Source organism: Megasphaera cerevisiae DSM 20462 (genome assembly GCF_001045675.1).
In the GTDB taxonomy this organism is placed as follows: Bacteria; Bacillota; Negativicutes; order Veillonellales; family Megasphaeraceae; genus Megasphaera; species Megasphaera cerevisiae.
In genome coordinates, this window is sequence record NZ_LEKT01000001.1 from 57,672 (window position 1) to 115,342 (window position 57,671).

51 protein-coding genes and 1 riboswitch (2 of these 52 cut by a window edge) are annotated in these 57,671 nt (G+C 43.3%); of the genes, 48 read left to right on the forward strand and 3 right to left on the reverse strand.

Translation table 11 applies throughout. The features are described from left to right. From AB840_RS00235 to AB840_RS00310, 16 genes are all read left to right on the forward strand, one after another. Window positions 1-546: the end of a cobyrinate a,c-diamide synthase gene (locus tag AB840_RS00235; RefSeq protein ID WP_072061700.1), read on the forward strand. Its footprint begins 858 nt before the window's first position; 546 of the gene's 1,404 nt are visible here — the last part of the coding sequence; the start codon falls outside the window, past its left edge; the stop codon is at window positions 544-546. Beyond that, window positions 546-1,175, forward strand: a complete 630-nt coding sequence (locus AB840_RS00240) for a precorrin-8X methylmutase (protein ID WP_048512811.1) — start codon at window positions 546-548, stop codon at window positions 1,173-1,175. The genes AB840_RS00235 and AB840_RS00240 overlap by 1 nt, the downstream gene beginning before the upstream one ends. A gap of 114 nt (window positions 1,176-1,289) precedes the next feature. Next, window positions 1,290-1,745 carry a MarR family winged helix-turn-helix transcriptional regulator gene (locus tag AB840_RS00245; RefSeq protein WP_048512812.1) on the forward strand — a complete coding sequence of 152 codons (456 nt, stop codon included), beginning with the start codon at window positions 1,290-1,292 and terminating at the stop codon, window positions 1,743-1,745. Window positions 1,746-1,747: 2 nt separating this feature from the next. Further along, window positions 1,748-2,833 (forward strand): efflux RND transporter periplasmic adaptor subunit, encoded by a 1,086-nt coding sequence (locus AB840_RS00250; RefSeq protein ID WP_048512813.1) that lies wholly within the window; start codon window positions 1,748-1,750, stop codon window positions 2,831-2,833. After that, entirely contained in the window at window positions 2,830-5,865 is a 3,036-nt protein-coding gene (locus AB840_RS00255) for an efflux RND transporter permease subunit (protein ID WP_048512814.1), read from the forward strand. The genes AB840_RS00250 and AB840_RS00255 overlap by 4 nt, the downstream gene beginning before the upstream one ends. A gap of 145 nt (window positions 5,866-6,010) precedes the next feature. Then, complete coding sequence (gene mreB / locus AB840_RS00260; protein ID WP_048512898.1) at window positions 6,011-7,051, forward strand: rod shape-determining protein; 1,041 nt, start codon at window positions 6,011-6,013, stop codon at window positions 7,049-7,051. 2 nt (window positions 7,052-7,053) lie between these two features. Continuing rightward, a complete protein-coding gene (gene mreC, locus AB840_RS00265; protein WP_048512815.1) occupies window positions 7,054-7,974 on the forward strand; it encodes a rod shape-determining protein MreC in 921 nt (306 codons plus the stop codon). Continuing rightward, window positions 7,971-8,480 (forward strand): rod shape-determining protein MreD, encoded by a 510-nt coding sequence (gene mreD / locus AB840_RS00270; protein WP_048512816.1) that lies wholly within the window; start codon window positions 7,971-7,973, stop codon window positions 8,478-8,480. Before mreC ends, mreD begins: the two co-directional genes overlap by 4 nt. 19 nt (window positions 8,481-8,499) lie before the next feature. Next, window positions 8,500-10,362, forward strand: a complete 1,863-nt coding sequence (gene mrdA, locus AB840_RS00275; RefSeq protein WP_048512817.1) for a penicillin-binding protein 2 — start codon at window positions 8,500-8,502, stop codon at window positions 10,360-10,362. A 26-nt stretch (window positions 10,363-10,388) separates the two neighbouring features. Beyond that, complete coding sequence (locus AB840_RS00280) at window positions 10,389-11,369, forward strand: AAA family ATPase (protein WP_048512818.1); 981 nt, start codon at window positions 10,389-10,391, stop codon at window positions 11,367-11,369. A gap of 9 nt (window positions 11,370-11,378) precedes the next feature. After that, window positions 11,379-12,479 carry a rod shape-determining protein RodA gene (gene rodA, locus AB840_RS00285; RefSeq protein WP_048512819.1) on the forward strand — a complete coding sequence of 367 codons (1,101 nt, stop codon included), beginning with the start codon at window positions 11,379-11,381 and terminating at the stop codon, window positions 12,477-12,479. An 18-nt stretch (window positions 12,480-12,497) separates the two neighbouring features. After that, window positions 12,498-14,387, forward strand: a complete 1,890-nt coding sequence (locus tag AB840_RS00290) for a TIGR03960 family B12-binding radical SAM protein (RefSeq protein ID WP_048512820.1) — start codon at window positions 12,498-12,500, stop codon at window positions 14,385-14,387. Continuing rightward, entirely contained in the window at window positions 14,362-15,069 is a 708-nt protein-coding gene (locus AB840_RS00295; RefSeq protein WP_048512821.1) for a TIGR03936 family radical SAM-associated protein, read from the forward strand. Before AB840_RS00290 ends, AB840_RS00295 begins: the two co-directional genes overlap by 26 nt. A 22-nt stretch (window positions 15,070-15,091) precedes the next feature. Beyond that, entirely contained in the window at window positions 15,092-15,946 is an 855-nt protein-coding gene (locus tag AB840_RS00300) for a pirin family protein (RefSeq protein ID WP_048512822.1), read from the forward strand. A gap of 228 nt (window positions 15,947-16,174) precedes the next feature. Continuing rightward, complete coding sequence (locus AB840_RS00305; protein WP_048512823.1) at window positions 16,175-17,614, forward strand: Rne/Rng family ribonuclease; 1,440 nt, start codon at window positions 16,175-16,177, stop codon at window positions 17,612-17,614. A 14-nt stretch (window positions 17,615-17,628) separates the two neighbouring features. Then, the gene (locus AB840_RS00310) at window positions 17,629-18,903 is read left to right on the forward strand and encodes a lipase family protein (RefSeq protein WP_048512824.1); all 1,275 of its coding nucleotides are present in this window, start codon (window positions 17,629-17,631) and stop codon (window positions 18,901-18,903) included. A 57-nt stretch (window positions 18,904-18,960) separates the two neighbouring features. On the opposite strand, the gene AB840_RS00315 is transcribed toward AB840_RS00310, so the two are convergent. Then, entirely contained in the window at window positions 18,961-19,674 is a 714-nt protein-coding gene (locus AB840_RS00315; RefSeq protein WP_048512825.1) for an SIMPL domain-containing protein, read from the reverse strand. A gap of 291 nt (window positions 19,675-19,965) precedes the next feature. Then, window positions 19,966-20,066, forward strand: a riboswitch (TPP riboswitch). A gap of 65 nt (window positions 20,067-20,131) precedes the next feature. Between AB840_RS00315 and thiC the strand changes: the two genes are divergently transcribed. After that, the gene (thiC, locus tag AB840_RS00320) at window positions 20,132-21,433 is read left to right on the forward strand and encodes a phosphomethylpyrimidine synthase ThiC (RefSeq protein WP_048512826.1); all 1,302 of its coding nucleotides are present in this window, start codon (window positions 20,132-20,134) and stop codon (window positions 21,431-21,433) included. Between the two features lie 132 nt (window positions 21,434-21,565). On the opposite strand, the gene AB840_RS00325 is transcribed toward thiC, so the two are convergent. After that, a complete protein-coding gene (locus AB840_RS00325; protein WP_048512827.1) occupies window positions 21,566-23,098 on the reverse strand; it encodes a Ppx/GppA phosphatase family protein in 1,533 nt (510 codons plus the stop codon). A 201-nt stretch (window positions 23,099-23,299) separates the two neighbouring features. Between AB840_RS00325 and AB840_RS00330 the strand changes: the two genes are divergently transcribed. From AB840_RS00330 to AB840_RS00400, 14 genes are all read left to right on the forward strand, one after another. Continuing rightward, window positions 23,300-24,844, forward strand: a complete 1,545-nt coding sequence (locus AB840_RS00330; protein WP_048512899.1) for a Ppx/GppA phosphatase family protein — start codon at window positions 23,300-23,302, stop codon at window positions 24,842-24,844. A gap of 3 nt (window positions 24,845-24,847) precedes the next feature. After that, the gene (gene ppk1 / locus AB840_RS00335) at window positions 24,848-26,959 is read left to right on the forward strand and encodes a polyphosphate kinase 1 (RefSeq protein WP_048512828.1); all 2,112 of its coding nucleotides are present in this window, start codon (window positions 24,848-24,850) and stop codon (window positions 26,957-26,959) included. A 368-nt stretch (window positions 26,960-27,327) separates the two neighbouring features. Beyond that, window positions 27,328-28,305: a 3D domain-containing protein gene (locus tag AB840_RS00340; RefSeq protein ID WP_048512829.1), complete on the forward strand. Its 978-nt coding sequence runs from the start codon at window positions 27,328-27,330 to the stop codon at window positions 28,303-28,305. A gap of 214 nt (window positions 28,306-28,519) precedes the next feature. After that, a complete protein-coding gene (gene rpsB / locus AB840_RS00345; protein ID WP_048512830.1) occupies window positions 28,520-29,254 on the forward strand; it encodes a 30S ribosomal protein S2 in 735 nt (244 codons plus the stop codon). 98 nt (window positions 29,255-29,352) lie between these two features. Beyond that, entirely contained in the window at window positions 29,353-30,000 is a 648-nt protein-coding gene (gene tsf / locus AB840_RS00350; RefSeq protein ID WP_048512831.1) for a translation elongation factor Ts, read from the forward strand. A gap of 74 nt (window positions 30,001-30,074) precedes the next feature. After that, window positions 30,075-30,800, forward strand: a complete 726-nt coding sequence (gene pyrH / locus AB840_RS00355) for a UMP kinase (protein ID WP_048512832.1) — start codon at window positions 30,075-30,077, stop codon at window positions 30,798-30,800. Between the two features lie 48 nt (window positions 30,801-30,848). After that, window positions 30,849-31,409 carry a ribosome recycling factor gene (frr, locus tag AB840_RS00360; RefSeq protein ID WP_048512833.1) on the forward strand — a complete coding sequence of 187 codons (561 nt, stop codon included), beginning with the start codon at window positions 30,849-30,851 and terminating at the stop codon, window positions 31,407-31,409. A gap of 241 nt (window positions 31,410-31,650) precedes the next feature. Next, window positions 31,651-32,418 (forward strand): isoprenyl transferase, encoded by a 768-nt coding sequence (locus AB840_RS00370; RefSeq protein ID WP_048512834.1) that lies wholly within the window; start codon window positions 31,651-31,653, stop codon window positions 32,416-32,418. A gap of 14 nt (window positions 32,419-32,432) precedes the next feature. Continuing rightward, window positions 32,433-33,260, forward strand: a complete 828-nt coding sequence (locus AB840_RS00375) for a phosphatidate cytidylyltransferase (RefSeq protein ID WP_048512835.1) — start codon at window positions 32,433-32,435, stop codon at window positions 33,258-33,260. A gap of 21 nt (window positions 33,261-33,281) precedes the next feature. Further along, entirely contained in the window at window positions 33,282-34,427 is a 1,146-nt protein-coding gene (dxr, locus tag AB840_RS00380; RefSeq protein WP_048512836.1) for a 1-deoxy-D-xylulose-5-phosphate reductoisomerase, read from the forward strand. Window positions 34,428-34,441: 14 nt separating this feature from the next. Next, on the forward strand, window positions 34,442-35,464 hold the full coding sequence (gene rseP / locus AB840_RS00385) for an RIP metalloprotease RseP (RefSeq protein WP_048512837.1): 1,023 nt from the start codon (window positions 34,442-34,444) through the stop codon (window positions 35,462-35,464). Window positions 35,465-35,482: 18 nt separating this feature from the next. After that, window positions 35,483-36,550 carry a flavodoxin-dependent (E)-4-hydroxy-3-methylbut-2-enyl-diphosphate synthase gene (gene ispG, locus AB840_RS00390; RefSeq protein WP_048512838.1) on the forward strand — a complete coding sequence of 356 codons (1,068 nt, stop codon included), beginning with the start codon at window positions 35,483-35,485 and terminating at the stop codon, window positions 36,548-36,550. Between the two features lie 4 nt (window positions 36,551-36,554). After that, window positions 36,555-38,288: a proline--tRNA ligase gene (locus AB840_RS00395; protein WP_048512839.1), complete on the forward strand. Its 1,734-nt coding sequence runs from the start codon at window positions 36,555-36,557 to the stop codon at window positions 38,286-38,288. 299 nt (window positions 38,289-38,587) lie between these two features. After that, window positions 38,588-39,838 carry a hypothetical protein gene (locus AB840_RS00400; protein WP_048512840.1) on the forward strand — a complete coding sequence of 417 codons (1,251 nt, stop codon included), beginning with the start codon at window positions 38,588-38,590 and terminating at the stop codon, window positions 39,836-39,838. A gap of 52 nt (window positions 39,839-39,890) precedes the next feature. Here the strand turns inward: AB840_RS00400 and AB840_RS00405 are convergent, their stop codons facing one another. Beyond that, a complete protein-coding gene (locus AB840_RS00405; protein WP_048512841.1) occupies window positions 39,891-40,211 on the reverse strand; it encodes a winged helix-turn-helix transcriptional regulator in 321 nt (106 codons plus the stop codon). 140 nt (window positions 40,212-40,351) lie between these two features. Here AB840_RS00405 and AB840_RS00410 point away from each other — a divergent pair, with 140 nt between their 5' ends. The 17 genes from AB840_RS00410 to AB840_RS00490 all read left to right on the forward strand — a co-directional run. Further along, window positions 40,352-40,981 carry an NAD(P)-dependent oxidoreductase gene (locus AB840_RS00410; protein ID WP_048512842.1) on the forward strand — a complete coding sequence of 210 codons (630 nt, stop codon included), beginning with the start codon at window positions 40,352-40,354 and terminating at the stop codon, window positions 40,979-40,981. A gap of 314 nt (window positions 40,982-41,295) precedes the next feature. Next, window positions 41,296-41,649, forward strand: coding sequence for a hypothetical protein (locus AB840_RS00415; RefSeq protein ID WP_048512843.1), 354 nt, complete (start codon window positions 41,296-41,298; stop codon window positions 41,647-41,649). A 249-nt stretch (window positions 41,650-41,898) separates the two neighbouring features. Further along, on the forward strand, window positions 41,899-42,840 hold the full coding sequence (locus AB840_RS00420; protein ID WP_048512844.1) for a PHP domain-containing protein: 942 nt from the start codon (window positions 41,899-41,901) through the stop codon (window positions 42,838-42,840). A gap of 345 nt (window positions 42,841-43,185) precedes the next feature. After that, the gene (gene mfd, locus AB840_RS00425) at window positions 43,186-46,476 is read left to right on the forward strand and encodes a transcription-repair coupling factor (protein WP_048512845.1); all 3,291 of its coding nucleotides are present in this window, start codon (window positions 43,186-43,188) and stop codon (window positions 46,474-46,476) included. Further along, on the forward strand, window positions 46,469-48,052 hold the full coding sequence (locus AB840_RS00430) for a putative polysaccharide biosynthesis protein (protein ID WP_048512846.1): 1,584 nt from the start codon (window positions 46,469-46,471) through the stop codon (window positions 48,050-48,052). Before mfd ends, AB840_RS00430 begins: the two co-directional genes overlap by 8 nt. Before the next feature lie 46 nt (window positions 48,053-48,098). Continuing rightward, window positions 48,099-49,124, forward strand: a complete 1,026-nt coding sequence (gene mazG / locus AB840_RS00435) for a nucleoside triphosphate pyrophosphohydrolase (RefSeq protein WP_143742706.1) — start codon at window positions 48,099-48,101, stop codon at window positions 49,122-49,124. Between the two features lie 40 nt (window positions 49,125-49,164). After that, window positions 49,165-49,443 (forward strand): HU family DNA-binding protein, encoded by a 279-nt coding sequence (locus tag AB840_RS00440; protein WP_048512847.1) that lies wholly within the window; start codon window positions 49,165-49,167, stop codon window positions 49,441-49,443. Between the two features lie 190 nt (window positions 49,444-49,633). Then, window positions 49,634-50,797, forward strand: coding sequence for an MGDG synthase family glycosyltransferase (locus AB840_RS00445; RefSeq protein ID WP_048512848.1), 1,164 nt, complete (start codon window positions 49,634-49,636; stop codon window positions 50,795-50,797). Between the two features lie 69 nt (window positions 50,798-50,866). Then, window positions 50,867-52,204, forward strand: a complete 1,338-nt coding sequence (locus tag AB840_RS00450; protein ID WP_048512849.1) for a divergent polysaccharide deacetylase family protein — start codon at window positions 50,867-50,869, stop codon at window positions 52,202-52,204. An 8-nt stretch (window positions 52,205-52,212) separates the two neighbouring features. Beyond that, entirely contained in the window at window positions 52,213-52,986 is a 774-nt protein-coding gene (locus AB840_RS00455; protein ID WP_048512850.1) for a sulfite exporter TauE/SafE family protein, read from the forward strand. 10 nt (window positions 52,987-52,996) lie between these two features. Next, a complete protein-coding gene (locus AB840_RS00460; RefSeq protein WP_048512851.1) occupies window positions 52,997-53,749 on the forward strand; it encodes an SDR family NAD(P)-dependent oxidoreductase in 753 nt (250 codons plus the stop codon). Window positions 53,750-53,806: 57 nt separating this feature from the next. Next, window positions 53,807-54,673 carry a hypothetical protein gene (locus AB840_RS00465; protein ID WP_171969715.1) on the forward strand — a complete coding sequence of 289 codons (867 nt, stop codon included), beginning with the start codon at window positions 53,807-53,809 and terminating at the stop codon, window positions 54,671-54,673. Between the two features lie 11 nt (window positions 54,674-54,684). Beyond that, the gene (locus tag AB840_RS00470) at window positions 54,685-55,023 is read left to right on the forward strand and encodes a YkvA family protein (RefSeq protein WP_048512902.1); all 339 of its coding nucleotides are present in this window, start codon (window positions 54,685-54,687) and stop codon (window positions 55,021-55,023) included. Window positions 55,024-55,157: 134 nt separating this feature from the next. Then, window positions 55,158-55,583 (forward strand): acyl-CoA thioesterase, encoded by a 426-nt coding sequence (locus AB840_RS00475; protein WP_048512853.1) that lies wholly within the window; start codon window positions 55,158-55,160, stop codon window positions 55,581-55,583. Window positions 55,584-55,597: 14 nt separating this feature from the next. Then, on the forward strand, window positions 55,598-56,401 hold the full coding sequence (gene murI / locus AB840_RS00480) for a glutamate racemase (RefSeq protein ID WP_048512903.1): 804 nt from the start codon (window positions 55,598-55,600) through the stop codon (window positions 56,399-56,401). Window positions 56,402-56,479: 78 nt separating this feature from the next. After that, window positions 56,480-57,022 (forward strand): hypothetical protein, encoded by a 543-nt coding sequence (locus AB840_RS00485; protein ID WP_048512854.1) that lies wholly within the window; start codon window positions 56,480-56,482, stop codon window positions 57,020-57,022. 13 nt (window positions 57,023-57,035) lie between these two features. Further along, window positions 57,036-57,671, forward strand: partial view of a coenzyme F420-0:L-glutamate ligase gene (locus AB840_RS00490; RefSeq protein ID WP_048512855.1) — the 5' portion only. The gene runs 39 nt beyond the window's last position; the window shows 636 of its 675 coding nt (coding positions 1-636); the start codon lies at window positions 57,036-57,038; its stop codon lies off the right edge, out of view.

The window sequence follows — 57,671 nt, forward strand, 5'->3', positions numbered from 1 at the left end:
ACAGATGCCCGACTCCCACTTTGTGACGGTATATATCTGGGCGGCGGCTATCCCGAATTATATGCTCAGGAGCTGCAGCAGAACACCTCCATGCGGGAGAATATACGGAAGGCCATCCAACAAGGCATGCCTTGTTTAGGAGAATGCGGGGGATTTATGTATTTGCTGGAGCAGTTCCGTCAGGATCAGCAGACGCGCAATTGGGCGGGTGCCATTAAAGGAACTTGCGCTATGACGAGCGGACTTATCCGTTTTGGCTATGTTACGCTGGTTGCCCGGCAGAATACACTTCTCTGCCGGGCTGGTGAAAGCATACGGGCTCATGAATTTCACTATTCTGACAGTACCCATAATGGCAGTGCCTTTACAGCCCACAAGGCGTTGGGGAAACGTTCCTGGCCTTGTATATACGCACAGGGAAATCTGTTGGCCGGATACCCTCATATTCATTTATGGGGCAACCCGAAGTGGGCGTGGAATTTTCTGGAAGCATGCCGTCAGTATAAAACGGGTGTGCGCCAGTGTAAAAGTAGGAGGACACCTTGATGAATATAGAACATGTATTGCCGTCGGACATTGAAAAACGCAGCATGGAAATTATTGAAGAAGAACTGGGCGAAATTGAACTGTCTTCGGAAAAACGCAGTATTATCAAACGAGTGATTCACACAAGCGCCGATTTCGACTATGCCAGGACACTGCGTTTCAGCAGCAGTGCTGTTGAAAGGGCACTGCAGGCATTGCGTCAAGGCTGTACGATCATTACGGACACTAACATGGCTTATACGGGAATCAGCCAAGTTGCCCTGAAAAAACTGAACTGCCAAAAGATGTGTTTTATGGCTGACCCAGATATTGCGGCACAAGCAAAAACTGCTGGAACCACTCGTGCGTCAGCCTGCATGGATAGGGCCTGCAAGGTAAAGGGACCAGTCATTATAGCTGTAGGTAATGCCCCAACGGCCTTGCTGCGTCTCGATGAACTCGTCCGGGCGGAAAAGATACAGCCGGTTTTAGTCATTGGCGTCCCCGTGGGATTTGTCAATGTCGTTCAGGCGAAAGAAGTAATAATAAAAACGGGAGTGCCCTATATTATCGCCGTCGGACGAAAAGGCGGCAGTAATATTGCGGCTGCTATCTGTAATGCTTTACTATATACACTGACGAGAAAATAGCCGGGACTATATCCGGCTATTTTTTTATTGCTATTACCATATCTATTTGATATACTACAAACAAGTAGTTGATAGAATCAACTTGTTTAAGTGAATAATAAGGAGTGAATTTACATGGATTATTCACGAATAGGATTTAACTTTGGTATGCTGAATCGGCGTTCTCAGGCATATATTTCCCATGCCTGTCAGCCGTGGAATATCAGGTATTCAGAATACGTTATTCTGATGGAACTATATATCCGAGACGGCTGCAGTCAGGATGAGCTGGCAAGGGCCATGACGACGGACAAGGGTCTGGTAGCACGCAATATAAAGACCTTGGAAAAAAAAGGCTTGATCCGAAGAGAGCAGGACGAAAAAGATCGGCGGTTTAAATATATTTATTTAACAGACAGCGCGTTCTCTTTGCATGAAGCATTACTGGATGTTTTAAAAAAATGGATTCTCTGCATTACTGAAGGAATGGACCGGATATTGATAGAACAAACCATACAGGGTCTGCAAATTGCTGCTGCTAATGCATCCAAAATAAACATAGAAAATACAAAACCTGACGAGGAGGCATAGTAATGAATAAAAAAAAGTATCTTTACGCAGCCGTGATACTGGCTCTGACTTTCGGTCTTGCCGGCTGTGGACAGCAGCCGCAAAAGAAGGAGGAAGCGCAGCTTGTAAAGACCATTCAGGTGGGCGCTAAGGAAGATAGCACGGAGGGAACCTATTCTGGAACGGTCAAAGGACGTTATGAAAGTAATTTGTCCTTTCAGGCCGGCGGCAGGATACTGTCTCGTAATATCCAACTGGGCAGCGTTGTAAAAGCAGGAGATGTCCTCATGACGGTCGATCCTAAGGACGTGACCCAATCTGTCAATCAGGCGCATGCTGCCGTGAATCAGGCACAGGCGCAGCTATCGCTGGCGGAATCAAATTTGTCTCGTTACCGCAAGTTATTTGATCAGGATGCAGTCAGTGCCGCCGCGATTGATCAATATCAGACGGCATATGATCAGGCCGCAGCCCAGTATAATCAATCTATGGCTGCTCTGCAGGCCCAGCAAAATCAGTTGTCGTATACTCAACTTACTGCCGACGCCGACGGCGTCATTTCTTCTGTAACCGGCGAGGTTGGACAAGTTGTAGCAGCAGGTCAGACAGTATTGACTCTTGTTCATTCCGGAGATTTAGAGGTTCAGATCAACGTGCCGGAAAACAGGGTGCAGGATTTTTCTGTCGGTAAGGCTGTTCGCATTTCTTTTTGGGCACTTCAAAACCAGCAGGTTGACGGTGTTGTTCGAGAAATAGCTCCTATGGCGGATCAGGCTTCGCGCACCTATATCGTGCGTGTAACTATTCCAGATTCTCCGCAGGGAATGCAGCTGGGCATGACTGCCAGTGTGACCAATGAATCAGAAAGTGTTTCAGGACAAGAGTCTTTTGTGCTTCCTTTATCGGCCATATATCAAACAGGAAATACGCCGCAGGTCTGGATCGTCGGTAAGGATCACACACTAAGTTTAAAAAAAGTGTCCGTAGAAGACTTTGGCAATAATCAAGTTAAAGTGACGGGGCTGGCAAAAGGTGACATTGTCGTTACAGCGGGCGTACACATGCTTACAGAAGGGCTGACTGTGCGAACGGAGAGTGATACAGAATGAGAAATTTATCAGAATTGGCCTTGGAAAATAAAGTGCTTGTTTGGTATTTTATAGTAATCATTGCGATTGCCGGCATATTTTCGTATATGAAACTGGGCCGCATGGAGGATCCGTCCTATACGGTGCGTCAAATGATCGTATCTGTATCATGGCCGGGTGCAACGGCACAGCAAATGGAAGAACAGGTTACGGACAAAATTGAAAAGAAGCTGCAGGATACGCCTAATCTGGATTATCTCAAAAGCTATTCCCGTCCGGGAGAATCTGTTATTTATGTTAATTTAAATGATCAGGTTCCGGCTTCGCAAATACGCAGCACCTGGCATGAGGTCCGCAACTTGACAGAGGATATGAAATCAGAGTTGCCGGATGGCGTATACGGCCCGTATTTCAATGATCGTTTTGACGATGTATATGGTTCTGTGTATGCCGTCACTGGAGACGGCTATTCCTATGAGGAACTGCGCATCAAGGCGGAAAAAATCCGACGCATGATGCTGGGAGTCAAGGATGTCAGCAAGGTAGAACTGCTGGGTGAGCAGACGGAAAAGGTGTATATCGAGATAGCTAATGCGAAGCTTGCAGAACTGGGTATTTCTCCCACCGTGATTTCCAATGCCGTCAATAGTCAGAATACGATGACTCCGGCGGGCATGATTGACACCCGGTCAGATAATGTATATCTTCGTATCAGCGGTGTATTTAAAGATATCAATGCAATCCGCAATCTGCCGATCAATGCTAATAGCAGCGTTTTCCGCCTCGGCGATATTGCCAAGGTGGAACGGCGCTACACGGAACCCTCCGATCCGAAAATGTTCTACAACGGCGAGCCTGCCGTAGGTATTGCACTTTCCATGTCGCCAGGCGGCAATATTTTGACACTTGGAGACAATCTTCATCAGCTTTTAGATACTGTCCGGCAGGACCTTCCGGCTGGCATGGAAATCAATCAAGTGTCCGATCAGCCTCAGGTTGTCAAAGATTCTATAGGTGATTTTGTCAATACGCTTCGCGAGGCAATTATTATCGTGCTGATCGTCAGCTTTTTGAGTCTAGGTCTTCGGACCGGGCTGGTCGTAGCATTTTGTATTCCCTTAGTACTGGCCGGTGTTTTTTGTATCATGGAAATTGCCGGTATTGATCTGCATAAGGTATCTTTAGGCGCGCTGATTATCGCCTTGGGGCTTTTAGTTGATGATGCCATTATTGCAGTGGAAATGATGAGTGTTCAACTCGAAAAGGGATTAGACAGAATGAGTGCGGCATGCTATGCGTTTAGAGCAACTGCCAAGCCGATGCTGACAGGCACATTAGTGACTTGTGCCGGCTTTATTCCGGTAGCCTTTGCCTATGGTGATGCACCTGAGTTTTGCAAAGCATTGTTTCCTGTTATTACCGCTTCCCTGGTTATTTCATGGATCGTATCCGTCATGGTGGCGCCATTATTTGGGTACTATCTGATCAAGGTCAAGCCGGAGACAAAGGAAAAAGCGCTGTATCAAAGTCGGTTTTATATTTTATTTCGTAAGGTGCTTACTTGGTTTCTCATGCACCGCAGTATTGTTATTGGTGCTACGATTGCGGTATTTATTGCTTCTATCGGCGCATTAAAACTTATTCCGCAGGAATTTTTCCCGACTTCGCTGCGTCCGGAAATTATTGTTGAAATGACCTTGCCGGAGGGATCTTCTATGCAGGCAACACAGAAACAAGCTGATATTTTTTCTGATTATTTAAAAACGCAAAAAGATAATGTGGCTAGTTATTCGTATTATGTTGGGGAAGGGGCACCGCGATTTGTGCTGACAATAGACCCTGTTTTACCTGCTGACAATTATGCGCAGTTTGTTGTTGTAGCGAAGGATACCAAAACCAGAGAACAATTGTCCCAAAGCATACAGCAGGAGATGCACGATAAACAGCCCGAGGTGCGGTGCAATGTCAAAAATGTTCCCTTAGGACCGCCGTCCGATTACCCGATCATGCTTCGCGTATCCGGCTATGATGCTGATAAAGTGAAATCGTACGCGCAACAGGTGGCAGCCAAAGTACGGGAAGATCCCAACACGCAGGATGTATTTCTGGATTGGGATCAAAAAAATAAAATAATGCATTTGCAGCTTGATCAGGATAAATTACGGGCCTTGGGAGTATCCGGGCAAGATATTGCACAAACGTTATATACAGAACTTTCCGGCGCAACTATTGCCGAATATTATGCAGGTGACAAGACAATCGGCATTCAGCTGCGGCTGCAGGATTCAGACAGAAACAACCTGTCTGCCGTCAAAAATATTCCGATTTATATTGGCAGTGCCGGCTATGTACCGCTGGAGCAGGTGGCTAAAGTTACGTATGGAGCAGAAGACGGACTTATTTGGCGCCGCAATCTGAAACCTACGATTACGGTAGAAGGAAATATCAAATCCGGTACGGCCGATGATGCTACCAAGAAAGCATACGATTCTATTGCGGATATCCGGAACAGTATGCCCTTTGGGTATGAGGTAGAGGCTGGGGGATCTCTGGAGGATAGCAACAAGTCCCTGCAATACCTGCTGGCGCCTGTTCCTGTTATGATACTTATCATTATGACGCTGCTGATGTTCCAGCTTCGCAGCCTGTCCTTAATGCTGTTGACTCTGATTACCGCACCTATGGGTATTATCGGCGTTGCCCTTGGTATGCTCCTATTTGGAAAAGCACTGGGTTTTGTCGCAGATCTCGGTATTTTGGCATTAAGCGGCATGATTATCCGGAATTCGGTCATTCTTATCGATCAGATTCAAAAGCATATGGCGGCAGGAGAAGACCCTTGGCATGCTATCATCGATTCGGCAGTCCTTCGTTTTCGTCCTATTATGCTGACAGCGGCTGCAGCCATTTTAGGAATGATTCCGCTTATGCGCAGTATCTTTTGGGGTCCTATGGCAGTAGCAATTGCCAGTGGTCTCTTTATTGCTACGATTTTGACGCTTCTTGTTCTTCCAACGCTGTATGCAGCTTGGTTTAAGGTCAAAAAGGAATAATTACCCCCATACTTGCAGTGCCGTAATGGCACTGCATTTTTTTTGTTTCAAGCAGGGCAGCATCCCGGTATTTTCTCTTTTTTTCACGGGTAATTTGTGCTAAAATATACAGATGACTATATAAATGCATTGGAAAGGATTTGTTATGGGTTCGATTTTTTCTCCATTAACTAAAAATATAGGAATTGACCTGGGAACGTGTACAACTCAGGTTTACGTTGAAGGACGCGGGATCGTTCTTTCCGAGCCATCTATTATGGCTACAGATCAACGAAATACTAAAATTATTGCCGTCGGCCGGGCTGCGGAAGATATGCTGACAAAATCTCCGGAAACGGTAAATATACATCGTCCGTTGCAAAACGGCGTTATTGCCGATTATGGGGTAACTCGCACTATGTTGGGATATATTCTCAATAAATGTGTACGCAGTGTGCAGCGCCTTCGCATCATGGTTGGCGTACCGGCTGCCGCTTCCAATGTAGAAAAACGAGCTGTTATGGAAGCAGTCTATCAGGCTGGGGCCAAGGAGGCTTTCTTGATCGAAACAGCTGCGGCTGCCGCTATTGGCGCCAATATGCCGGTATATGATCCTGTGGGCAATATGGTTGTGGATATAGGCGGCGGTACGACAAATATTGCCATGCTTTCTTTAGGCGGCATTGTCGTTTCTAAATCGATTCATTTAGGCAGTCTTGAATTCAATGGGGCAATCAAGGATTATCTGCGATATCAATATGCTGCCGTAACCGATGAGGATACCATTGAGGAAATGAAAATCACGAATGGCTCTGCTGTCCTTCCCTTAGAAGACAGGGGATTTTATTTTATGGGCCGCGGTCTGGATGATGGCCTGCAGAAGGAATTGGCGGTCCAATCCAGTGAGCTCTATCATGCGATCGGAAAACCTCTTGTCAAAATTCTGGATTTAGTAAGATCTGTTTTACGGGAAACACCACCGGAACTGGCAGCTGATATTGTGGAGCATGGTATTGTTCTGACTGGCGGCGGGGCCAAACTTAGGGGAATGGATCAGCTATTTGCGCAGGAGCTGGGTGTACCTGTGGTTGTAGCTGCCGAACCAGACCTGGCAGTCGCCCGGGGCGCCGGTATTGCCATTGCTAAAAGAGATTCTTTATCTGCACTGATTCAGGGAGCGCAGCGTATTTATAGGAGGAGATTTTAAAATTGTTTTCGTTCGGTAAAAGAAGCGTTGTTATTGTACTTATATTATTTATCGTCATAGCTGTCGTAGGCTGGGCCTGGCGCCAGCGCGATTCTTTACCATTTGTGACGAAACCGCTGCAGATGATCGCTGCCCCGTTTGAATATGGTGCCAGCCGTATTATGGGATCACTGTCGTCAGGAATCCATATTGTGGATATTAGTTTGAAGAACCGCATTGAATGGGAAGCTCTCGAAAAAGAAAATGCAGAGCTAAAAAAGCGAAGTGTGGATTATGACGAATTAACAGCTGAAAACAGCAGACTACGCGGATTGCTGGATTTTCGCCAAAGTCACCTTCAATATAAACTGCTGCCCGGATCTGTTATTTCACGGGACTACGGCACATGGAGCAATACGTTGATTATCGATGTCGGCAGCAATGAGGGTGTAGCAAAAGATATGCCCGTTATTAATCCTAATGGTGTCGTCGGTTTTATCAGTGATGTCTATCCACATAGTGCCCGCGTTCAGCTTTTAACGGATCCCCGCACAAGTGTCGGTGCTATTGTGCAGCGACCGGAGTCCCGTGTTTCATCCGTTGTCCGCGGCAACGGCAATATCCCGACGGAACCGCAGTTTGTCAATATTGCCAAGGACGCGGATATTCTTGAGGGAGATACGCTTGTTACATCGGGCTTTGGATCTATATACCCTAAAGGGCTTTATATTGGCACCATTATTTCCATTCATCAAAATGACAATGATTTTGTGAAATACGCGGTCATCCGCCCCAGCGTGGATTTCTCCAAAATAGAGGAAGTATTTGTTATATTGAAATCAGCGGATACAGGATCCTATGATAAGCCGGGGGTTGCGCCGAAATTGGTGCCTCAGACAAATCGTGATAAAGTAGAGGGAATCAAAGGAGCAGCAGCATTATGAAGAAATTAAGCTGTTTAATGGCGGCGTTTATTGCGTTTATTTTGCAGAGCGCCGTTTTTCCGTTCATATTCAACGGTATCAGCCAGCCCAATCTTATATTTGTCTTTATTGTTCTTGTAGCGCTTCATCACGGACAGCGTATCGGTATTATCGCTGCCCTTGCGGGAGGCTTTTGTCAAGATGTGCTTATTGGTAATTTTTTTGGCATCCATTTGTTGCCATATCTTTTGATTGCTTTAATATGCAGCTATATTGGCAGAAATATTGATAAAGATCAATGGATTCTGACGCTGCTTATTGTATTGGGTGCTACGGAAAGCTGTCTTATTCTGACTTGTATTGTCCTGCTCATGTCCGGGCAATTCGTCAATATAGCATCGTATTTATTCGAGTTTAGTATACCGATGCTTATCTATCATGGAATTCTGGCGCTTCCTGTCGACCATATTGTATGGAAGCTGCGCCGTGAAGACTCCTATTATGGCTATAGGGAGTATCGTTGGTAGATGAGGAGGATTGGCATATATGCTTGAAGCATTGATGAAAAAAAAGAATCAGGATGGCCGTTTCCGCTATCTCTACTGGATTATTGTCGGAATTTTTGCCGTTTTAATTTGCCGGCTTGTATATTTACAGCTTTTTGCCGGTGAATATTATCATACGCTGGCAGAGGGCAACCGCCTTCGCGCAATTCCTATTGCAGCTATGCGTGGAATTATGTATGACCGTAATGGACAGATACTAGTGGGATCACGTCCCAGCTTTATGGCTACCTATGTGCCAACGAAAAATGGCATGTCGGACAATGAATTAAAAGAATTGGCCGGCCTTCTCAACGTACCTGATGATAAGCTGTACGAAAAAGTGAAAAAGGTCAAAAGCTCGTATGTGCCTACGGTTTTAGCTAATGACTTAACACCGGATATCGTTACAAAAATTGAAGAGCGCCGCAATGAACTTCCCGGAGTATCTATTGATGTGCAGCCTATTCGGTATTATCCGTACAATGAAATGGCGGCACAGGTTTTCGGATATGTCGGCCAAATTGATGAAGAGGATATGAAACGTCTCGAGGGGCAGGAGGGTGTATCTAATATTACACAGATAGGGCGGGCTGGACTGGAGTCCTATTATGATGATTTGCTTCGCGGCAAGGATGGCGGCCGTCAGGTTGAAGTAGATGCCACCGGCAGTCCGGTAAAAGAAATGGAACGAAAAAATCCGATTGCCGGTCATAATATGCATCTGACGATTGATTTGAATTTACAGGAAGCGGCGGAAAAAGCCATGGATGCGCAGGTTGCTAACGGCATTGGCACACAAGGTATTGCTGCCGTGGCAATTGATCCTAATACAGGTGCGGTTTTAGCAATGGCCAGCCGGCCTGCTTTTAATCCAAATTGGTTTACGCGGGGCATTACAGAAAAAGAATGGGCTCAAATCAATAATAATCCAAACCATCCTATGGAAAACCGTGCTATTGCAGGACAATATCCGCCAGGCTCTACTTTTAAACTGATTACAGGTGCTGCGGCGCTGGAATTAAAAAAGGTTACTCCCGATGAAATGATTTTTGACAGTGGGCGGCACTGGCTGGTTGATATGCGTAACGCCGGGGGTGAAGCGTTAGGCTGGATCAACTTTACTGAGGCGCTGGCAAAATCGGATAATGTCTACTTTTATGAAATGGGGCGTCGTGTCGGCATTGATAAGTTGGCTGAGTATGCTCGTATGTTCGGTATGGGAAAAAAGACTGGCATTGCTTTGCGGGGCGAGGCTACAGGACTTGTTGCCAGTGAGGAATACAAGCAGAAAGTCTTTCATCAGGACTGGTATCTGGGTGATACCTTCAATTCAGCCATCGGACAGGGTTTTCAGCTGGTTACGCCGCTGCAGGCAGCCATGATCGTCAGTGAGGTCGCCAACGGCGGCATTCAATACAGGCCGTTTGTGGTGAGCCGCATTGATAATCTGGATGGCACGCCATATAAGATTTTTGCACCAGAGCAGATAGGAACGCTGTCTGTATCCAAATCTACGCTCGACCTTATTCGTGAAGGTATGCGTAACGTTGCTGAAGAATCAGGCACAGCCGGTTCACTTTTTGCCGATTTTCCAATTCAGGTTGCCGGTAAGACCGGTACAGCCGAAAATTTCAGCGGCCGCGATCATGGCTGGTTTGTTTCGTATGCACCGTATGATCATCCACGCATCGTCATTGCCGTGCTTGTTGAACAGGGCGGGTATGGTATCGCATCAGCCGGTCCTATTGTAAAATCTATGCTGGAAGAATTTTTCCATGTAGGCACTTATGCTGATGGCGGCCTTAATGCAAAAAACAAACATAAAAATGATTCTGCACAAGAAACTAAAAAAGAAAAGCAATAGTGTGTTTTCAGGAGGAGGTCATCATCATGTCTACCATTATCGCCGTTGCATCTGGTAAGGGCGGCGTCGGAAAAACTCTTATTACAGCTTCTCTGGCCGTTGCTCTGCAGCGTCGCGGGCATACGGTTCTTGCCGTTGATGCAGATATGGGGCTGCGCAATCTTGATCTAATGTTCGGTATGCAGGATGATGTTCTTTTTGATATCGGAGACGCTGTAAAAGGATCCTGCCGCCCGGAAGAAGCCATTATTTCTATTGTGGAAGGGCTTGATTTTTTAGCTGCCAGTCAAAAGCACACCTGGGAAAAAATAGATGCACCATCGTATCATTATATTTTGGAAACACTTTCCAAAGAATATGATTACACTGTTATTGATTGCCCGCCTGGTCGCGGCAGGGCTTTTAAAGATGCCGCGGTAATTGCGGATCGCACATTTTTTGTCGTGGAGCCTACTTGGTCTTCTATGCGCGACGCAGCCAGAGTCATGCAGTATTTCAATAAGCACAAACGATTTAACTATGATGTCTTATTCAACAATTTTTATGGCCGTGATCCAGGATATGTATCTGTACAAGAAATGCTGCAGCTGCTGAGCCCTGAAACTATTGCCGGAATACTGCCGCATGATCCTGATATTCATGCATTCGCCCAAAAAGGTACTCTGATTCATGCTCCAGCCTCTATTCCTTTTTTTATGGCGATGGAAGAGACTATGGTATATATAGAAACAAAAGAAAGCCCTCATATTGACGGACTTTTGACCTTGCTTCCGGAAAAGGAAACCTCTCTTTTAGGTTATTCTCCTGAACTGCCGCAGAATAATTTTCAATCTGACGGCATCATGAAAGGCCTGGCTGCAGCAGAATTGCAGAAGGCTGCAGCTATCTTGCGCGGTGTCAGTTTTCCAGATAAAGAAGAAACTGGGGAGAAGACACCTATACCGCCTCAGATTTCTTTGCGGCAGCGCCGTCAGCAATCCATGTCTTGGCGTCATTATCGCCGATAGGAGTTATGTATGTTAAAAAGAGAGTGGAAAAATTTAGATAAGTTCATGATCATTGTATGCGTCTTGATCGTGTTTATCAGCTTGTGTATTATTGGCAGCGCTACCCATATTAACAAGGGCGTTATTAATTATGATTTTGTAGCTAAGCAGGGCGTTGCTTTTATAGTTGATTTCATGATTGTTTTGTTCTTCAGCCGTTACGATTATATGAAATTGAAGCGTTTTGCCAAACCTTTATATACTGTAAACCTGCTCATGCTGGCAGCCGTCATGTTTGTCGGTACTTCAGCGTTGGGGGCACAGCGCTGGATTCAGCTGGGCCCAATCACGCTGCAGCCGTCCGAATTTTCTAAATTAATTATGATTGTTTGCCTGGCGGGTATATTATCGGATAAGGTAGGCAAGCTAGATACCATAAAAAGTATTTTGCCCATCGGTTTATTTATCGGGATTCCTTTTTTATTGGTTTTGAAACAGCCTGACTTGGGAACCAGTCTTGTCTTTTTAGCTATCGGACTGGGAATGCTTTTTATTGCGCGCATTAAAGGGACGCTGCTGCGTAATTTCTTTGCTATCGGCGTTATTTTGGCGCCAATAGGCTGGCATTTTCTCAAGGATTATCAAAAGGCCCGCATCAGTGTTTTTTTAAATCCTAATGCAGATCCCTTTGGTGCCGGCTATCATATTATTCAATCTAAAATAGCCATCGGTTCCGGAATGCTTTTTGGGAAAGGGCTTTTTGAAGGAACGCAAAGTCAGCTGAATTTTTTACCGGAAAACCATACAGATTTTATTTTTTCCGTCATTGGCGAGGAACTGGGATTTCTGGGTTGTATATTCCTTTTATTCTTATATTTTATTTTAGTATACCGAGCTTTAATTATAGCCCGCGAATGTAAGGATAATTTCGGGAGGCTTTTAGCGACAGGCATAGTATCTATGTGGTCCTTCCAGATACTAGTCAACGTAGGCATGACCTGCGGAATCATGCCTGTCACAGGTATTCCATTGCCATTTATGAGTTATGGTGTTAGTGCCCTGACAACAAACATGATGGCGCTTGGTATATTACTCAGTATTTATATGCGCCAGCAAACAATGATATTTTAACCTTTAGGAGGATTAGCCGTGTCTCGTACCGTTTCGATAGATCCTATTTTACTCAGTAAGGTCAGTAAGCCTGCCCGCTATGTAGGCGGTGAATGGAACAGCATAGTCAAAAATCATGATGATGTTAAGCTGACTGTTGCATATTGTTTTCCTGATGTGTACGAAGTGGCGATGAGTCATTTGGGGCTGCGTATCCTGTATTCCCTTCTGAATGAGCGTAAGGACATCGCCGCCGAACGTGTGTATGCACCTTGGCCGGATATGGAGGAGATTATGAGAAAAGAAAGCTATCCGCTCTTTTCGTTGGAAACCAAGACCCCGGTCATCCATTTTGATATGGTAGGATTTACATTACAATATGAAATGAGTTTCACCAATATATTAAATATGCTTGATTTATCAGGTATTCCCCTGTTTTCCAAAGACAGAGATGAAGATATGCCGATTATCGCAGCCGGCGGTCCTTGTGCTTATAATGCCGAACCACTGGCTGATTATATTGATATTTTCTTTTTAGGAGAATCGGAGGAGTCGGTATGCCTTTTAGCAGATACAATCATTGCATGGAAGGAGCAGGGAAAGCCCGGCGGGAAAAAACAACTTCTGAAGACGCTGGCAGCACAGCAGGGAAATTATGTTCCCGCCTTTTACCGTGATGAATATGATGAAGATGGCAACTTTAAGTCGCTTATCCCAATAGAGCCCGAGGCAGGAACACATATCCAAAAATGTGTCATAGCAGATGAAGAACATGTTTTTTTTCCTACCAAACCGATCGTTCCCAATATCAATATTATCCATAATCGTGCAGTTTTGGAATTATTTCGTGGCTGCAGCCGCGGCTGTCGTTTTTGTCAGGCCGGAATGCTGTATCGTCCTATTCGTGAAAAAACACCACAGCGCCTGGTTCAATTGGCTGGAGATATTATCAAAAATTCCGGTTATGACGAAATTTCACTTATGAGTCTCAGTTCTGCCGATTATTCCTGTCTGCCAGAACTTGTCGATATGCTTATTGAAAAGTTTAAGGGACAAAAGGTCAGTGTCAGTCTGCCTTCTTTGCGTGTAGATAGCTTTTCTGTCGATGTTGCAAAAAAGGTACAGCAGGTACGTAAAAGCGGCCTTACCTTTGCGCCGGAGGCAGGGACGCAGCGACTGCGTGACGTCATAAACAAGGGCGTAACAGAAGAAAACCTGCTGGCAGCCTGCGAAAATGCTTTCCGCAACGGCTGGACTACTGTGAAATTATATTTTATGATGGGTCTTCCTACAGAAACAGATGCGGATTTGGCAGGTATTGCTGATTTAGCTTATAAGGTATTAAATCTGTATCGGCATATTACAGGTAAAAATAACGGAAAGGTAACTGTTTCTGTATCAAGCTTTGTACCTAAATCCCATACGGCCTTTCAATGGTTTGGACAGCTCCCAATTGAAGAAATTGAACGTAAGCAGATTTATATAAAAAACCTCATCCGAGATAAACATATTTCATATCATTATCATGATGCCAAAACCGGACGGTTAGAAGCAGCATTTGCTCGTGGTGACCGCCGCATGGGGACGGTCTTGTATGAAGCATGGAAGCTAGGCTGTAAATTTGATGGCTGGACCGAAATGTTCCATTATGATATGTGGCTGCAGGCTTTCCGGCAGGCGGGCATAAATCCTGATTATTATGCAGCCCGGCAGAGGGATATAGATGAACCTCTTCCGTGGGATCATCTGACGGATGGTGCCACTAAATCTTTTCTGCAGCGGGAATGGAAAAAAGCGGCGGCAGCAGAACTGACTCATGATTGTCGCCATTTGGAGTGTACTGGCTGCGGCGTATGCCCCAATCTGGGGGTTCATATTATTGATAATAAGGAGGGCCGTGATCATGGAAAGACTGCGTTTAGCTATTAAAAAAGATGGCGCTCTGCAATTTTTATCGCATCTTGATTTTGCCCGGACAGTACGGTATATTATCATTAGGGCAGCACTTCCTGTATGCTATTCTGAAGGATTTAATCCACATATGAAAATTAGTTTTGCCTCTGCGCTGGGAGTAGGAGTTTCTGCCGACATTGAATATATGGATATGGAATTGTCTGAAAAAATTCCGGTACCCAACGTCATTTCTCGGATGAACAGTCAATCTCCTAAAGGGTTTGCCGCACTGGATGGAAAATATGTCGATGACAAGGCACCAAAATTGATGGCTGTTGCAAATTATTCTATTTATGAATTGACCGGTCCTATAAATGGTATAACGACTACATCGCAGCTGGAACAGTCTTTGATTGCATTTAACACTGCGGCAGAGGTGACATACGAAAAAATTTCGATTAAGGATAAACATAAAGTTCGTGTTATTGATATAAAGAAACATGTGATAGAACCAATCACCGGATATATAAAAACGGGAAGGATATTTTTGCATGTTGGTATTTATCAGACGAAGGAGGGGGCAGTCAAGCCATCTCAAATCTGGCAGGTATTAGAAACACAGTTCAAATTGCCGGCTTATACCGATATGATGCTAGCCCGCCGAACCGGAATATACATTCATGAAAACGGGGTAAATCGATCTTTGTTTGAAGTGTAATTAGAAAGGAGCGAACAGTGACATGAAAAATCATACAGAACGTATTGTAGTAGCGAAGGTACAGGGGGCCCCTACTGTTGACGGAGCCGGAGTTCATTTGGTGCGTGTTTTAGACAATCATACCGTTAAAGCATATGATCCCTTTTTAATGCTGGATTCCTTCGACAGTAAAAATCCTGCCGATTATACTGCCGGATTTCCCATGCATCCTCATCGCGGAATAGAAACAATTAGTTATGTATATAAAGGAAAAATGATTCATACAGACAGTTTGAAAAACGAGGATGCTATTGCCGATGGCGAGGTCCAATGGATGACGGCGGGTTCCGGTATTCTTCATGAAGAGCAAATCCCAGCCGCAGAAAAAATGTTAGGCGTGCAGCTGTGGCTTAATCTGCCGGCCAGTGATAAAATGGTGCCGCCTATGTATCATAGCATAAAAAATGCCGATATTCAGGATATTCCTATAGAATGCGGAACGCTTCGCTTGTTGGCTGGATCTTATGAGAATCACCAAGGGTATAAAAGCAGATACTTGCCCTTGGATTACTATGATATCCACATGCGTCCGAATACCTCTTGTACCATTAAAACAGATAGAAATCGATCTGTTATGCTGTTTACACTGATTGGAGATATTATGGTCGGAACTGAACAGATAGCGAAAAAAACAGCTGTAAAGTTGTCCGCCGGTGATTCCGTAACCATCACTAGCAGGGATTGCCCTGCGCAGGTCTTGCTTATGAGTTCTCAGGCCATTGACGAATCTGTAGCATGGGGCGGCCCGATTGTCATGAATACACAGGAAGAACTGCAAAAAGCTTTTGAAGAACTAAGAAACGGTACCTTTTTGAAGGAAAAAATGCTTTATAAATAAGAAACTATAAAATAAACATACGGCTAGACCTGTACATGAACCGCTGGTTTGTAAAGATTCCCGTAATCCCTGGCTATGACCGAGGGATTACGGGAATTTTATTTGATAACGTATTTTTTTCATTTCTGCCGGGACGTTACATTATTCTGCCTGAGTCAGGGTATAGCACGGGTCGGTCTATTATGTTACAATACATAATAGATTGAAAGTGAGAGGTGTGGGTAACAGATGAAAACGATTATAGGAAATATCATCCCCGAGGAAACGCGTATTGCCGTTATAGAAGACGGTCGTCTCCGCGATTTCGCCGTCGAACGAAATGACGAAACACATATTGTTAATCACATCTATAAGGGAGTTATTCAAAATATTCTGCCTGCTTTACAGGCCGCCTTTGTTAATATTGGACGAAAAAAAAATGCTTTTTTATACATGGGTGATATTTTCCCCAGAGCGGCCACCAAAGAGGAAATTCAACAGGCTCATATTTCGGTTGGACAAAGTATTCTGGTTCAAGTCGTAAAGGAAGAACAAAGCACCAAAGGTTCAAAGGTCACCGCTAATGTAAGTTTAGCCGGACGCTACACTGTTCTTATGCCGACAGTCGATTATGTCGGCGTCTCCAAAAAAATTCGCAGTGAAGAAGAACGAAACCGCCTGCGCAGTATTGCCGCATCTGTTAAGCCCGATGGAATGGGGCTTATTATCCGCACCGTTGCCAAGGATATAAATCAAAAAGAACTTATCGCTGATATCCAATATCTTTTAAGAACCTGGGATAGTATTCAGCAGCGGTATAAATTGGCTAAAAAACCTAAACTATTGTATCGTGAGGCTGATTTAGTCATGCGCATGGTACGAGACCATTTTACATCAGAAATTCAAAAAGTTATCGTAGATGATAAGGATGCGTATGACCGTATTTGTCAGGTTTTTACCAACAGCTGCTGGAAAGAGCGTGTTGTTTTTTATGCAGAGGAACAACCAATTTTTGAATATTATCAAATAGAAAACAATTTACATCATCTTATGTCACGTCAGGTATCTCTGCCGTCAGGGGGTAACTTGATTTTTGATCATGCAGAGGCCTTGACTGTCATTGATGTGAACAGCAGTAAATATACAGGAAACAGTACGCTGCAGGACACTATATTTCACGTCAATAAAGAAGCTGCTGTAGAAATAGCCCGACAGCTCCGTCTGCGAGATATCGGCGGAATTATTCTTATTGATTTCATCGATATGGCTCAACCGACAAAGCGGGATGAAATTTTGAAAATTTTGGAAAGGGAGATATCTTCTGACTGTACAAAGACTCGTGTTTTGGGAATGACCGCACTAAATCTGGTAGAAATCACACGTAAAAAGTCTCGCCAGAGCCTCCACCAGGTGCAGTTTAGCCCTTGTGACGTCTGTGGCGGTTCCGGGTATTTGTACTCTCCTGAAACAGTAGCGATTCAAATTATTCGACGCCTCCGGCATATGGTCCGGGCCCGCAACATTAAAGGCGATTTACTTATCAGCGCTCATGCGGACGTTCTGGAAATTTTACAGGAAAAAAAACAACTGGAAGCATTGGAACGTGAATTGGCTCGTACTCTTCATTTTGAAAATACACAGCATCCTAATAGAGAGGTATTTTCAATTTTATCTTATTCGGAGTCGTAGGGCAGGGAGCATATATGAAGTGTATCATAAAAAGGGCAGCGCCATGCTGCCTCGTTTTTTTACTTATTATTGTGGTATCGGCTTTTGCCAGTTCACCGGAGCAAGCATTTCGCCAGAGTGAGAGAGAATATATCTGTTCATGGATATCTTTGGCTTCTTATCCTGATCGGATCGGAACCGTAGCGCAGGATGAATTGCGCCAATATGGGTGGGATATAAAACCCATGACAGAAAAAAATGCTCAGACTGATGCCAAATTCACGCTGGCAGTCAAACAAGATGCTGCAGGAAAAAAGACAACTATCGTTGCCATATCCGGTACTTCTTCCATGCAGGACGTAAAATCTGATTTAAATATGCACGCGATTCCTTTCCATGAGGAAGATCAGGGAAGCCAGGCCGTTCCGTTAGTTCACGCTGGCTTTAATAAATACGCTAATACGGTTTTAAACCATTCTTATGAAAACAAAACGATACAGGAGGCGCTTCAGGCAACAGTATCCCAAAGCAACAGTCTTATTCTGACAGGCCATAGTCTGGGTGGGGCCGTTGCAGTACTGATAGGCGCGCGTTTATTGGATAGCGGGCTTCTTCCCAATCAGCTTCAAGTTCTTACATTCGGCGCACCTGCAGTAGGTAACAGTGCCTTTAATACTGCCTATGAAAAATCTCTGCAGCTGGATCGTATCGTTATTCAGGGCGATCCGGTAAAAAACATATTGCAGGCAGTTTATGGAACTTATGAGCAATTTAATGAAAAAACACAATGGAAGCAGAATAAAAATACACAACGGTTTCATCATGATATGGTTGTTTATGTTGACGCAGCACTGCGGAATTACTACGATAAAAAGAAAGCTTACGAGGCTTTTCTTGGATACAAGGTACCAATGGATATTATTCCTGAACACACGTCAAATCTGTATGTTATGCCAGCAACCTTTGAATTAGATAATGCAATTGCATCAGATAAATTTTATATGATCCAGGCGGCAGACGATTATTTGAGATATCATATAGGCGGCATAATATTCGGCAAGACAGAGACTGTCCTTTTAGACGACGGTATTCGCCGGGCCCGTCAGGCAAATTGCGATTATGTATTACTTCGCCGCTACAAAGGTGAACGCATGCGTGATGCAAACTATGATTTCTGCATTTCCTTAGAGGAAGAAATCTATGATGTACAGGGAAATTTTATAACTTCCAGGCAGTGTATGACTCATACAACGGAAATGACGCCAATCGAGGCAGTTCTTTATGTTACTGCTATGAGCAGCAGAAAATAAGAATAAGGAGAAATGAATCGTTCATTCATTTCTCCTTATTCTTATTTTGAAACCGGCTTACTGCAAATAGAAGGTCATAGAAACTGTTTCGCTTAGCGTATTGGTTCCCGCTTCTATAGGCGTATTGGTATCTGCCTTGGCGGCACGAAGCATTGTCATGCCGCTGTAGGCCCGTTCATATGCCGGAGATGCTCCGGAAACATTGATTTCCTTGACCTTGCCAAGTTGCCCTCCTGCAGCTGCAGCAGCAGTCTCCGCAGTCCGTTTACCGTTGATAATGGCTTCTTTTATCAGATTTTGCTTGATTTGTTCAGAACGTTCGTTTGTAAAGCGAATGCCATTTACTTTATTGGCTCCTACGGTCCCTGCTTTGGAAATAATCTGGGAAATCATATCAAGATCGGTTACTTTAACCTGCAAATTGTTGCTGACAGTATAGGATACAATGTCCCGGCCTTTGGAATCATAGTTAGGGGACATATAAAAGCCGGTTGTTTTTATATTATCCTTGCTGAGTCCCATATTTTGAAGAGAGATCGACAACTGGTTCATCACAAGGTTATTCTGTACACGTGCGGCCTGAGCATCTGATTCTGTACTTTCCATACCAATAGTTACATAGGCGGTATCTGGTGCCACTTCCTGCTGCGCATATCCAGTCACATTGATGACAGACGGTTCTGAGCCTGCGGCCTGAGAGGGGGCCGAAAATAAAGTTGATGATACGAGCAATGCAGCTACAGCGAATGCTTTCATAGATGAATGTTTCATAGTATGACCTCCTTATATGTCATAACATAATATCAATTTAAAGATGTATTTATTATAACATTTGTGATCTTTCGAATCCAGTAAAGAAAAAATATATAAAAAAATGTGATAATTTCTATACAGAAGAAGACATAATAATAAAATAACAACTAATGCAAATCCCTGTTATTTTACGATTTTAACACATGCATATATTACTGTTTTAATGCAATTTAAAGCTATAATAAAAACAAAGTAAGATATATTCCGTATTGCAATCCGGCAATATGTGTACTATAATACAAATCAAGATATATGAGCTAGGGGTGCCGTAAGGCTGAGAAAATTTGTTTGAATTTACCCTTGAACCTGATCCGGATTGTACCGGCGTAGGAAAGCTGAATGGATTTAAAAGCTCACCTACGGGGTGAGCTTTTTTGTCTGTCCGATTTATTTATGTTTAGGAGGATTTGGAATTATGGATTACACAACACAAATGGATGCAGCACGCAAAGGGTTGATTACCCCACAAATGCGTCTTGCTGCAGAAAAAGAAAAAATGCCGGTTGAAGCCTTGCGTCAATCGATTGCAGACGGCAAGGTCGTCATTCCGGCAAACAAAAAGCATAGCAGCCTGTCGCCAGAAGCTGTCGGACTGAATTGCCGTACAAAGATAAATGTAAATCTCGGTGTTTCTCCAGAACACAATAATCATGAAGAAGAATTAATGAAGGTACAAAATGCTATTGACATGAAAGCTGAGGCCATCATGGATTTGAGCAATTTTGGAAAAACGCGTGATTTTCGCCGCAAGCTCGTCGGTATGTCTACTGCTATGATTGGGACAGTTCCCATGTATGATGCAGTCGGTATGTTGGATAAAGATTTAAAGGATATAACAGTAGATGAATTCTTTTCTGTAGTTGAACAGCATGCCGAAGACGGTGTTGATTTTATGACAATTCATGCCGGCATGAATCGGGCAACAGCGGGTCGTATTAAACGAAACCCACGTCTTACCAATATTGTATCCCGCGGCGGCTCACTGCTTTTTGCTTGGATGGAAATGAATGATCAGGAAAATCCTTTTTATGAATACTATGACCGCCTTCTCGATATCTGTGAAACCTATGATGTGACGTTAAGTCTGGGAGATGCCTGCCGTCCCGGCTGTACGCATGACGCTACAGATGCTGCACAAATTGAAGAACTGATCACGCTGGGAGAGTTGACAAAACGTGCTTGGAGTCGGAATGTACAGGTCATGATAGAAGGTCCGGGACATATGGTCCTGACAGAAATTGCTGCCAATATGAAGTTGGAAAAACGCCTGTGCCACAACGCTCCTTTTTATGTGCTCGGGCCTTTGGTTACGGATATTGCTCCAGGGTATGATCACATTACCAGTGCCATCGGCGGTGCTATCGCCGGTTCATGCGGAGCTGATTTCTTATGCTATGTTACACCGGCTGAACATCTTCGACTACCGGATGTCAATGATGTAAAAGAAGGCATTATTGCGGCGCGTATTGCTGCCCATGCAGCAGATCTCGCCAAAGGCATTCCCGGAGCCCAGGATTGGGACGACGCCATGAGCAAAGCCCGTGTAAACGTCGATTTTGATACAATGATTTCATTAGCCATTGATCCTGAAAAAGCACGGAGATATTATGAATCCAGCAAACCGGAATGTGAAGGCACCTGCACTATGTGCGGTAAAATGTGTCCGGCCCGGACAATGAAGAAAATTCTTGCAGGTGAAGACGTATCCATTCGTTAAAGGGCTATACTGTCTGCATTTGACTAATATTGGTCAAATAAAACAAGCACGATTTTTCATCCTTGTCAAGCGAAAAATCGTGCTTTGTTTTTGCTATTTATTATTGATACTTTTGATCAATTACTCTTCCAGCTATTTCCAAACTAAAATAAGCGCGGCTCCAAATTCTTTTTTAAATTGCTTTACAATCTGTTTCATTTCATAGTCCGCTGCATTATAGGTAGCCCCCGGAATAGTTGTAAGGACAAGAACCACGACATTTTCTGCCAGTGTTATATGAATATCTTTTACAATCTGTTCATATGTCAAATCAGATGCTTCTGCCAGTGCGAGCAGGGTAGAAAGCTTGCGAATCATATCCCAATCTCCTGCCGTTGCCATACTGGCATACCGATATGCGCGCAAAGTTTTACGGCTGATACCATGATGAAAACCAGCAATAAAGCCGGCAATCATCTGCTCGCGATGCGTCAATCCATACAACGGGGCATGGCCGATCATAAAAGCCGAATGGCGGGCATGATCATAAAAATTGATAATTTTTCCTACATCATGTAAACGGGCCGCTGTCATGAGAAGCAGACGCTCTCTGCCGCCATAACCATGCAGTACCTTGAGCTGATCAAAAAGCATGCCGGTAATGCGTGTCACCTGATCATAATGCGTACAGTTAATAGTAGTGCCCAATGTACCTATAAAATTATTGATACTAAAATCAAGTATATCATCAAACCGCGGTTTATCCATATGCATATATTTGGCATAGTATTCAAAAAATAAACCTTCCCGAAGACCGCAGCCGCTAACGGTCATAGATAGACTTCCGGAAATATCAAATATTGTTCTGATTACAGCGGCACCGGCGACAATCAAATCTGCCCGCTCACTGGACAAGCCGGCAATTTTTTTTCGATTGGCACTGGTGCGAGTCGTAATTTGTGTATACAATGTGTTAAAACTATGCAACGAAATAATATAGTTATGAATTTTAGAAAACTCATAACTTTCAGCCCGCTGATCCATCTTTGCGAAGTTACGAGCCGTGCCGCCAATACCAACAATAGGAACATCTATTTCTCTGAGCCATTTTATGTCAGAAAGTTTCTTTTTGACATAACGCAGGCAGTCCTGCAGTACAATCGCATCAATATTGCCCTGCATATTAAATTTTTCCGTCAGTGTAACCGCTCCGATTGGGATAGATACAGAATGAACGCTTTCCCCATCGCGGACCAGTGTCAATTCAATACTGGCTCCTCCCAAATCAAAAATCAGACAATCCTTCAAAGCAATCGTATTAATTACCCCCAGGTAACCCAGATATGCTTCCCGTTCACCAGTAATAATCTTCATTGTTATCCCGGTTTCTGCATTGATTCGTTCCAAAAATTCACTTCCGTTAGCAGCATTACGAACCGCAGCCGTAGCAACAGCAACGCAGATGTCTATTTTCATCACTTCCATAATGTGCTTATACACATTGAGACACGTCAGAGCACGATGCATGCCTTCTTCACTTAGTATACCGGTCTGGTTTAAACCCTGTCCCAGGCGAATCGATTCTTTTTCCTGATATTGAAGGGAATACGAGTGGTTATCCGCAATCCGGAGCGCGACAAAACGGATCGAGTTTGAACCCAAGTCGATAATGGCTAAATTTTCCATTGTATACCTCATTTCATTATTTCTTTTTATCGTGTGTGCGTATATATTATACTACATAAAGGCCTTTGCATGTTTTATTTTTTACGCAAAATATACAAAAAAAACGCGGGATATTCTCCTACTTTCATGTATAATAGATATAATAAACGAGAAATTATGACACATTATAGAATATGGTCAGGAAAAGTGGGGATTCGTATCATGGACAGTCAAACAAAACGTCTTTTTGGTATTCTTCATATTGGCACTGTTAATATGACAATGAAAATTATTGCTTATTCATCATTGGAAGATATGGAAATCATTGAAAACGTATCTCACGAAGTAAAGTATGGGGAAGAAGTATTTACAAGGCATCATGTAAGTTATCAATCTTTAAATGAAATTTGCCGTATATTATCTGGATTTCGACAGCTGCTGCGTGATTATGATGTCAGAGATGTGCGGGTTCTTTCAACAACAGCCATTCGGGAAGCCGATAATTTGCTGAATGTAATTGATCAAATTTATATTCGTACGGGATTTCACGTTGAAGTAGTCCATATGGCAAAGGAAATTTACTATAAATTTTTCGGCCTTTATTATCACGTATTGCGGGGCACCTTTAATTTTGCTGATAAAGCGGTCCTGCTGCTGGATATTACCTCCGGCGGCGTCGGCCTTACCTGCTGGAAATCAGATAAGCTGTTGTTTCAGCAAAATGTTCACATCGGCTCCTTGCGTATTTTAGAAAATTTTACGCCCCGGCAGCGCAGCGAGCTTACTTTTCCAACTGCCGTCCGGGAATATATTTACGGTACGCTGTCACCTTTATGGGCCAGTGTACAGGAGCATAATATTAAATATATTGTGTTGTCCGGACGGGCAGCTACTTTAATCGGCAACCTGATGAACAAAAAAAAGGATGCCGGCATATGCCTTATTAAACCAGAAGAATTCCGGCATTTTGTCTATTCTTTTCAAGGAATAACCCCGTTGAAGCTCGTGCAGCGTTTTAATTTGTCCAATAATTTAGCGAATGTCATTATGCCGACAATATTGCTTTATTACGAATTGCTCCGCATTATCGATGTAGATATGATTGTCATGATGAGTACCACCTTTACAGAAGGGTATTCGATGTATTATGTAGCTGAACAAACGCACAATTCTTATTTGGACCATCAACGCGGCCTTTTGCTGGATCTAACACGAAGTATGGCCGGTAAATATTTGTACGATCCGAATCATTCTTCCCGCGTGGAAGAATTCTGCAGTATTTTATTTAATGCTGTATATAAAAAAATCGGTCTGAATTATCAATGCGGTTATTTATTAAAACTGGCATCTATTCTGCATGAAACAGGGAAATTCATCAATATTCGCAAACATAATTTATGCACGTATAATTTGATTACAGAAACGGATTTATTTGGGATAACAGATGAAGAAAAAGAAATATTAGCTAATATTACCTATTATGCTTTTGGAGGGATTTTACAAGAATCTTCTGATAAATATAACCAGCTGACACCGGAACAGAAAGTAATTACAGCAAAACTTATTGCCATTTTTCGGCTTGCCGATTCACTCGACAAAAGCCATTTAGGAAAAATAAGCCGAATTCAAGCCGAATTGACCGATACTATGTTGATCCTTCATTACCGGTCAGAATTAGATATTACCCTTGAACGCTGGACATTTATGAAGACTGCTATCAATTTTGCCGAGGTCTTCGGTATTTCTCCTATGTTGAGGAAGGGATAAGTGATGAGGTTGAATTATACAGATCCTGAAAATTTTTTAAACCGGGAATGCACGTGGATAAAATTTAATGAACGGGTATTGCGGGAAGCTATGGTTCCTTCCAATCCACTGTTAGAGCAATTAAATTTTATAGCCATTGCCGCTTCTAATTTAGATGAATTTTTCATGATTCGCGTTGCCGGTGTCAAGCATTTGATAGAAAGCGGAATAAAACATATTGATATTTCCGGTATGACACCGCAGGAGCAATTTGAAGCCATTCAGGATATGGTTCACAAACAGGTACAGCAGCAATATGCCTATTACAATATTATCCGTAATAAGCTGCGAGAAAACGGTCTGCAATTTATTCACGTCAGCGATTTGAACGAGGAGCAGCATTTATGGCTTGAAAGTTATTTTGAACGGGAAATTTATCCTGTGGTTACTCCTATGGCCGTTGATTCGAGCCATCCTTTTCCTTTTCTTTCCAGCTTAAACTTAAACCTGGCCGTTCTCCTGCGCAAAAAGCAGTGTGACATATCGGTCAAAACTGCGATCCTGCCCGTGCCATCGTCTGTCATCAAACGTATTATAAAAGTTCCTAACACCGGTGTCTCAAATGGAACAGAGAAAAAATTTCTTTTTCTTGAAGATATTCTGGGCGCCTTTGCCGAACAATTCTTTTTAGGCTGTGACATTTTGGAAGTCGTTCCGTTTCGCGTAACCCGCGATGCAGATTTGGACATTGACGATGATGCGGAAGATTTGCTCATTGAAGTAGAAAAATCATTAAAAAAACGCCGCAAGGGAGCGTCTGTTCGTTTGGAACTTGCATATTCTTCCAGCCGTATGCTGAAAGAATTTCTGAGAAGGGAGTTACAGCTTGAAGAAAAAGACATCTATATGATTTCCGGCCCTTTGGACTGCAAAGTATTCTTTTCCTTTGTCGGAACTGATGGATGCGATAGCCTTCGGTATCCACCAGCCGTGCCGCAGCCATCGTATGAATTGGCTGGAATCGATGCTCCAGATTTCTGGTCTGCCATTGCAAAACAGGATATCATGGTTCATCATCCTTATGAAACTTTCACGACAGTGGAAAATTTCATCAAGCTTGCGGCTACGGATCCAAACGTTCTTGCCATCAAACAGACCTTATATCGTGTCAGCAGCCGGTCACCTATTATTGCTGCGCTGGCCGAAGCCGCTGAAAATGGCAAGCAAGTAACTGTTCTGATGGAAGTAAAGGCACGCTTTGATGAAGAAAACAATATATTTATGGCCCGTAAACTGGAGCAAGCTGGATGCCATGTCATTTATGGCATCATGGGTTTGAAAACCCATTCAAAAATTACGCTTGTCGTACGACATGAGGAAAATGGTATCCGTCGTTATGTTCATCTGGCAACAGGTAACTATAATGGAAAAACAGCCCGTATCTACACCGATGTAGGAATATTGACCGCTAGTACTCTTATTGGGGTTGACGCTTCGTCTTTTTTTAATTTATTATCTGGTTATTCTGATCCTCCGCAATGGAACAAGCTGGCCGTTGCCCCCATTAATCTACGCGAATCAATCTATCAGTCAATCGAACAGGAAACATCCCTGGCCCGTCAAGGAAAGAAAGCCGTTATCATTGCCAAAATGAATTCCCTTCTTGATAAAGCGGTCATTACCAAATTATACGCAGCCTCGGCTGCGGGTGTACAAATTAAACTTATTATCCGCGGTATATGCGTACTGCGTCCAGGTCTTCCCGGAATCAGTGAACATATTGAGGTACACAGTATTGTAGGCCGTTTTTTAGAGCACAGCCGTTTATTTTATTTTTATAACGGCGGCAAGGAAGATGTTTTCATTTCATCTGCGGACTGGATGCCCCGTAATCTAAATGAACGGGTAGAATTAATGATCCCCGTTGAGTTTCCACCTCACAAAGAACGTATAAAAAGAATTTTATCATTGTATTTTCATGATAATGTCAAAGCATATTCAATGAATTCTGATGGAACATACCGATATCTGGCCAAGGAACGAAAAAACGAAGAGCCGGTTCATGCGCAACGGCAGCTTCAATACGAAGCAGAAGAAAAAAATGATGAAATAAAACATAAAAACAAGTACTTCTAATATGAAATCCGCTTAAACCGTGTCCTTTGTCAGTAGACAATAAGGGCATGGTTTTTTATTATTTTTATTTTTTGTTCAAAACGTATATGCAAACGTTTACATAAAGTGGGAGGAAAGTTCATATAAATGACTTTTTAATTCTGCTAAATACATTTTCTAAAGAATTTTTTCTTTAATGTGGGAAAATGTGTGGAATAACACCCAAATCGTGATAACCCACCATTTTATCTATTATTTCATACGTTAATATCGGTTTACAAAAAGCTGTGGAATGTTATATTATCAACTTTTTGTTCTAATTGTAAACCAAATAAAATTGACATCAATGTCCTTCTTTGGTAGAATAATGCCAGATTGGGAGGGATTGAATGAACAAACGATATCAAAGACCTGTAACTCGTATGTATGTTACCTTGATCGCATTATTAATCATCGTTTCCTTGACTGGTTTTATCGACAAAGGAAAATTAGTAACCATCCATGCGGACGGAACTGTCAAGACCGTATATACGCATGCAATTAATGAAGAAGCGCTTATGCGCGAAAATAAAATCGTGATCGGCTCTTATGACGAGCTGCAAGTATCAACACCCAAATTAACAGAAGGAAGTCAGGTAACGGTCTGTCGCGCTGTTCCCGTCACGATTGAGTATAAGGGACAGAAGCAGCAGGTGCTGTCTGCAAAAAAAACAGTACAGGATGTAGCTGTACAGTATGGATATGATACGGAAGCTTACCGTCCTTACGGTAAAGCAGACGCTGCAGTTGAAGAAAATATAGTTATTCGTATCGGTGCTCTTTCGAAAAAAACAATTACGGAGGATGAAGTTGTTCCATATGCGGTCGAAAGCATACCTGATGAAAACATAGGACGTGGAGAGGAACAAATTCTACAAGAAGGTAAGGACGGCCGTAAAAAAGTCACCGTTAATATTGTCAGCTTAGACGGACAGGTTATAGGCAGGGAACCTGTTTCCACAACCCTTGTAACCGAAATGCAGCCGCTGATCCGCCATGTCGGCACAAAGGAAACGGTAGAAATAAATACGGGGGCTATTTCCAAATACAAAAAAGTTTTTACAATGGTAGCTACTGCTTATTTACCGACAGATGGAAACGGTGAGGGAATTACGAAGATGGGAACAATTGCCCGCTACGGTGTGGTCGCAGTAGATCCCAATATCATTCCACTGGGGTCGCGTGTCTTTATTCCCGGCTATGGTTTAGCCACTGCGGAAGATACTGGCGGTGACATTCTCGGAAACCGCATTGATCTTTGTATGGAAGATTATAATTCATGTATGCGCTTTGGCCGTCGCACCGTACCCGTTTATGTGTTGGAATAGTTTTTTGATTTTTACAATCGGAATCCTTACAGGGATTCCGATTGTGCTTTAATATTACTCAGCTTTTATAAAATAGCTTGTACAGCCCATGTACTTATGGTATAATATCAGAGGTTCAAAATACACACGCTTGGTGAGTCTGTGGCTGTGCCGATATTATCCGGTGATGGCAGACAATGACCGGGCGGCGGAAAAAACAGGAGGAATCATAATTATGGCAGTAGTATCTATGAAACAATTATTAGAAGCAGGGGTTCATTTTGGTCACCAGACACGTCGCTGGAATCCTAAAATGGCTCGTTTTATCTTTACAGAACGTAACGGTATTTACATTATTGACCTGCAGAAAACTGTAAAGAAGATGGACGAAGCATACAACTTTGTTCGTGATCTGGCACAGGAAGGCGGCCGTGTCTTATTTGTCGGCACAAAAAAACAGGCACAAGAATCCATTAAAACGGAAGCAGAACGATGCAATCAGTTTTTTGTAAATGAACGTTGGCTCGGCGGTATGCTTACTAACTTCCAAACGATCGAAAAACGTGTAAAACGTTTGAAAACCTTGGAAAAACAAGCTGAAGACGGCACGTTTGATGTATTACCGAAAAAAGAAGTTACATTGCTTAAACATGAAATGGAAAAATTGCAGAAGTACCTCGGCGGTATTAAGGATATGAAAAAACTGCCGGATGCTCTCTTTATTATTGATCCTAAAAAAGAAGAAATTGCGGTTGCCGAAGCTCGCAAGCTTCATATTCCTATTATTGCGACGGTAGATACAAATTGTGATCCGGATATTATTGACTATCCAATTCCCGCTAATGATGATGCTATCCGTGCCGTTAAATTGCTGACAGGCAAGGTTGCCGACGCTGTTCTTGAAGGCAATCAGGGTGAACAGCTTGATGCGGCTGAACAGACTGAAGAAGTGGCAGCAGAAGAAAACTAAAAAACCGTTCTTTGAGAACTATATGTCTTATATGTAAAGGTAAGGAGTGAGAATTCCTTACCTTTATTAAACTGTATATTATTTTTAGGAGGAATATTATGGCTATTACAGCAAGCATGGTAAAAGATTTAAGAACAAAAACCGGTGCCGGTATGATGGACTGCAAAAAGGCACTTTCAGCAACCAACGGAGATATGGACAAGGCTATCGACTTTCTTCGCGAAAAAGGTCTGGCAGCCGCTGCTAAAAAGGCTGACCGCATCGCAGCTGAAGGTTTGGTTTATTCTTATATCCATGGCAATGGCCGCATCGGGGTTCTTGTTGAAGTGAATTGTGAAACAGATTTTGTTGCGCAGACAGCCAATTTCAAAGATTTATGTAAGGATATTGCTATGCAGATTGCTGCAGCAAACCCAACATATTTAAAACGAGAAGATGTTCCCCAGGAAGTGCTGGATCATGAAAAAGAAGTTCTGCGCCAACAGGCTTTAAATGAAGGCAAACCGGAAAAAATCGTTGAAAAAATGATGGTTGGCCGTTTGGAAAAATTCTATAAGGAAAATTGCCTATTGGAACAGGAATTCATCAAGGATTCCGATAAGACAATTCAGCAGGTTATTACAGAAAACATCGCCAAAATCGGCGAAAAAATTGATATTCGCCGTTATTCTCGTTATGAATTAGGCGAAGGCCTTGAAAAACGCAATGATGACTTTGTTTCCGAAGTAATGGCACAAGCTAAATAAGATTTCATAAGAGAACACCTTTTTTCGTGTTCTCTTATTTTCTAATTTAAACTTATGTATTACAGGAGGATTTTATGGAAACGAGAAAATTTAAACGTGTTGTATTAAAATTGAGCGGTGAGGCATTGGCAGGAAACCAAGGATATGGCATTGATCCAGAAACAGTAGAGAAAATCGCAAAGCAGGTGGTGGAAGCGAGCCGATTGGATATTCAAATCGCTATCGTTGTAGGCGGCGGTAATATTTGGCGTGGTCTTTCGGGCAGCGCCAAAGGGATGGATCGTGTTTCTGCTGATTACATGGGAATGTTGGCCACTGTCATGAATGCGCTGGCACTGCAAGATGCCATGGAAAATAATGGTGTCGCCACACGAGTTCAGACCGCCATTAATATGCAGCAGGTAGCTGAACCGTATATCCGCCGCCGGGCTATTCGTCATATGGAAAAAGGCAGAGTGGTCATTTTTGGTGCCGGTACGGGAAACCCTTACTTTTCTACTGATACAACGGCAGCACTTCGTGCTGCTGAAATCGAAGCAGATGCAATCCTTATGGCAAAAAATGGCGTAGATGGCGTATATGATTGTGATCCGAAGCAACATGCCGACGCAAAAATGTTTAAAAGACTTTCTTACCTGGATGTAATTAACAAAGATTTAAAAGTCATGGATGCGACCGCTACGACGTTATGCATGAATAATGATATTCCTATCGTTGTATTTAATATCGATGTTCCCGGAAATATCATTGCTGCTGCCGGCGGAAAAGATTTAGGTACATTAGTCGACAAAGAAGGCTAAACGCTGTATTATATATATATATAATTTTATTTAAGGAAGTGATTCAGAATGGATACAAAAACCTTATTGACACAACATGAAGAAAAGATGGACAAAACAATTGAGGCACTGAAACGTGATCTTGCTTCAATCCGTACCGGTCGGGCAAGCACGACACTGCTGGACCGTGTTACTGTAGATTATTATGGTACTCCCACCCCGATTAAACAGGTTGCGAATGTATCGGCCCCGGAACCTCGCCTTATTACAATCGTACCGTGGGAACGGAAAATGCTGGGAGAAATTGAAAGAGCTATTTTAAAATCTGATTTAGGATTGAATCCGAATAATGACGGTACTATGATTCGTTTGGAAATACCACAATTGACAGAGGAACGCCGCAAGGATTTAAACAAAAAAGTCAGCAAGGTTGCCGAAGAATCTAAAGTAGTTGTTCGAAACATTCGTCGTGACGGCAATGAAGTCATAAAGAAAATGGAAAAGAAACGGGAAATCACAGAAGATGAAAGCAAGGAAGCCCAGACAAATATCCAAAAACTGACAGATAAGAAAGTCAAAATAATCGATGAGATTAAAGCTAAAAAAGAAAAAGAAGTCATGGAAGTATGATGGATATACGGATTTTTATTGGCATGCCATTACGGTATGCCAAATCTGTATTACAGGATAAAAACGTCCCGTATGTTATAAAACACACGGTGTCCCGAAGTCATTTCTTCCAATGTGATACGTCTGAGATATACATCATTCGTGCCCAAATGAGGGAGAACGTTGCCCATCTTCTGGTAAACTATACTTTACAAAAAAGCGACTCTGTAAAACAGATACTGCAAGTTGGAGAAAAGGTATAATGATCAATTTATTAGGGAAAAGAAAGTCAACATCTCAACCCATATCGGAAAGCCTGCTGGATAAGGAAAATATTCCGCGTCATGTAGCTATTATCATGGATGGCAATGGCCGGTGGGCCAGACACAAGGGACTGCCGCGCAGTTATGGACATCATGCAGGAGCTGATACGCTGAAACGTATTGTTATTGCTGCCAGTGATTTGGGAATTCAAGTGCTGACGGTGTATGCTTTTTCTACAGAAAACTGGAAACGTCCTGATGATGAAGTCTCATACATTATGAAACTAATGAATGAATATTTAGCTCAAAATCTTCTTGAATTAGAAGAGCATAATGTAAAACTCCGTTTTATCGGTGATATGAGTCGGCTTAATCCGTCTCTCCAATCGGTTTTCCATAAGACAGAACAAAATATGATGAATAATACAGGCTTACTTTTGAATGTAGCAGTCAATTACGGCGGTCGTTTGGAGTTGACGCATGCGTTGCAGCGAGCAGCGGCAGATGTGAAAGCAGGATTGCTGAAGCCAGAGGAGATTAATGAAAACACGTTATCCGCATACTTATACACAGCGCCTGAAAATGACGTAGATCTTCTCATTCGTCCCGGCGCAGACAAGCGGGTCAGCAATTTTCTGCTTTGGCAGATGGCGTATGCCGAATTTTGGTTTACAGATTTATTCTGGCCTGATTTTACAAAAGAAACACTGATCGAGGCAATTCTTTCTTTTCAAGGAAGAGAAAGACGCTTTGGCGGGTTAAAATAAGGTAGGTACATGTTATGTTGGCAAAACGAATAATAACAGGCATTGTCGGCGGTGCCTTAACAATATTTGTCATTTATGAGGGAAATTGGCTTTTTTTCATCATGATGACTCTGTTGGCATTACTGGGATGGTATGAATACAGTACGTTAGTACGCAAGCTCAATGCCAAGCTGGCCGATAAATTTGGCGCGGTATGGCTCCTATGTTTTTTTGGAGCATATTGGTACGGTTGTCTAAAAGTAATGATGCTCTTAGCCATAATACTTCTAGCCTGGCTGCTGCTGCGGACTGTCTTTTTTCACCGTTTGGTTACGCCATCCGATAGTGCCTATACGCTATACGGCCTGCTGTATATAGGTACTGGATTTTTTGCCATGCTAGCCCTGCGCAGCGGCATGGTTGCTTCTGATATGACGGGAGTTTTTGGTTCTGTTATGTTGGAACCGGCCCGCTTTTTTATGTTTCTTCTTGTATTTTCTACATGGGCCAGTGATACCTTTGCCTTCGCTACAGGAAAATGCTTGGGTCGAAATAAGCTGTGTCCTTCCATTAGTCCCGGAAAAACAAGAGAAGGTGCAATTGGCGGATTTTTAGGTACACTGCTGATTGCATTGATTTTCTCACTTATTTTTGAGTTTTCAGTCATACATGCCTTAGCCATCGGAATAATTATCGCTGTTATGGCGCCGCTTGGCGATTTGGTTGAATCAATATTGAAGCGGGTATGTCAAGTCAAGGATTCCGGCATGCTGATTCCAGGGCATGGCGGTGTACTTGACCGTTTTGACAGTTTGATTTTTACGGCACCGGCAGTGTATGTTTATCTTGTGCTGATTTCGTAAGGTGCTGGCAGGAGCGTATTCATGAAAAATATAATTATTATGGGCAGTACAGGCTCCATTGGAACACAAGCCATCGATGTAATAGACGCACATAGGGATAAATTTTGCTTGGCCGCAGTAGCAGCTTACTCTAATTGGCAATTAGCCGCCAGGCAAATACGAGATTATAAGATTCCTTTGGCTTGTATGATAGATCCCGGCGCGTCTGCCAAGCTGCAGCAAACCGTAGGACCGGAATGTACGGTTTTTACTGGTTCGGAAGGCCTGCTGCAGCTTATTGATGAAGCGGATGCCCATATGCTCCTTACCTCTTTAGTTGGCGCTGCCGGTATTGAGCCGACGCTTCATGCAATTGCACAGGGACTGGATATTGCCCTGGCCAATAAGGAAACCTTAGTAGCTGCTGGTGAACTTGTTATGACCGAAGCGCATCGTCATCATGTGCATATTCTACCGGTCGATAGTGAACACGGGGCCATTTTTCAGTGTTTGGATGGACGCCGTCCTGAAGAAATAGACCGGCTTCTGATTACGGCTTCGGGGGGCCCTCATTTTCACCGGCCCATTACTGATTTTCCACACATTACAGTAGAGCAATGCCTGAAGCATCCAACCTGGAACATGGGCAGCAAAATTACGATTGATTCTGCAACGATGTTCAATAAGGGATTAGAGGTCATTGAAGCCCATTGGCTTTTTAATATGCCCTTTAATCATATTGAAGTAGTCATTCAGCCACAAAGTATTATTCATTCTATGGTTCAGTTCATTGATAGTTCCGTAGTAGGCCAGCTTGGTATGCCGGATATGCGTCTCCCTATTCAGTATGCCTTTACATACCCTTACAGAATGAATGTACGGGGGGCGCAGCCAATTGATTGGAAAACACTAGGAACATTGGAATTTTTAGCGCCGGACAACCAAAAATTCCCATCTCTTCCACTGGCTTATGAGGCTGGAAAGATAGGCGGTACATTGCCCTGCGTTCTCAACGGGGCCAATGAAATCGCCGTATATGCTTTTTTGCGCAAGGAAATTTCCTTCACACGTATTTTTGATATTGTTCGTACCGTCATGGAAAAACATACTGTATGCCATGACCTGACTGTGGAATCGATTCGCAGTGCTGATGCGTGGGCACGGCGCTGCGCCGTTTCCTTGCTTTAGAAAGGTGTCGTATTTTGGGTATAACAATTGCAGCGACTGTATTTGTATTCAGTCTTATCGTATTCGTTCATGAGTTTGGACACTTTATTACCGCTAAATTGACGGGAATGCAGGTAGATGAATTTGCCATTGGCTTCGGCCCTAAAATTTACAGTTGCACTTACGGTCCTACGGTGTATTCTCTGCGTGCTATTCCGTTAGGCGGCTTTAATCGCATTGCCGGCATGACGGAGGAAGAAACGCTCAATGCTCAATCCTTTTTAAATAAACCGGTTCTCAGCCGTCTGATCGTCATCGCTGCCGGAGCTATTATGAATTTTGTTCTGGCTATTATCATCCTATGGGGAATCATGTTTACTGTCGGAACGATGAATGTATCTCCAGACCCCATTGTGGGTTCCGTCGTGGCCGATTCTGCGGCTTCGCAGGTCAAGATGCAGCCAGGTGACCGCATCATATCCATCGGCGGTACGGCGATCCATAAATGGGAGGATATTTCATCTGCCGTTTCCAAGCATAGCCATGAAGTAGTGACGGTTACAATAGATCGTAACGGAACCGAAATGAAGCTTGACATGATTCCGAAGACGGATACGCAAACTGATCGGGCAATGCTTGGCGTTATGCCGGTTATTACGAACCAGTCACATAGTTTTTTTGAATCGGCCGGGATGGCGGTGCAGCGAACAGGGCAGATTTGCCAGCTTATGATTGTTGGTATTTACAATATGATCACCGGGTCTGCCAAGGCTGATTTGGCCGGACCCATAGGCGTAGCACAGTTAGCTGGTCAGGTAGCTTCTGTGGGATTTGTGAATCTTCTCATGTTTACGGCTTTTCTGAGCATTAATCTGGGAATTTTAAATCTCCTGCCAATTCCGATGCTGGATGGCGGATATATCATCCTGCTTCTTATTGAAGGAATTACACGCCGCCGGATGCCTAAACGGGCACTGTATTACGTGCAGATGTCAGGGATGATTATCCTGGGAGCTTTATTTCTTTTTGCCATGATTCAGGACATCAGCAGATTTTAGAAAGGCGGCAGGCATACGATGAAACGAAGAAAATCGCTTCCCGTACAGGTAGGGAAGCTTGGTATCGGCGGTACGGCCCCTATATCAATTCAAACAATGTCTACTATTGATCCGGCTGACGAACAGGCGGCCATTGCCGACACATTGCGCTTGGCATCATACGGTGCCGAGCTTATCCGATTTGCTGTCCCAACTATGGCGGCGGCGAAAGGACTGAAAGCGGTAACCGCAGCATCTCCTGTCCCGATTGTTGCCGATATTCACTTTGATTACCGGCTGGCTTTGGCGGCCGTCGACAGCGGCGTGGATGCATTGCGAATCAATCCCGGAAATATAGGTGCTGATGACAACGTCATAAAAGTAATCGAAAGGGTCCGACTTAGAAACCTGCCAATCCGAATTGGTATTAATTCCGGATCGCTGCCTGCTGATATTTTAGAAACATACGGCGGCCATCCCACCGCATCAGGAATGGTGGAAGGAGCTCTGCGGCATATTTGTATTTTAGAAAAAATGAATTACCGCAATATGGTCATTTCTCTAAAAGCATCGGAAGTTCCACTTATGATTGAAGCCTATAAAACCTTGGCTGAAAAAGTTCCTTATGCTCTTCATTTAGGCGTGACTGAGGCCGGCCTGGTTCGTGAAGGAAGCATCAAATCCGCCGTCGGTATTGGTACTCTTTTATATGAAGGGATAGGAGATACCATCCGGGTTTCTCTTACAGAGGATCCGGCAGAGGAAATCAAAGCCGGTCAGATAATTCTTAGTTCATTAGGTTTACGTACCTTTGGTCCGACGCTCATTTCCTGTCCTACCTGCGGTCGAACACAAGTAAATCTAATCGAACTGGCTCAAAAAGTCCAAAAAGCCCTCAGTACGATAAACGTACCGCTCAAAGTAGCCGTTATGGGCTGTGTTGTCAACGGCCCTGGAGAAGCCCGGGAAGCCGATTTTGGCATAGCCGGCGGCGTTGGAAAGGGCATTATTTTTTCGCACGGAAAGGTACTGAAAACGGTGCCGGAGCAGCAGCTTGTATCGTCTTTGCTTGAAGAAATAAATAAATTTATTCAAAAGGGGTCTTAGCCATATGTTAGCATCAAAATTATATTGCCCGACGCTTAGGGAAATACCGGCAGAAGCCGAAGTTATCAGCCACAAATATATGTTGAAGGCTGGTATGATCCGTAAAAACGCCGGTGGAATTTATACTTTTTTACCATTAGGCCGACGTGTTGTGCGTAAAATTGAAAATATCGTCCGTCAGGAAATGGACGCTTCCGGTGCACAGGAAATCATGATGCCGATTGTACAGCCTGCGGACATCTGGCATGAATCTGGGCGCTGGAATGCTTATGGTCCGGAAATGTTCAAACTGAAAGACCGTCACAATAATAATTATTGTCTGGGACCGACTCACGAAGAACTGATTACCACACTTGTCCGCAATGAATTACGCTCGTATAAGCAAATGCCGCTGACGCTGTATCAAATGCAAAATAAATACCGCGATGAAATTCGCCCTCGCTTCGGTCTTATGCGCAGCCGTGAATTTGTTATGAAGGATGCCTATTCCTTTGATGTGGACGAAGAAGGGCTACATGCAAATTACGAAAATATGTACAATGCATATACCCGTATTTTTACGCGCTGCGGTTTAAATTTCAAGCCTGTGCAGGCTGACTCCGGACAAATAGGTGGCAACCGAACTCATGAGTTTATGGCTTTGGCAGCTGCAGGGGAAGCTGATGTTGTATCCTGTACAGTTTGCAATTATGCGGCCAATATTGAAAAAGCAATTCCTAAAACGCTGGAACTGGCACATGATACGGAAAAAGAGGCTGAACTTATTGCAACTCCGAATTGTGCAACCATTGAAGAATTGGTGAATCTTCTCCACATTTCTATTGAAAAGACAATCAAAGCCGTTGCATTTACAATTGACGGTAAAAAAACGGTGCTTTGTATGGTACGCGGTGATCATGAAGTCAATGATGTGGCAGTACAGCGTATTGTAGGCGGCAATGACATCCAGCCGGCAACGGAGGAAGAGTTAAAGGTGCATGGCTTGCAACCTGGTTATATGAGTCCTATAAACGCAGATATTCCAGAGAATGAAACCTTTTTCATTCTTGTCGATCCCACGGCGATGAATATATCCAACGGAGTAACCGGCGCAAATAAGCATGGGTATCACTATATTAATGTCAATCCCAAACGGGATTTTAAAAATATGACGGTTGCAACTATTCGTCTGATCACAGAAGCAGATGTCTGCCCAGCTTGCGGTGCCCCTATTGAAATTGTTCATGGCATTGAAGTGGGGCAGGTCTTTGAACTGGGAACCAAATATTCGGAAGCGCTGCATGCAACTTTTCTTGATCAGAATGGCAAGGCAAAACCTTATGTCATGGGATGCTACGGTGTCGGTGTAACTCGGACGATGGCTGCCGTTATTGAACAATTTAATGATGACAATGGCATTATATGGCCTGTATCAATAGCTCCTTACGAGGCAGCTATTATTCCCGTAAGTACAAAAGATGCATCCATGGTAGAAATTGCCGCTACATTGTATCATACACTTTGCCAGCATCATGTAGATGTTATCCTGGACGACCGCAACGAACGGGCCGGTGTCAAATTCAATGATGCCGATCTTATTGGCTATCCTGTCCGAATAACAATCGGCAAAAAAAGTATCGCAGAACATACAGTAGAAATAAAGACCCGGCGGACCGGTGCCGAAGAGGTTATCCGTATTGAGAATGCGGCCGCCCGTATACAAGAAATCTTAGAAACGCTCCGGGCAGAAAATAAATAATACCATCATACCTGCAACAAAAAAAGAAACAGCCGAAACTGAAATAATTATATTTCCGAATTCGGCTGTCTTTTCTTTTTTTGTTTAAAAAAAATTTCCGTACCATCCCTTGTTCTATCTGAAAAAATTATTATAAATAATGATAAATGGATATTTATTATTAAAATAGAAAAAAAATCTAATCTTTTTATCATCTAATTCTCATATTATTTTAATGTTGTTTTCATTTTATTCCAATTTATGTATGTAAAAATAGATTTAATATATATGCATATGACATACTATCTGGAGGAATATATATGGAAAAAGAGAATATCACTCAGCTGATACAAGAATTCATGCAAAAGAAAGATTGGGAAGGCTTTTTAAATCAAATAGAAAGTATAAACAAGGAGCAGAAAAGCAATGAATTTATCCGCATAGCAGCAGCTGCCTATAGTCAAATGCTGGATCTTCCAGAATATACTCATGATTTGCGTGTTTTGCGGGGACTAGCGTTTCTGCATTACAGCGATTATATTACATGCAACTCATATAAAGGAGAGAAAAATAAAGCGCTTCCCGAAACAAAACGCGAATGTGAAAAAAAGGCCGAAGAATATTTTAAACAAATTCTGCGGCAGGACCGTCAGCCCCGTGATCTATATCGGTATGCTCATTTGTTGTATAAGGCTGCTTGTGATTTTCATACCAAGGAACACTTTGTTTATCTTTACGAAAAAAAAGATCAATCGTATGAATTATATGATGAAGCCGTCTACCGTATGGAAAAACGTGGCAGAGAACGACAAACAGCATTATACAGCCGGGCCTGCTACGGCTTATGTCGCTGTGGACTGGATACGCTGTCCCTTCATTCTACTCTGCTAGACGAATTACTGCTGCTATATAAAATTCACCTGACTCCCTATGGAAGTTCCGATATGCACTGCCATCGTTTTCTTCGCATGTGTTATTGCATTGAACAAGTCCGTATAACGGAAGTGCTGCCCCGCGTGATTGATAATTTTTCAACCGTCGTGCATACTCATCAGCAATATGAAAAATCATGGGATATTTATCATATGCTGGGGAAAATTTTTGATAGTGCGTACCAGTATTTTCTTTGCAAACAACGTGAAGATGCCTACAAAAGTGCGGAAAAATACTATCAATACGCCTGTGAAATTGATTTTATCCGGCGTCGGGAACACTTGCCGGTATCTGGCTTTGCACATATGTATACGGCGTTGCTGACATTATATATTCGCGGCAGAGAAGAAAATAAATTTTATGCTGCCTGGGAGAAATATAACCCTGTCATTCATTTTTCTGAAGGATTCCGTATTTTATCCCAGATCCGCTGGCTTATCATAAAAAAAGACTATTCTGAAGCTGAAAAAGTACTGACGATCTATATAAACTGTGGGAAATGGCAGCCGGGTTTGTCACGAAACAAAGCAATCGTACTCCTTGATATTATCAGCGCTGCCTCGACTGGAAAAACAAATACGCTGACAGGTACCTATACATCATTTCAATTAAAACAGCTGCAACATCTGAAAAGTTAAACGTAATGAGGTAGCCGGCATCCGTTCAGGCACATTTAAAGAAGCGGAAATATTATTTTCTTTTTTCTTTATATTCTGTTCCCCATGCAAACATGGCATCCAGTACGGGTTTTAGGCTATATCCGGTTTGGGTAAGTGAATATTCTACTTTAGGGGGGACCTCTGCATATACCCTACGATGTACAAGACCGCATGCTTCCATAGACCTCAAATTTGATGTCAGTACTTTTTGAGATATAGTACCGACAGATTTTTTCAACTCACCAAAACGCTTCGTTCCATTCAACAAATCCCGGATAATGAGTACCTTCCATCGGTCACTGATGAGCATAAGCGTCGTTTCTACCGGGCACTCCGGCAATTCTTTTTCCACAATAATCCCTCATTTTCCAAACGTTACTTTATAGATACTATAGCACAATAAAGTGCTTACTTTACAAATAGGTGTTACAGATGTATTGTAATCTTACAAAAAGAAAAAAACAAGATGATATATTACAAGGAGGCAGAAAAATGAAAATTGCCGTTATTTGCGCCAATGGAAAAGAAGGAAGGCAAATCGTAAAAGAGGGCCTGGAAAGAGGTCTGAACATCACAGCCGTAGTGCGTGGTGAAAACCGTTCCGTAGCAACACAGGCCATCCAAAAAGATTTATTTGATCTGACAGCTTCAGATCTAAAAGAATTTGATGTAGTAATCGACGCATTTGGTGCCTGGACACCAGAAACACTGCCGCTGCACAGTACCTCGCTCAAACATCTCTGTGATTTGGTAAGCGGAAAAAATACCCGCCTTTTAGTTGTAGGGGGCGCAGGAAGTCTCTATATTAATTCTGAACATACAGCACAAGTCATGGATGCTCCTGATTTTCCCGATGTATTTAAGCCGGTAGCAATCAACATGGGAAAGGCCTTAACGTATTTGCGAACCAGAACGGATGTCAGATGGACATATATAAGTCCTGCCGGAAATTTTCAGGCCGACGGAGTTAAAACAGGAAAATATATGTGGGGCGGAGAAGAATTGCTTTTAAATAGCAACGGAGAAAGTGTGATCAGCTATGCTGATTATGCATCTGCAATGATTGATGAGGCTGTAAACGGAAATCATATACGGCAGAGAATTTCTGTTGTTTCGGAGTAAGTCGGTATTTTTTCGATAAGGCGCTGCACCGGAACCAGCAGAGCTTTACCGCAAGTATACCTTGCCATTTTGCTTGGCTTCTTTTATACTAATAACAGGCACACTGTATAATGCAGAAAAAGATGCAGCGGAGAAGGAATTTGCCGGTTTGGGATATACAAAGAGTTTGATTAAGCATACTGACGGCAGCCCCGATCGGCCGAACGTTGTGCACTATCTTTTGGATCTAAAAAATAGATAACGGACAGCAGATTCGCTCCGGTATACAGGATTATCTATTTATTCTGAATTTCAGAAAAGAGGGCGGTTTGGATATGGATAAAAAGATATTAGAGTATGTGATTGAAAAAACGCATATATTGATGCATTCGCCATCTTGCAGCCATGAAGCCAAGGCAGCTGCACAGGCTTGGCTGAATGCGGTAGGGACAGAGACAGAGGCGGCAGAAACTAAAAAATATGTGACAGAACTGGAAGCCGATCTAATGCCTGTGGACAATTTGATTGACTTTACAGAATCAAAAAATGGCATCCAATTATTTGGCGCAGATACGGCGCACAAGATTGCCGTTCATGCTAAAGCGATCAAAGCAGCCGGAGCAGATTATTGTGATTGTCCAGCTTGCACGGCTGCGGTTGCGATTCTCGAAAAAAAGGAACTTTTTTAAAGAGACACAAACGGATAAAAGGCACTCTATATCGAGTGCCTTTTTCAGGTTATACTTTGTTTAATAGTACTCAAAGGTATTTTTTCCTGTAAAAGTCTCGTAAGAATGGGCTATAGTCATTGCAATAAAATTAGGCTCTGCATATAATAAATATGGTAAGTTGTATGGTTTTTGTTGATTTTTCCATACGATTTTTAAAATCAGCGTATATTTTCTATGCCTGTTATATAAGAGAAAGGAGCGGCAACTATGGATACATGGCTTGATCTGCATATGCATACAAAATACAGTATGGATGGAGAATTTGAACCATCCGATCTGATGAATCAATGTGCGGCTGCCGGACTAAAAGCTGTGGCTGTCTCTGATCATGATTCAGTAGAAGCCATACCGAAGGCCAGAAAACGAGCCTGCGAATTGGGGCTTTGTTTTTTTTCGGCGATAGAACTCAGTTGTGCTCATCTGGGAAAAAATTTTCATCTTTTAGGATATGGAATTGATGAAAAAGAACCTATTTTTCATCAAATAGAAAAAAATATTCATCAGCAGCGTCTCGATAATTCAGAAAAAATGATGAATGCAGTAGAGCAATTAGGAATATATCTGGATAGAAAATATGTGTGGACTCTTTCTCATAATGATGTCATCGCCACAGTCAATATTGCCCGAGCGGCCTTAGAAGATCCACGGAATATTGACAATCCTATTTTAGCGCCATATCGTCCCGGAGGCTTGCGCAACAAGAGCCCTTACGTCAATTTTGGCTGGGATTACTGCAGTCAGGGAAAACCAGCATTTGTGCCGATGACTCTTATTACCCTCCATGAGGCAGTCAGACATATTCAGAACAATGGCGGCGCAGCTGTATTGGCTCATCCAGGTGCTAATATGGGACAAAACAGAGATGTTACGGAGTCTTTGGTTGCAGAAGGAATCGATGGAATCGAAGCCTACTGCAGTTATCATGATACGGATACGTCACAGTTTTATGCTGACATTTGCCGTACCTATAAACTAATTGCCACTATAGGAAGTGATTATCATGGCCGGGCCAAGCCAAATATACAGTTAGGCGAATATGAGCATCCTTGTGCCCAGGATGTATTTGACCGTCTGTGTTATCTTATTCACGAACGGGGTGGATCAGCGCCTACGCATAGCCTCAGCTCAAAAGATAAAATCCTATTATAGACAGAAAAAAGGTATTGATAATTTGTCATTATGCGTTTACAATGTGAATACCGTAAATATTTCTGGCACCTTTCACGCTAACTAAAGTGAAAATTCGTTCTGCACTGCCGTATAAATTTCGTTCCAAGCGGTCAGTTAATAAACTCATGCAGCTAGCTGGTGAGGGGAAAATCAGTCAGTTGATATTAACATATGTAATGTATTTTGGTGGATTGGCTAGCCCTTATTTATCTAAATGTGATATAATACAAAGCACAAGTCATTTTCATATCTGCCAGACAGCAGACAAATACGTCAGGGCTTTAGACAGTCTAAAGCCCCATTTTCTGTGAGGACACTAGTCAAATGTATCAATTATTTCAATGGATGAATCGTGATGAAAATATTAGGAATGCCATTAAATTATTTGAGCAGCCGGGATGCCATAGTATTTATGGCCTCGGCGGCTCCGTTAAGAGTGCGTTTGCAGCGAAGGCTTTGACAGAAACAGGCAAACAAGCCGTTATTATTGTGCAGTCTAAGGAACAGCTTACTGCATGGCAGTCTGACCTGCAGTTCATAGTACCTGATCTGCATATTTTGAACTTCCCGCTCGTCGACAGGGCTGTATTTAATACGACGGCCAAAAGCATCGAACGTACAGCAAGTCAAATGGAGTCCCTCGGATATCTGCGTGAAGGTCATTCCGGTATTGTTCTCGCTACTATCGAAGAAGCTGCCCAATATGTTATCGCACCGCAGCAAATGGATGATGCTGCTATGGATATTGCGGCCGGCACAGAATATGATCGGATTCGGCTGCTTCAACATTTTATCGATGACGGCTACGAACGAGTAGATATGACAGAACGGCGCGGTCATTTCTCTGTCCGTGGTGATATTATCGATATCTATGCTGTCAACCATCAGTATCCTGTCCGCCTTGAATTTTTTGGTGATAAAATAGAAAGCATCCGTTATTTTGATGCTGGTAGTCAAAAATCATTGGCACATATGGATAACATACGCATACTTCCTATTTCCCTGGAAAACAGGAATGCGAGTAATAAATACACGATTCTTGATTATGTCGATAATGGCGTCGTAATTTGGGACGAACCAAATCGCCTTCGCGAGTCGCTGAAAAAATTGCTCAAGGAATCTGACGAATATAAGGAATGGCTTTGCCCATGGGGAGAATTTACCGCTTCACACCATCCCAAAACGACAATGCTTTTTTCACTGATGGCGCAGTCTGTTCCCGATATGTTTATTGATACGGCAACTAGTTTTGCCGTCAAAATGATGGCCAGCTTTCAAAAGCAATTCAACTTGCTGGAAGATGAATTGCAGCACTGGCGTCAGAATCAAAATGCGGTCCTGGTAATTTTAGGAAGTCGAGAACGGACGGCTTCTTTTACGGCTTGGCTGCGTCAGCAGGATTTGACTGCACAAGATTATGATGATAAAAAAGAATGGCAAGCGGGGCATATTTATTTGGCCGATGGAGAAATACGCAATGGCTTTGAAATGCCTTATGCCAAGCTGGTCATTTTATCAGAACGGGATATTTATGGTATGCAGAAGCATCGTCTTCAGCATCATACCGTCAAAGGCCAGGAAATCAATGTATTTACAGATTTAAAAGTTGGCGATTATGTAGTGCATGAAGTGCACGGTATTGGCCGGTATGCAGGCATTAAAACCATAGAATTAGATGGCGTCCACAAGGATTATTTAGAAGTACACTATGCCGGTCAGGATATTTTATATGTACCAACAGATCAGCTCAAGCTGCTTCAACGATATATCGGCAATGAAGGAGATACACCAAAGCTGCATAAAATGGGCGGAACGGATTGGCAAAAGACACGATCCAAGGCCCAAAAATCAATTACAGATCTTGCAGAACAACTTGTTGAATTGTATGCTAAGCGGGAGGTTGTGAAAGGTTACGCGTTTCCGCCGGATACACCTTTTCAAAAAGAATTCGAAGATGCATTTCCATATGAAGAAACGGCAGATCAGCTTAAAGCCGTGGCAGAAATAAAGAAAAGCATGGAAAAACCGTACCCAATGGATTGCCTGGTGTGCGGTGATGTAGGCTTCGGAAAAACAGAGGTCGCCATGCGCAGCATATTTAAAGCTGTTATGGGAGGTAAACAAGTCGCTGTTCTCGTACCAACAACCGTTTTGGCACAACAACATTTTCAAACCTTTACGGAACGGCTCAGTCCTTTTGGTATTCATTGCGAGGTTCTGAACCGATTTCGCTCCTATAAACAAAAGAAAGAAATTCTGGCACAGGCTCTGACCGGTGACATTGATATTCTCATCGGGACACATAGCCTGCTTAATAAAAAAGTAAAATTTAAAGATCTGGGAATGCTTGTTGTGGATGAGGAACAGCGCTTTGGAGTCGCGCAAAAGGAAAAATGGAAGGCTTGGGCAGCTCATATCGACGTACTGACTTTAAGTGCTACACCAATTCCCCGAACACTTCATATGTCACTCGTCAACTTGCGTGAAATGTGCGTTATTGAAACACCTCCAACGGATCGGTTTCCTGTGCAAACCTATGTCACAGAATATAATGTCCGCATTGTGCGCGATGCGGTTATGCGGGAAAAACGGCGTGGCGGACAGGTTTTTTTTGTGTATAATCGTGTCGCCACGATTGAACGAATGAAAGATGAGCTTCAGGCTCTGATGCCTGATATTTCCATCGGCATTGCACATGGACAAATGGCCGGTACCCTTTTGGAACAAATCATGTTTGATTTTTATGATGGAAACTACGATGTGCTGCTGTGCTCAAGCTTGGTTGAAAATGGTCTGGATGTCGCCAATGCCAATACAATTATTATTTATGACTCCGATCATTTCGGTTTGTCTCAACTCTATCAGATGCGGGGGCGCGTAGGACGAAGCCATCGCATGGCCTATGCCTATTTTCTTTATCGCCGTGACAAAGTATTATCTGAAGTAGCTGAAAAGAGACTTCAGGCCATAAAAGAATTTACAGAATTAGGGTCTGGTTTTAAAATTGCAATGCGTGATTTGGAAATCCGCGGTGCCGGCAATCTGCTAGGACGTGAGCAGCATGGTAATATTGCCAGCGTCGGGTTTGCTATGTATTGTCAAATGCTGGAAGATGCGATTGCCAAGGCTCAAAATGGAAAGATCAATGAACAACCTCAGCCAGATACGATTCTGGAAATCCACATGGACGCTTTCATTGATGATGCTTATATCAGCAACGGCGGCCAAAAAATTGAAATGTATCAACGTATGGCGCTGGCTGCTTCTGAAAAAGAACTGATCAGCTTGGAAAAAGAACTGCTGGACCGGTATGGCAAACCCACTGAACCGGTACAAACGCTGCTATGTGCAACACATCTGCGGCTGAAGGCCCAAGCAATGGATATCGCTTTTATCACACAAAAAAAAGATGCACTGGAAATCAAATGGCAGCATGCCGGCCAGCTGCCACCGCTTATCAAATTGGAACCTCTCCTGCGCCGGCGCATTCGTACCGTGCCCGGCATGCCCATGATGGTGCGTATCTCTCTGCAAGGTATCCCTGATATCCTACGCTTTTTAGAGCACCTGCTGACTGCTTTTTCAAATTTGCGAAGGGAGGCTTCCTTTGACTAAAACCTCTTTTTTACGTGGTGCAATGATTCTTACATTAGCGGGCATTGTTGTCAAAATCTTAGGTGGCGTCAATCGCATTCTTTTATCCAGATTGCTGGGCGGCGAGGGTATTGGATTATATCAGATGGCATATCCGGTATATATTTTGCTGCTTAGCATTGCCGGAGCCGGAATTCCTATTGCAGTTTCTATTATGATTGCCGAAGAATCGGCAAAAGGAAATTATAATGGGGCCGAACGCATATTCCATGTCACTTTGGCTTTCATGAGTATTGTTGCAGTTTTCTGCGGGATTGCCATGGTCGGCGGTTCCCAATTTTTAATCCAATCCGGGCTGGTGCGGGACGAACGGGCATTTTTACCGCTGATCGTTCTGGCGCCTGCATTAATTCTTTCTATTATTACCTGCTGCTTCCGAGGTTATTTTCAAGGACTGCAGCTTATGACGCCAACCGCCATATCACAAATGCTGGACCAATTTATCCGTGTATGCACCATGCTTATTCTAGCCTGGATCTTGCTGCCTCACGGTCTGGAGGCAGCGGCTGCCGGAGCTACGTTCGGTGCCGTCCCGGGAGCTTTGGCGGGATTACTTATCATAACAGTCCTTTACTACCGTCACCGCAAAAAGACTTTCGCCCTCAGTACTCATGAATTTCCAATATTGCCAGCGTTTTCTATTATCCGACGTCTGGCCGTATTGGCAATCCCGGTTGCTGCCGCCAATATGCTGCTGCCAGCGGTTGCCAGCATTGATTTATTTATTGTTCCTCAGCGATTGGAGGCAGCAGGATATTCCGTTCATGAGGCTACCACATTATTTGGATATTTGACAGGCATGGCAAATGGACTCGTTCAACTGCCGGCAATTTTAACGATCGCTCTGGCGACCAGTCTTGTACCGGCGGTTTCTGCAGCCTATGCCAGCGGCGCCAATGATGTAGTATTAAAACGCACTCATACGGCTATGCGTATTGCCAATACAATTACTGTACCAGCCTGCTGTGGTCTGGCAGTCCTGGCTACACCTATATCCAAGTTGCTTTATGCCACACCGGCAGCGGGACCCGCCATATGTGTATTATCCATAGCGGTTTTTCTTATCGGCCTGCAGCAAATCACAAGCGGTCTTTTACAAGGCATGGGGCATACGGCGATTCCTTTGCTGAATATGATTATTGCTGCTGTTTTTAAAATTACATTAAGCTGGCATCTGACAGCAATTCCCTGGCTGGGAGAGGTGGGAGCCGCTTGGGCAACAAATGTGGATCTTACTGTTGCTACTGCTTTAAACCTTTATTTTGCGCACCGTTTCATCCGATACCGTGTACAATGGTCTTATGTAGGCCGCTTATTTTTAGCGTCAGCCGCAATGGCTGGCACAGCATGGTTTGTTCATAATGGTCTTTTTCCCCTGCTGGGAGATGCCATATCTACTATTACTGCGATCATAACCGCCGGCGCAGTATATCTTGTTTGTCTTTTTATATTTCGTGCCATTAAATCTGAAGACGCTTCTCGTATACCTTTTTTTGGTAAAACACTTTCTTCCATGATAAGACGATTAGAAAAATAGATAGAAATGGGTGCCTGTTTAGGGCAAGAGGAGGAGATGTAATATATTGGGAAACATAGAGATTATCCCGTTAGGGACTGATACCAAAGATATGGAAAAGGAAGGCCCGTCTTTTGAAAAACAGTATGCGCCGATTGTCGCGTATTTGATACGGGAAGGACGTACAAAACATATTATCCATACCGTATCCGGCGGACCGGCTATGGCCGAACGGGTACGGAAAATGATTGAGCAGGCATGGTCACAAAAGGAACCGGAACATATCGCTATGCCATTTGATATTACGCCGCTAGTCGATGTCATGTCCAAATTACGAGGTCCCAACGGCTGTCCTTGGGATAAAGCCCAGACACATCGAACCTTACGGCGATTTTTACTGGAAGAAGTATATGAAATGCTTGATGCGGTGGATTGTCAGGATATGTCGGGCATACGCGAAGAATTAGGCGATATTCTTTATCAAATTATTATTCATGCCCGTATTGCTGAAGAAAAAGGAATTTTTAACGCACAAGATATTGTAAACGATATCACCAAGAAGATGATTCACCGCCATCCCTATGTTTTTGGTGAAAAAAACCTTGAAAAGATAGGTACGAGTATGTTAAACTGGGATAGATTAAAGCAAGGCGAGCAACGCCAACAGCATGAGCATCTTCTGGATGGCGTCGTCAAGGGACTACCGTCATTGCTTCAGGCATATAAGCTTCAGGAAAAATCGGCCAAGGTTGGATTCGAATGGCAGGATACTAAAGATGTCTGGGCTAAGTTCCGAGAAGAATGGCAGGAGTTTAAAGACGCCTTGAAGGAGAATGATCCTGTTCATGCTGAAGAAGAAGCTGGTGATGTGCTGTTCGTATTTGCTGATTTATGCCGACGCTATCATATAGAGCCGGAATGTGCGTTACATCGTGCTAACAGTAAATTTCGCCGCCGCTTTTCTTACGTTGAAACCTGCGTAAAAGAATCATCCCGATCATGGCAAGATGTTACCCTAGATGAATTGGATGCCTTTTGGCAGGAAGCAAAAAGAAAAGAACGTCAGCCGAAAGGGACGGATCTGAAAAGTTAGCCCGAAAAGATAGATGTAACTATTTAAAGGAGGATTTGTAATGAATAAAACAGAATTAATTGCGAGTGTTGCACAGAAATCCGATTTGACAAAAAAAGATGCCGAAAAAGCGGTAAAAGCCGTATTCGAATCGATCAGTGAAAGTCTGACACGGGACGATAAAGTCCAGATCATCGGCTTTGGTACCTTTGAAGTCCGCCAGCGTAAAGCACGTGAAGGCCGTAATCCCCGCAACAATGAACCCATTCGGATTGATGCATCCAAGACACCGGCTTTTAAAGCTGGTAAACAATTAAAAGATCTTGTAAATAATAAATAAGAGTTTTGTAAGAAAAGGGCCGCCAATACAAACGGCCCTTTTCTTTTCTTGATTTTTGTCGTAACATAATACTATAATCATAGTATAAACCACGATATGATTTTTTAAGAGCCGCATCGTTTAACCAATAGGTTATGCAAGGTGCATATAGACGCCTGGATGCTGTTGATTATAAAAAGAAGGGATACGCATGACAAAGAAAAAAATCCTGATAATGTCTGCTTCTATTGGAACCGGTCATACACAGGCAGCACGTGCCATAGAAGAATATGTCCAAACCCTTTCAGAAGAATATGACGTGGAGCATCTTGATTTTTTGTCTAATGATGTTCTTTCTATCGACAATCTGGTCAAGGAAACCTACATCAAAATTCTGGATTTTTTCCCTATGTTATATGACCTAATGTATTATTCTTCGCAAGGATATAAACGGGGCATGGCAGTCAAAACGCTGATTGCCTGGGGATTGAAGCGGCGCATGCTGCGAGTACTGGCAGATAGAAAACCGGATATTCTTGTTTTCACGCATCCGTTTCCTGCGGGAGCTGCCGCGCTTTTAAAACGTCAGCATCGCTTAAACATCCCTCTTGTCGGTGTAATTACAGATTTTGCAGTTCATCAGCTTTGGTTATATCCACAAATTGATTTATATTGCGTAGCCGCATCCCAATTAAAAGATCTTTTGAACCAAAATGGAATTGACCGCAATAAAATTATTGTTTCGGGAATTCCTGTCCGTAATGCGTTCAAAAAAGAACGCTGGCATATGAAAGAAAAATCTCAGCATAGTAGAAATATTCTTATTATGGGTGGTGGCTTAGGTATGGGCTCCATTAAACAATCGCTGACGCTTCTCGACAGGATAGACACCATTGATAGTTTCACTGTTGTAACAGGTTATAACGCGGATTTATATGATGAAATAATCCGGCTGCGCCGTGAGCTGAGTCATCCGGTAAACGTATTTGGATATACTAATCAGATTCCGGAACTCATGGTCCAATCAGCGCTGCTGGTCACCAAACCAGGGGCCTTGACCTGTACGGAGGCCGCGACTGTCCAGATCCCTATGGTACTGTATAGTCCTATTCCCGGTCAGGAAGAAGCCAATGCATTCTATATGCAGGAAAAAGGCTGTGCCCGCTGGGTTAAATCCCAGAATGAACTCGTTGTGGTTGTAAAAGAACTGCTGGCAGATACAGATAAGCTATTGGATATGTCCCACGCCAGCTTGGCCTGCCATCGTGACGGCGCCGAAATCATCGGTGCCCGTGTCCTGCAAATGCTGCAGCCCGATGCAGAGCATAAAAAGCCAGAGTTTCAGAATCAGGAATATTCAAACGTATCTGTTTGATTTGCCGGATCGGCGCATAGCTCGGGTTATGTGTTCCGCATCCGGTTTTTTATGGGGAAATGAACTATTATGAGACAAAAGAAAACCAGACGAACACCGTCACGGCCATCACGCAGTTCTGGCAGCCTCATTAAACCCCTCAGCATTTTATTTCTTATGATCTCTATTTGTGTCGGCGCGTATTGGAATCTCCATACAGGGATTGTTTCAGAACAACTGGCTGACTCAAAAATAGTGAATATAGAAAAAGGCCGCGATAATGGCAAGGATGCTATATATACCGATGTATCGCAAGAAATGCATGAGGCTATTGATAGTTGGCTGAAAACACAAGGGGCTGACGTTACGACGATAGATACACAGGAACGAACGGAAAAACGTCATGCCACAGGAGGCATCATCCGCTGGACAACATTGAGTAAAACAGTCATACCAACAAAACTGTTTACTCGTGAAGCACTGGAAACACAGCTGAATAAAGGCGGGGGAAAGACCGTTCTATATCGGGTAGAAAAGACAAAACATGATGGAAAAGATGTGACGGAATATGATATCGCTTATTTTGATATGCTTGATACAGAACAGTTGTATTTAGTAACAGATAAGCTGTACGTCACCGAGCCAAAGGCAAATTCTAATGTTATAGAAAAAGTCAAAAATATGATTTTGAGATCATCCAGCGGTTCATTAAAGGATACTTCAACGAAATCACCGTCATCGGATACCGCACAAACACTTCCGTCCCAAATTACCGGGCAGTTAGCCATTGTCATTGATGATTGCGGCAGTAGTACAGAGATCCTCCAGAAATTCAACACCATTCCCATTCCATTGACCTATGCCGTAATGCCAAATAAAAAATACACGGCGGAATGTGCCGAAAGCGGTTACGAGGCCAATCGAAAAATTTTTGTCCACATGCCTATGCAGCCTCTTAATATTCAATCATCCGAGACCGTATATATTGGCACCGATATGTCTGACAGCAAGGTCAAGGCCACAGCTGATGAAATGTTGGATCAGGTTCCGCATGCAACAGGTATGAATAACCATCAGGGTTCTATGGCAACTGCGGATACGCGGCTTATGGAGGACGTTATGTCCGTTTTGAAAAAACGCCGCCTGATGTATCTTGACAGTCGCACTAACAGCGCCTCAATCGGAGAGCAGTTGGCTAGTTCCATGGGTATAGCTACAAGCCGCAACAATTTATTTATTGACAACGATGCCGATGTCTCTTCTGTCAAAAATCGACTCCGCCAAGCTGGGCAGATAGCTAAGAATAATGGCAGCGCCATCGTTATCGGACATTGCCGTTTAAATACGGCGCAGGCCATACGTGAAATGGTCGGCGAACTTAATAAGGAAGGCATTGATATCGTTTTTGCAACCGATTTGATGCAGTAGGGAATAAAATGGATTTTTCAATTTCAATTCACATGCTTGCTTTTATTATGGGCGGCGGTTTTTTAGCCGGTTTTATTGATTCTATTGCCGGTGGCGGCGGTCTTATTTCTCTCCCGGTGCTTATGGCTACGGGAATGCCGCCCCATTTTGCTATTGGTACCAACAAGTTTGCAGCCACTTTCGGAGCCGTTATGAGTGCTTGGCAATTCTGGCGGGCTGGCAAGGTTGATAAACACTTAATGAAGCGTATTCTGCCGTTCTCGTTTGCCGGAGCAGTCATTGGATGTATTCTTATGCTGTGCCTGTCTGCACAATGGCTTCAGCCTATTATTATTGCTTCACTAATCGGATCCGCTTTATTCGTTTTCAGCAGAAGACATCTGGGATCAAATAACACGTATGCCGGCGAAACCAAAAAAGCCGTATTGCAGGCAACTGCCACGGCCTTCTTCATCGGTTTATATGATGGCTTCATCGGGCCTGGAACAGGTACATTTCTTATTGTTATTTTTGCCATGATCGGCTTTGATTTTGTCATCGCGGCCGGCAATGCCAAGGTGCTCAATCTGATGAGCAATCTTACAAGTTTTATTCTTCTTGTATACTGGGGAAAAGTTTTGTATGTGTATGGTATCGCGATGGCTGTCTGTATTCTTATTGGTGCCTTTTTTGGGTCACGCATGGCAATCCGCCGCGGTTCTGGATTTGTCCGTCTGATTATGCTGACAGTAACGGCTGTCCTTATCGGAAAATTAATTTTAGATTATCTCGGCATATTATAGGGAGCATTTTATGGATACAGACAAAAAGATCGCATTGATCAGTGGCGGAACGTCCGGGATCGGACTGGCTGCCGCAGATATTCTTATGCAGCGTGGCTGGAACGTCGTATTAAGCGGGCGAAATAAAGAGCGTGGAAGAGCTGCAGCTACCTTTCTCGCCAAAAATGAAGGTGAGGTACGGTACATCCAGGGTGACGTTTCTTGTGATCAGGACTGTGCAGAAATGACGGAACAGACAGTTGCCGCTTTCGGACATCTGGACGGTCTGGTTACTTCTGCCGGCTATTATAAAGAAAATTTATTAGAACAAACATCTCCCCATGAAGTACAGCAGATGTTTGCAACTAATGTATACGGTACTATGTCCCTATGCCGGTATAGTCTGCCGCATTTAAAAAAAAGCGGCGGTGCCATTGTTACGGTGGCCAGCGATGCTGGTATTCAGGGTAATGTTGCTTGTTCTGTGTACGGTGCTACCAAAGGTGCCGTCGTGGCTTTCACCAAATCTCTGGCCCTCGAGACAGCACCGTATCAGGTCAGAGTAAACTGTGTCTGCCCCGGCGACGTCGTTACGCCGCTTTTAGAAAAACAACTGCATCAGAATCCAGAACTGACGCTTGCTGACATAAAGGAACATTACCCGCTATTTCGTTTGGCGTCACCGCCGGAAATAGGTAAAGCCATTGCATTTCTACTCAGTAATGACGCGTCTTTTATCACTGCTGTTGCACTTCCTGTAGACGGAGGTTTGACAAGCTGGTGAAAACATGGGAAAATAAGTTAATAATTATATTTTTATATGCAGGATGGGGTGGTATCGATGAGTGAAGAAATGAAAACAGTAGAAGCATTGCAGGAAGAAATTGCTAAGCTAAAACAGGAACTGGCAGATTTTAAAAGCAAGGTACCGGAAACAGCCAGCCACGAAGATACTGCAATGAACGTGATTCAGACAATTAATCAGTCTACCGAAGACGACGACGTGAAGGTGGAAACGTTATGCCGCTGGGCTGCCGCCCGTGCCGGCGCCATCGTAGTCGCACCGCTGTTAGGAACCGTCGCCCTGATGGCCAATGAAGTATATCTGGTCAGCCGTATTGCCCGGGTGTACAACGTTAAACTAACAGAAAGGGCTTTAATCGCTTTTCTTGGCGCAGTGGGCAGCCGTATGGCCGGTAATATTTTGACAACACTAATTCCGTTCAGTGCCATTCAGGTTCCCGTAGCAGTAGGCATAACCTACAGCCTGGGACGCGTCACGCAGCGCTGGATGAAGGACGGTATGCCGACTGATATGGGGCCATATGTGGATATGATGTCCGAGTGGAAGGATAAAGCAAGAGAACAAGTGGATAAACTTCGTGATAATCCGTTAAAAAATGTTCCTCTCGGTGACGAAACTATTGATTTTATGAAAAAATGGCGCAGCGTTGCTGTAGACAAATTACAGGACGTAAAAGAAAAAGGGCAGGAATTATACCATAATGTACGCCACCACAATGATTTAGTCGAGGAAATTGCTGAAGAAAAAGCTGCTGAAACATCAGCAGCGCCTGCGGCCCCGTCAGATACGTTAGAAAATCCGACTGCAGAAGAAGCAATCCCGACTCCAACGGAACCTTCGGTTGAATCTCAGGTCAAGGCAGCCGTTGAAGATGCTAAAATTCCGTTGGAAGACAAACAATAGGGATGACGCTTATGTGGAAGATATTACGTTTTTTTGCCCGCTTTTACACACCGGGGAAATTTATTTATTTTATCCGCACTACAGGCCGCAAGATAAAATTTCTTCCCAAACTGCTGACGATTTTTTACTGTATGCAGGATAAAGATACGCCTAAGTTTGTCAAGCTCACGCTGATGGCCGCTTTGGGATATGTTATTTTTCCTTTCGACTTTATGCCTGATGCTATTTTTGGATTAGGATGGCTCGATGATGCGGCTGTAGTCGCAGCGGCACTGCGTTTTGCCGGGATGTATGTCAAACCGGAGCACAAAGCAAGGGTGCGTCGTATGTTTCCCTTTTTACGAGTGTAACTATTTGGCAATTCCAACAGAAAATCTGTTGGAATTGTTTATTTTTTGCCCCTAACTACCTGTTTTCCTTTGACAAACATACTTCATCATCGTAAAATAATATGAGTATGTTTTTATATAGGAGCATAAAAAATATGGTTACTATTATTGAAAAAGTACGGTTTTACGAAACAGATATGATGGGTATCGTCCATCATTCCAATCATATCCGCTGGTTTGAATGTGGGCGCTGCGAATACCTCCGGCAAGCTGGCATTGATTTATTTGAACTTATGGACAGGGGAATTTTATTCCCCATAAAAAACGTTTCTTGTGAATATATCAATCCGATCAATTATGCTGATACGATTGCGATTGAAACACGGCTGACTCGTCTGTCCAAAGCGCAAATGATGTATTCGTATCGCATTTTGCGTCAAGACAATGGCCTTTTACTGGCCACAGGCACGACACAAAACGTTTTTACCCGCAAATCCACAGGTACGGTTGCCCGACTTGATGATATACATTATGAAAAACTGAAAGCATGGTATGAACAGGATAAGGGGTTGGCTCAGTAATGGAGGGGTATCAATTGAATAGGAATGAACGGCCAATCGGGGTATTTGACTCTGGGGTAGGCGGATTGACAGTAGTCAATAAACTCCGCATGCTGCTGCCTCATGAAAACATCGTCTACGTCGGGGATACGAAACGAAACCCGTATGGATCCCGCACTCCCGAAGAGATTCTGATGTACACGCGAGACATCCTGCGGTTTATGAAAAAACAGCAGGTAAAGCTTGTCGCTATTGGGTGCAATACAGTTACCGCGGTAGCATATGATACGATTATTCATGAAACCTCGTATCCGCTTATCGGTATGAGCCGCGGTATCCAAACCGCAATGGAGATCAGCGCAAAGAAAAAAATTGCCGTTTTTGCCACAAAGCTTACAATTTCCAATCACAGTCACCAAAAGATAGCCTCAGAAATTGATCCGGAAATTGAAATTGTAGAACAAGCTTGCCCGGCCCTGGCTAATTTTATTGAACGAGGGATACTTTCCGGAAAAGCTATTATGGAGCCACTACGGACATACACAGCACCAGTCGTTGCTTCCGGCGCTGACACGGCTATTTTTGGCTGTACGCATTTTCCCTTTATCCAACCCTTATTCGAAGCACTTTGCGGTGATGGCATCGCCTTTGTTGATCCAGCTCATGAAATGGCGCTGCAGACGCTGGAGGTTCTGAAAAGAGATGATTTGCTGAATCATAATCCGGCCCCCGGCTATCTGCGCTTGTGCTTTACCGCTGAACCGGAGCGAGGAAGCCATTTGGCAGAACATTTGATTCCTGCCAATGAATTTTCGTCAGAAACAATTTCACTTGTCTAATTCCTGCATATTTTTCCGGAAGCGGTGCAGGGGTATATTATATGAATATCATTTTTTTAGAAAAAGGAGTCCTAGGCTGTGTTAATATACGTATTAATCAATGTAGTCATTGCCGTAATCGGCATTATTGCCGTCCTGTATCTTTTATTCCGATTATTTGCATGGAAGCAGGGCGACGCACGTTTTGTCATTGAAGCCCGACGCCGTAACCCTTTTGAGTTAAAGAAAATCACACAGGACACGGCCGTTTTTGAAACCAATGTTCCTTTCCAAAATATGGGAAAACAATTAGGGACGATTATGGATTTTTATCCCCGGACACTACTGCCGCACGAACAGTACGATAAATGCGTAATTCATTCCCAGCTTGCTAATACAGCCGCAGAGCGGGATGATAATTATTGGGAATCGGTTATATACTATCCGGGAGAGGGTGGAACACTTCGTGTCACCATTGCTTTAGTCAGCAAAAATAATACGATACGGGAAGATTTAAAAACATTTCCTGACATGCCCATTGATTTAGTATATCAGGTTGTTTCACGCAGTGAATGGTATATTCATAAAGCCCGCATTACATTGAAGGCTTCTGAAGTCCAGCACGCATTGGAACTCAATTAGGAGGTATATCGGAATGGCAGATTTAGAATTAGTACCTGTAAGAACCAGAATACTCACCGACAAAGATAATATCGTGGATGTAATCGAAGAATATGCCAAACATCTTGTAGGCCCTGATGATCTTATATGCTCAGCAGAAAGCGTTGTCGCTATTACACAGCATCGCTATACACGTCCTGAAGAACTTACGCCCTCGTGGCAGGCTCGCCTGATGCGGCGCTTTGTCCCAGGTGAAGGTAGCATGGCCAGTCTGTATGGCATGCAGGCCGCGATGGAACTGGAGGGGGAATGGAAAATGCTCTTTGGATTTATTGCCGGATTTCTAGCTAAATTGATCGGCAAAAACGGCGTATGGTATCAGCTTTGCAGGCAAGCCTCCCTGACTGACGACGTTACTGGAACGATGCCCCCTTTTGACAAATGTATTGTCTACGGTCCTGCCGATCCGGACGGCGTTGCTGAAAAAATAAAAAAGAGAATGGGCTGCTACGGTGCTTGTGTTGCCGATGTCAACGATTTAAAGCGGTCTGCCGTTCTAGGACATTCCCGTGGTCTGAACCCTAAGGAAATTGCTAAAATACTTATCAATAATCCGTTTGGCAATGCCTCTCAAAAAACGCCGATCGTCATTATAAAAAATTACGCACAA

Excerpts from the sequence above, each read along its gene's own strand:
- AB840_RS00240 (WP_048512811.1), top strand. The coding sequence starts at position 546 with ATGAATATAGAACATGTATTGCCGTCGGACATTGAAAAACGCAGCATG.
- AB840_RS00245 (WP_048512812.1), top strand. The coding sequence starts at position 1,290 with ATGGATTATTCACGAATAGGATTTAACTTTGGTATGCTGAATCGGCGT.
- AB840_RS00250 (WP_048512813.1), top strand. The coding sequence starts at position 1,748 with ATGAATAAAAAAAAGTATCTTTACGCAGCCGTGATACTGGCTCTGACT.
- AB840_RS00255 (WP_048512814.1), top strand. The coding sequence starts at position 2,830 with ATGAGAAATTTATCAGAATTGGCCTTGGAAAATAAAGTGCTTGTTTGG.
- mreB (WP_048512898.1), top strand. The coding sequence starts at position 6,011 with ATGGGTTCGATTTTTTCTCCATTAACTAAAAATATAGGAATTGACCTG.
- mreD (WP_048512816.1), top strand. The coding sequence starts at position 7,971 with ATGAAGAAATTAAGCTGTTTAATGGCGGCGTTTATTGCGTTTATTTTG.
- mrdA (WP_048512817.1), top strand. The coding sequence starts at position 8,500 with ATGCTTGAAGCATTGATGAAAAAAAAGAATCAGGATGGCCGTTTCCGC.
- AB840_RS00280 (WP_048512818.1), top strand. The coding sequence starts at position 10,389 with ATGTCTACCATTATCGCCGTTGCATCTGGTAAGGGCGGCGTCGGAAAA.
- rodA (WP_048512819.1), top strand. The coding sequence starts at position 11,379 with ATGTTAAAAAGAGAGTGGAAAAATTTAGATAAGTTCATGATCATTGTA.
- AB840_RS00295 (WP_048512821.1), top strand. The coding sequence starts at position 14,362 with ATGGAAAGACTGCGTTTAGCTATTAAAAAAGATGGCGCTCTGCAATTT.
- AB840_RS00300 (WP_048512822.1), top strand. The coding sequence starts at position 15,092 with ATGAAAAATCATACAGAACGTATTGTAGTAGCGAAGGTACAGGGGGCC.
- AB840_RS00305 (WP_048512823.1), top strand. The coding sequence starts at position 16,175 with ATGAAAACGATTATAGGAAATATCATCCCCGAGGAAACGCGTATTGCC.
- AB840_RS00310 (WP_048512824.1), top strand. The coding sequence starts at position 17,629 with ATGAAGTGTATCATAAAAAGGGCAGCGCCATGCTGCCTCGTTTTTTTA.
- AB840_RS00315 (WP_048512825.1), bottom strand. The coding sequence starts at position 19,674 with ATGAAACATTCATCTATGAAAGCATTCGCTGTAGCTGCATTGCTCGTA.
- thiC (WP_048512826.1), top strand. The coding sequence starts at position 20,132 with ATGGATTACACAACACAAATGGATGCAGCACGCAAAGGGTTGATTACC.
- AB840_RS00325 (WP_048512827.1), bottom strand. The coding sequence starts at position 23,098 with ATGGAAAATTTAGCCATTATCGACTTGGGTTCAAACTCGATCCGTTTT.
- AB840_RS00330 (WP_048512899.1), top strand. The coding sequence starts at position 23,300 with ATGGACAGTCAAACAAAACGTCTTTTTGGTATTCTTCATATTGGCACT.
- ppk1 (WP_048512828.1), top strand. The coding sequence starts at position 24,848 with ATGAGGTTGAATTATACAGATCCTGAAAATTTTTTAAACCGGGAATGC.
- AB840_RS00340 (WP_048512829.1), top strand. The coding sequence starts at position 27,328 with ATGAACAAACGATATCAAAGACCTGTAACTCGTATGTATGTTACCTTG.
- rpsB (WP_048512830.1), top strand. The coding sequence starts at position 28,520 with ATGGCAGTAGTATCTATGAAACAATTATTAGAAGCAGGGGTTCATTTT.
- tsf (WP_048512831.1), top strand. The coding sequence starts at position 29,353 with ATGGCTATTACAGCAAGCATGGTAAAAGATTTAAGAACAAAAACCGGT.
- pyrH (WP_048512832.1), top strand. The coding sequence starts at position 30,075 with ATGGAAACGAGAAAATTTAAACGTGTTGTATTAAAATTGAGCGGTGAG.
- frr (WP_048512833.1), top strand. The coding sequence starts at position 30,849 with ATGGATACAAAAACCTTATTGACACAACATGAAGAAAAGATGGACAAA.
- AB840_RS00370 (WP_048512834.1), top strand. The coding sequence starts at position 31,651 with ATGATCAATTTATTAGGGAAAAGAAAGTCAACATCTCAACCCATATCG.
- AB840_RS00375 (WP_048512835.1), top strand. The coding sequence starts at position 32,433 with ATGTTGGCAAAACGAATAATAACAGGCATTGTCGGCGGTGCCTTAACA.
- dxr (WP_048512836.1), top strand. The coding sequence starts at position 33,282 with ATGAAAAATATAATTATTATGGGCAGTACAGGCTCCATTGGAACACAA.
- ispG (WP_048512838.1), top strand. The coding sequence starts at position 35,483 with ATGAAACGAAGAAAATCGCTTCCCGTACAGGTAGGGAAGCTTGGTATC.
- AB840_RS00395 (WP_048512839.1), top strand. The coding sequence starts at position 36,555 with ATGTTAGCATCAAAATTATATTGCCCGACGCTTAGGGAAATACCGGCA.
- AB840_RS00400 (WP_048512840.1), top strand. The coding sequence starts at position 38,588 with ATGGAAAAAGAGAATATCACTCAGCTGATACAAGAATTCATGCAAAAG.
- AB840_RS00410 (WP_048512842.1), top strand. The coding sequence starts at position 40,352 with ATGAAAATTGCCGTTATTTGCGCCAATGGAAAAGAAGGAAGGCAAATC.
- AB840_RS00415 (WP_048512843.1), top strand. The coding sequence starts at position 41,296 with ATGGATAAAAAGATATTAGAGTATGTGATTGAAAAAACGCATATATTG.
- AB840_RS00420 (WP_048512844.1), top strand. The coding sequence starts at position 41,899 with ATGGATACATGGCTTGATCTGCATATGCATACAAAATACAGTATGGAT.
- mfd (WP_048512845.1), top strand. The coding sequence starts at position 43,186 with ATGTATCAATTATTTCAATGGATGAATCGTGATGAAAATATTAGGAAT.
- AB840_RS00440 (WP_048512847.1), top strand. The coding sequence starts at position 49,165 with ATGAATAAAACAGAATTAATTGCGAGTGTTGCACAGAAATCCGATTTG.
- AB840_RS00445 (WP_048512848.1), top strand. The coding sequence starts at position 49,634 with ATGACAAAGAAAAAAATCCTGATAATGTCTGCTTCTATTGGAACCGGT.
- AB840_RS00450 (WP_048512849.1), top strand. The coding sequence starts at position 50,867 with ATGAGACAAAAGAAAACCAGACGAACACCGTCACGGCCATCACGCAGT.
- AB840_RS00455 (WP_048512850.1), top strand. The coding sequence starts at position 52,213 with ATGGATTTTTCAATTTCAATTCACATGCTTGCTTTTATTATGGGCGGC.
- AB840_RS00460 (WP_048512851.1), top strand. The coding sequence starts at position 52,997 with ATGGATACAGACAAAAAGATCGCATTGATCAGTGGCGGAACGTCCGGG.
- AB840_RS00465 (WP_171969715.1), top strand. The coding sequence starts at position 53,807 with ATGAGTGAAGAAATGAAAACAGTAGAAGCATTGCAGGAAGAAATTGCT.
- AB840_RS00470 (WP_048512902.1), top strand. The coding sequence starts at position 54,685 with ATGTGGAAGATATTACGTTTTTTTGCCCGCTTTTACACACCGGGGAAA.
- AB840_RS00475 (WP_048512853.1), top strand. The coding sequence starts at position 55,158 with ATGGTTACTATTATTGAAAAAGTACGGTTTTACGAAACAGATATGATG.